The 57,671-nt window shown below is 69.2% G+C and carries 46 protein-coding genes, 3 pseudogenes and 1 riboswitch (1 of these 50 running past the window's edge); of the genes and pseudogenes, 30 read left to right on the top strand and 19 right to left on the bottom strand.

What is annotated here, in order from left to right:
• A pseudogene (locus ACLQ24_RS07620) lies at positions 1-1,147 on the top strand (potassium channel family protein) (its annotated part extends 728 nt beyond the left edge of the window); the annotation flags it as partial.
• Here ACLQ24_RS07620 and ACLQ24_RS07615 read toward each other — a convergent pair.
• Complete coding sequence (locus tag ACLQ24_RS07615) at positions 1,112-2,350, bottom strand: APC family permease (protein ID WP_425889942.1); 1,239 nt, start codon at positions 2,348-2,350, stop codon at positions 1,112-1,114. The pseudogene ACLQ24_RS07620 and the gene ACLQ24_RS07615 sit on opposite strands and share 36 nt — an antisense overlap.
• 11 nt (positions 2,351-2,361) lie before the next feature.
• A complete protein-coding gene (locus tag ACLQ24_RS07610; RefSeq protein WP_425889959.1) occupies positions 2,362-3,099 on the bottom strand; it encodes a phosphatase PAP2 family protein in 738 nt (245 codons plus the stop codon).
• Positions 3,100-3,218: 119 nt separating this feature from the next.
• Between ACLQ24_RS07610 and ACLQ24_RS07605 the strand changes: the two genes are divergently transcribed.
• The gene (locus ACLQ24_RS07605) at positions 3,219-4,442 is read left to right on the top strand and encodes a DUF4032 domain-containing protein (RefSeq protein WP_425889958.1); all 1,224 of its coding nucleotides are present in this window, start codon (positions 3,219-3,221) and stop codon (positions 4,440-4,442) included.
• 317 nt (positions 4,443-4,759) lie between these two features.
• Here the strand turns inward: ACLQ24_RS07605 and nagA are convergent, their stop codons facing one another.
• From nagA to ACLQ24_RS07590, 3 genes are read right to left on the bottom strand one after another with little or no spacing between them, the layout of a single operon-like run.
• On the bottom strand, positions 4,760-5,869 hold the full coding sequence (gene nagA / locus ACLQ24_RS07600) for an N-acetylglucosamine-6-phosphate deacetylase (RefSeq protein WP_425889940.1): 1,110 nt from the start codon (positions 5,867-5,869) through the stop codon (positions 4,760-4,762).
• The gene (locus tag ACLQ24_RS07595) at positions 5,866-6,825 is read right to left on the bottom strand and encodes an ROK family protein (protein ID WP_425889938.1); all 960 of its coding nucleotides are present in this window, start codon (positions 6,823-6,825) and stop codon (positions 5,866-5,868) included. Before ACLQ24_RS07595 ends, nagA begins: the two co-directional genes overlap by 4 nt.
• Complete coding sequence (locus tag ACLQ24_RS07590; RefSeq protein ID WP_425889936.1) at positions 6,822-7,751, bottom strand: SIS domain-containing protein; 930 nt, start codon at positions 7,749-7,751, stop codon at positions 6,822-6,824. The genes ACLQ24_RS07595 and ACLQ24_RS07590 overlap by 4 nt, the downstream gene beginning before the upstream one ends.
• Positions 7,752-7,953: 202 nt before the next feature.
• Here ACLQ24_RS07590 and ACLQ24_RS07585 point away from each other — a divergent pair, with 202 nt between their 5' ends.
• From ACLQ24_RS07585 to ACLQ24_RS07575, 3 genes are all read left to right on the top strand, one after another.
• Positions 7,954-8,739: a DeoR/GlpR family DNA-binding transcription regulator gene (locus tag ACLQ24_RS07585; protein ID WP_088987368.1), complete on the top strand. Its 786-nt coding sequence runs from the start codon at positions 7,954-7,956 to the stop codon at positions 8,737-8,739.
• Between the two features lie 119 nt (positions 8,740-8,858).
• Positions 8,859-9,869, top strand: a complete 1,011-nt coding sequence (locus ACLQ24_RS07580) for an ABC transporter ATP-binding protein (protein ID WP_425889934.1) — start codon at positions 8,859-8,861, stop codon at positions 9,867-9,869.
• Complete coding sequence (locus ACLQ24_RS07575; protein WP_425889933.1) at positions 9,866-10,882, top strand: ABC transporter permease subunit; 1,017 nt, start codon at positions 9,866-9,868, stop codon at positions 10,880-10,882. The genes ACLQ24_RS07580 and ACLQ24_RS07575 overlap by 4 nt, the downstream gene beginning before the upstream one ends.
• Before the next feature lie 48 nt (positions 10,883-10,930).
• On the opposite strand, the gene ACLQ24_RS07570 is transcribed toward ACLQ24_RS07575, so the two are convergent.
• A complete protein-coding gene (locus tag ACLQ24_RS07570) occupies positions 10,931-11,866 on the bottom strand; it encodes a LysR family transcriptional regulator (protein ID WP_425889931.1) in 936 nt (311 codons plus the stop codon).
• A gap of 163 nt (positions 11,867-12,029) precedes the next feature.
• Between ACLQ24_RS07570 and ACLQ24_RS07565 the strand changes: the two genes are divergently transcribed.
• From ACLQ24_RS07565 to ACLQ24_RS07550, 4 genes are all read left to right on the top strand, one after another.
• The gene (locus tag ACLQ24_RS07565) at positions 12,030-13,004 is read left to right on the top strand and encodes a glutamate ABC transporter substrate-binding protein (protein ID WP_425889929.1); all 975 of its coding nucleotides are present in this window, start codon (positions 12,030-12,032) and stop codon (positions 13,002-13,004) included.
• 9 nt (positions 13,005-13,013) lie between these two features.
• Complete coding sequence (locus ACLQ24_RS07560; RefSeq protein WP_425889927.1) at positions 13,014-13,655, top strand: amino acid ABC transporter permease; 642 nt, start codon at positions 13,014-13,016, stop codon at positions 13,653-13,655.
• Entirely contained in the window at positions 13,652-14,449 is a 798-nt protein-coding gene (locus ACLQ24_RS07555; RefSeq protein WP_425889926.1) for an amino acid ABC transporter permease, read from the top strand. Before ACLQ24_RS07560 ends, ACLQ24_RS07555 begins: the two co-directional genes overlap by 4 nt.
• A 64-nt stretch (positions 14,450-14,513) precedes the next feature.
• Entirely contained in the window at positions 14,514-15,284 is a 771-nt protein-coding gene (locus ACLQ24_RS07550) for a class II glutamine amidotransferase (RefSeq protein ID WP_425889925.1), read from the top strand.
• A 46-nt stretch (positions 15,285-15,330) separates the two neighbouring features.
• Here the strand turns inward: ACLQ24_RS07550 and ACLQ24_RS07545 are convergent, their stop codons facing one another.
• Positions 15,331-23,787 carry a hypothetical protein gene (locus tag ACLQ24_RS07545; protein ID WP_425889923.1) on the bottom strand — a complete coding sequence of 2,819 codons (8,457 nt, stop codon included), beginning with the start codon at positions 23,785-23,787 and terminating at the stop codon, positions 15,331-15,333.
• 431 nt (positions 23,788-24,218) lie between these two features.
• Here ACLQ24_RS07545 and ACLQ24_RS07540 point away from each other — a divergent pair, with 431 nt between their 5' ends.
• From ACLQ24_RS07540 to ACLQ24_RS07515, 6 genes are all read left to right on the top strand, one after another.
• Entirely contained in the window at positions 24,219-24,608 is a 390-nt protein-coding gene (locus ACLQ24_RS07540; RefSeq protein ID WP_425889921.1) for a DUF3263 domain-containing protein, read from the top strand.
• A 321-nt stretch (positions 24,609-24,929) separates the two neighbouring features.
• Positions 24,930-25,574: a hypothetical protein gene (locus ACLQ24_RS07535; RefSeq protein WP_425889920.1), complete on the top strand. Its 645-nt coding sequence runs from the start codon at positions 24,930-24,932 to the stop codon at positions 25,572-25,574.
• Positions 25,571-25,966, top strand: a complete 396-nt coding sequence (locus tag ACLQ24_RS07530; protein ID WP_425889918.1) for a phage holin family protein — start codon at positions 25,571-25,573, stop codon at positions 25,964-25,966. Before ACLQ24_RS07535 ends, ACLQ24_RS07530 begins: the two co-directional genes overlap by 4 nt.
• A 24-nt stretch (positions 25,967-25,990) precedes the next feature.
• Entirely contained in the window at positions 25,991-26,590 is a 600-nt protein-coding gene (locus ACLQ24_RS07525; protein WP_425889917.1) for a DUF3618 domain-containing protein, read from the top strand.
• Positions 26,559-27,449: a hypothetical protein gene (locus ACLQ24_RS07520; RefSeq protein WP_425889961.1), complete on the top strand. Its 891-nt coding sequence runs from the start codon at positions 26,559-26,561 to the stop codon at positions 27,447-27,449. Before ACLQ24_RS07525 ends, ACLQ24_RS07520 begins: the two co-directional genes overlap by 32 nt.
• Positions 27,450-27,575: 126 nt before the next feature.
• Positions 27,576-28,085, top strand: coding sequence for a GNAT family N-acetyltransferase (locus ACLQ24_RS07515; RefSeq protein WP_425889915.1), 510 nt, complete (start codon positions 27,576-27,578; stop codon positions 28,083-28,085).
• 179 nt (positions 28,086-28,264) lie between these two features.
• On the opposite strand, the pseudogene ACLQ24_RS07510 reads toward ACLQ24_RS07515, so the two are convergent.
• The 7 genes and pseudogenes from ACLQ24_RS07510 to ACLQ24_RS07480 all read right to left on the bottom strand — a co-directional run.
• Positions 28,265-28,507: pseudogene (locus tag ACLQ24_RS07510) on the bottom strand (AAA family ATPase); the annotation flags it as partial.
• Positions 28,508-28,543: 36 nt separating this feature from the next.
• Positions 28,544-29,065 (bottom strand): hypothetical protein, encoded by a 522-nt coding sequence (locus ACLQ24_RS07505; protein WP_425889913.1) that lies wholly within the window; start codon positions 29,063-29,065, stop codon positions 28,544-28,546.
• 38 nt (positions 29,066-29,103) lie between these two features.
• Positions 29,104-29,859 (bottom strand): ATP/GTP-binding protein, encoded by a 756-nt coding sequence (locus ACLQ24_RS07500; RefSeq protein ID WP_425889911.1) that lies wholly within the window; start codon positions 29,857-29,859, stop codon positions 29,104-29,106.
• Positions 29,837-30,316, bottom strand: a complete 480-nt coding sequence (locus ACLQ24_RS07495; protein ID WP_425889909.1) for a DUF742 domain-containing protein — start codon at positions 30,314-30,316, stop codon at positions 29,837-29,839. The genes ACLQ24_RS07500 and ACLQ24_RS07495 overlap by 23 nt, the downstream gene beginning before the upstream one ends.
• Positions 30,313-30,789 carry a roadblock/LC7 domain-containing protein gene (locus ACLQ24_RS07490; RefSeq protein WP_425889907.1) on the bottom strand — a complete coding sequence of 159 codons (477 nt, stop codon included), beginning with the start codon at positions 30,787-30,789 and terminating at the stop codon, positions 30,313-30,315. The genes ACLQ24_RS07495 and ACLQ24_RS07490 overlap by 4 nt, the downstream gene beginning before the upstream one ends.
• Positions 30,786-33,503, bottom strand: coding sequence for a sensor histidine kinase (locus tag ACLQ24_RS07485; RefSeq protein ID WP_425889904.1), 2,718 nt, complete (start codon positions 33,501-33,503; stop codon positions 30,786-30,788). Before ACLQ24_RS07485 ends, ACLQ24_RS07490 begins: the two co-directional genes overlap by 4 nt.
• Positions 33,490-34,662, bottom strand: coding sequence for a hypothetical protein (locus ACLQ24_RS07480; protein WP_425889902.1), 1,173 nt, complete (start codon positions 34,660-34,662; stop codon positions 33,490-33,492). Before ACLQ24_RS07480 ends, ACLQ24_RS07485 begins: the two co-directional genes overlap by 14 nt.
• A gap of 373 nt (positions 34,663-35,035) precedes the next feature.
• On the opposite strand from ACLQ24_RS07480, the gene ACLQ24_RS07475 reads away from it, so the two are divergent.
• Entirely contained in the window at positions 35,036-37,900 is a 2,865-nt protein-coding gene (locus tag ACLQ24_RS07475) for an alpha/beta fold hydrolase (RefSeq protein WP_425889900.1), read from the top strand.
• Entirely contained in the window at positions 37,900-38,796 is an 897-nt protein-coding gene (locus tag ACLQ24_RS07470) for an ABC transporter permease (protein WP_425889898.1), read from the top strand. The genes ACLQ24_RS07475 and ACLQ24_RS07470 overlap by 1 nt, the downstream gene beginning before the upstream one ends.
• 124 nt (positions 38,797-38,920) lie before the next feature.
• On the opposite strand, the gene ACLQ24_RS07465 is transcribed toward ACLQ24_RS07470, so the two are convergent.
• From ACLQ24_RS07465 to ACLQ24_RS07455, 3 genes are all read right to left on the bottom strand, one after another.
• Positions 38,921-40,474, bottom strand: a complete 1,554-nt coding sequence (locus ACLQ24_RS07465) for a plasmid pRiA4b ORF-3 family protein (RefSeq protein ID WP_425889896.1) — start codon at positions 40,472-40,474, stop codon at positions 38,921-38,923.
• A 21-nt stretch (positions 40,475-40,495) separates the two neighbouring features.
• The gene (locus tag ACLQ24_RS07460) at positions 40,496-40,759 is read right to left on the bottom strand and encodes a hypothetical protein (protein WP_425889895.1); all 264 of its coding nucleotides are present in this window, start codon (positions 40,757-40,759) and stop codon (positions 40,496-40,498) included.
• 67 nt (positions 40,760-40,826) lie between these two features.
• Entirely contained in the window at positions 40,827-41,330 is a 504-nt protein-coding gene (locus ACLQ24_RS07455; RefSeq protein WP_425889893.1) for a hypothetical protein, read from the bottom strand.
• A gap of 253 nt (positions 41,331-41,583) precedes the next feature.
• Between ACLQ24_RS07455 and ACLQ24_RS07450 the strand changes: the two genes are divergently transcribed.
• The 12 genes and pseudogenes from ACLQ24_RS07450 (at position 41,584) to groL (ending at position 51,778) form a co-directional block, all read left to right on the top strand.
• Complete coding sequence (locus ACLQ24_RS07450) at positions 41,584-41,817, top strand: GntR family transcriptional regulator (RefSeq protein WP_425889892.1); 234 nt, start codon at positions 41,584-41,586, stop codon at positions 41,815-41,817.
• 167 nt (positions 41,818-41,984) lie between these two features.
• The gene (locus ACLQ24_RS07445) at positions 41,985-42,437 is read left to right on the top strand and encodes a type I restriction-modification enzyme R subunit C-terminal domain-containing protein (protein ID WP_425889890.1); all 453 of its coding nucleotides are present in this window, start codon (positions 41,985-41,987) and stop codon (positions 42,435-42,437) included.
• Positions 42,438-42,625: 188 nt separating this feature from the next.
• Complete coding sequence (locus ACLQ24_RS07440; RefSeq protein WP_425889888.1) at positions 42,626-43,075, top strand: DoxX family protein; 450 nt, start codon at positions 42,626-42,628, stop codon at positions 43,073-43,075.
• A gap of 73 nt (positions 43,076-43,148) precedes the next feature.
• Positions 43,149-43,430 carry a hypothetical protein gene (locus ACLQ24_RS07435; protein ID WP_425889886.1) on the top strand — a complete coding sequence of 94 codons (282 nt, stop codon included), beginning with the start codon at positions 43,149-43,151 and terminating at the stop codon, positions 43,428-43,430.
• A gap of 373 nt (positions 43,431-43,803) precedes the next feature.
• Positions 43,804-44,100 (top strand): hypothetical protein, encoded by a 297-nt coding sequence (locus ACLQ24_RS07430; RefSeq protein WP_425889884.1) that lies wholly within the window; start codon positions 43,804-43,806, stop codon positions 44,098-44,100.
• Positions 44,101-44,120: 20 nt separating this feature from the next.
• Positions 44,121-44,256: riboswitch (SAM riboswitch) on the top strand.
• A gap of 10 nt (positions 44,257-44,266) precedes the next feature.
• A complete protein-coding gene (gene thrC, locus ACLQ24_RS07425; protein WP_425889882.1) occupies positions 44,267-45,553 on the top strand; it encodes a threonine synthase in 1,287 nt (428 codons plus the stop codon).
• A 236-nt stretch (positions 45,554-45,789) separates the two neighbouring features.
• Complete coding sequence (locus ACLQ24_RS07420) at positions 45,790-45,960, top strand: hypothetical protein (protein ID WP_425889880.1); 171 nt, start codon at positions 45,790-45,792, stop codon at positions 45,958-45,960.
• 50 nt (positions 45,961-46,010) lie between these two features.
• Positions 46,011-47,684, top strand: a complete 1,674-nt coding sequence (gene paaN / locus ACLQ24_RS07415) for a phenylacetic acid degradation protein PaaN (RefSeq protein WP_425889878.1) — start codon at positions 46,011-46,013, stop codon at positions 47,682-47,684.
• A 196-nt stretch (positions 47,685-47,880) separates the two neighbouring features.
• Positions 47,881-47,973 (top strand): annotated as a pseudogene (locus ACLQ24_RS07410) (GNAT family N-acetyltransferase); the annotation flags it as partial.
• Positions 47,974-48,301: 328 nt separating this feature from the next.
• Complete coding sequence (locus ACLQ24_RS07405; RefSeq protein ID WP_124815530.1) at positions 48,302-48,505, top strand: cold-shock protein; 204 nt, start codon at positions 48,302-48,304, stop codon at positions 48,503-48,505.
• A 118-nt stretch (positions 48,506-48,623) separates the two neighbouring features.
• Positions 48,624-49,883 (top strand): hypothetical protein, encoded by a 1,260-nt coding sequence (locus ACLQ24_RS07400; protein WP_425889875.1) that lies wholly within the window; start codon positions 48,624-48,626, stop codon positions 49,881-49,883.
• Positions 49,884-50,155: 272 nt separating this feature from the next.
• Positions 50,156-51,778: a chaperonin GroEL gene (gene groL / locus ACLQ24_RS07395; protein ID WP_425889873.1), complete on the top strand. Its 1,623-nt coding sequence runs from the start codon at positions 50,156-50,158 to the stop codon at positions 51,776-51,778.
• Positions 51,779-51,836: 58 nt separating this feature from the next.
• On the opposite strand, the gene ACLQ24_RS07390 is transcribed toward groL, so the two are convergent.
• A complete protein-coding gene (locus tag ACLQ24_RS07390) occupies positions 51,837-52,082 on the bottom strand; it encodes a hypothetical protein (protein WP_355242519.1) in 246 nt (81 codons plus the stop codon).
• 434 nt (positions 52,083-52,516) lie between these two features.
• Here ACLQ24_RS07390 and ACLQ24_RS07385 point away from each other — a divergent pair, with 434 nt between their 5' ends.
• A complete protein-coding gene (locus ACLQ24_RS07385) occupies positions 52,517-57,316 on the top strand; it encodes a hypothetical protein (RefSeq protein ID WP_425889872.1) in 4,800 nt (1,599 codons plus the stop codon).
• A 2-nt stretch (positions 57,317-57,318) separates the two neighbouring features.
• On the opposite strand, the gene ACLQ24_RS07380 is transcribed toward ACLQ24_RS07385, so the two are convergent.
• On the bottom strand, positions 57,319-57,671 hold a 353-nt coding region (locus ACLQ24_RS07380), incomplete at its 5' end, for a transposase family protein (protein WP_425889870.1).

Below are 57,671 nucleotides of genomic sequence, written 5' to 3'. Positions count from 1 at the left end.
ACGTCGACGACGTCCGGTCGCGGTGCTGCTGCGGGCCCTACGCGGGTTCGCCACTCGCAAGATCGGCATCGCGGTGATGCTGGTGCTCGCGGTGATCGCGGTGCTGGGCGCGCTGATCTCCCGAGCCGAGGACGTCTCACCGTTGGAGGCGCTGTACCTGACGCTGGTCACGACGCTCAGCGGCGCCGATCCGGACACCGGCAAGGCTGCCGACGCGCAGATCATGCAGGTGGTGCTCAACCTGGCCGGGCTCGCGCTGATCCCGCTGATCACCGCCGTCGTCGTGGACGGCATCGTCAACGCCCGTCTCGCCCTGCACACCGGTCTGCTGCAACCGGCCCGCGCCGGGCACGTCGTGGTGATCGGTCTCGGCAACGTCGGCACCCGGGTGATGGCCCAACTGCGCGAGTACGACGTCGAGGTCGTGGCGATCGACAAGGATCCTCAGCCACGTGGCGCGACCCTGGCCCGCCAGTTGGAGGTACCACTGGTCGTCGGTGATGCCGCGCTGCCCGAGACCCTGGCCGCCGCGTCGGTGGCGGACTGTCAGGCGCTGGTGGTGGCGTCCACCGACGACGTCGCCAACCTGGAGGCGGCCCTGGCCGCCCGCGACCTCCGCGACGATCTGCGGGTGGTGCTGCGGCTCTTCGACGGCGACTTCGCCGAGCGGGTGGAGGAGACCTTCGCGCTCGGGGTGTCCCGATCGGTCTCGTACCTGGCGGCGCCGGCCTTCATCGGCGCGCTCACCGAACGCGCGGTCATCACCACCATCCCGGTCGACCGGCACGCGCTGCCGGTCGCCGAGGTGCCGGTCGCCGCCGGATCCGAGCTGGACGGCCGGCCGCTGGACACCGTCAACCGGGACGGGCAGGTCCGGCTGATCGCCCGGACCCCGGCCGGCGCGGCGAAGACGATCTGGTGGAAGGACCTCGACCCGCGGCAGGTGATTTTCGCCGGTGACCGGCTCACCGTGGTCGCCCGCCGACGCGGCCTGGACTGGCTGACCCGCCAGTGCGCCCCGCCCACCGGCCCGCTTCCGATGCCCCGTGGGAGCGCTGACGAGTCGGTTCCGCCGATGGTGACCAGGTCGGTGCCGCGCTCGGGGGACCTGTCAGCGACCCCGCTGCCGCAGGCCGTGCCACAGGGCGCCGGCGGCGAGTACGCCGAGGCCGGCGAGGACGCTCCCCAGCGGCAGGTTGAACGCGAGCAGCAGGCAGCCGACCAGCCCGAGCCCGGCGAGCACCTGCACCGGTAGCCGCCGATCCGGGTCGCGCCCGAGCGTGAGCGCCGCCGCGTTGGTGATCGCGTAGTAGACCAGCACCGTGCAGCTCGAGAAGCCGATCGCGTCGCGTACGTCGCCGAGCAGCACGACCGCGATCACCACGGCGGCGACGGTCAACTCGGCGCGGTGCGGCACCCGGCGCACGGGGTGCACGACGGCCAGCGTGGCGGGCAGGTCGCGTCGGCGGGCCATCGCGAGCGCGGTGCGCCCGACCCCGGCGACCAGGGAGAGCAGCACCCCGACGACGGCGATGGTCGCCCCGGCGCGGACCACCCAGGCCAGGCCGGGCAGCCCGGCGGCGGTCACCACGTCGACCAGGGGCGCCGCGGACCCGGCCAGCCGGTCGGCGCCGAGCACACCGAGCGTGATCACGGCCAGGACCAGGTAGATCGCCAGCACCGCCCCGAGCGCCAGCGGTACCGCCCGGGGGATGGTCCGCTCCGGGTCGCGGACCTCCTCGCCGAGCGTGGCGATCCGCGCGTACCCGGCGAAGGCGAAGAACAGCAACCCGGCTGCGGTGAGCATGCCCCGCGCGGAGCCGCCGGCATCGGTCAGCCGGTCCAGGTGCACCGGCCCGCCCACCAGACCGACGACCGCGACGAGGGTCAGCACGGCGAGCACCAGCGCGACGAGCGCCTTCGTGGCGGTGGCCGTCTTGCCGATGCCGCGCAGGTTCACGGCGGTCACCGCGAGCACCGCGCCGACGGCGACCAGTCGGGTCTGCCCCGGCCACAGGTAGGCCCCGATGGTCAGCGCCATCGCCGCGCAGCTCGCCGTCTTTCCGACCACGAACCCCCAGCCCGCCACGAATCCCGCCAGCGGGCCGAGGCGTTCCCGCCCGTAGACGTAGGTGCCGCCGGACTCCGGGTAACGGGCCGCCAGCCGCGCGGAGCTGGTCGCGTTGCAGAAGGCGACGAAGCCGGCGAGCACCAGCGCGGGCAGCAGGCCGGCGCCGCCGGCCGCCGCCGCGGCCGGGGCGAAGACCACGAAGACGCCCGCGCCGAGCATCGAGCCCAACCCGATGACAACCGCATCGGGTACGCCCAGGCGCCGCGCCAGTTGATCCATGAGCCGAAACCCTAGGTGTACGACGTGAACGGGCGGCGCCGGTCGCGTAACCGACCGGGGAGCGGCAGGTCGTCCCACGGCACCCGGTGCAGCAACCGGTCCAGGAGCAGGCCCAGCAGCAGCCCGGCCACCGAATCGGTCAGCCAGTGCCAGCCCAGGTAGGTGGTGGTGGTGAGGACGACCAGCGGCGGCACGATGCGGATCACGGTGACGAGCCGGGCCGGTAGGTGCCGGCCGAAGCTGCGGGCCAGCGGGGCGAGCAGCAGTGCGATGACGCCGTACCAGACGATGGCGTTGGCGACGTGCCCGGACGGGTAGGACTGGGCGAATCGAACCGGCAGGTCGTCGTGGAACAGTGGCAGGGTCTGCTCGGGCGGCAGGAACGGTTCCTTGCTGCTGGCGCTCGGTGCCGTCCGCGCGGTCCAGACCTTGAGCGGACCGATCGTCAGGTAGGTCAGCACGAAGCCGACCACCGGCGGCAGGATCGGCCGCACCGACCGGAGCCGGACGGCCAGCAGCACACCCAGCCCGGCGGCGATCAAGGTCAGCGGGGTGCCCTGGCCGAGGTGATTCAGCACCCAAGCCACCCAGTAGGCGACTGTCGGTCGGTGCCCGTCGGCCCAGTCGGCGACCGCCCGGTCCAACCCGAAGAGTTGATCGGCGGCGAGGGCCACCGTCAACCCCACCAATCCGGCCAGCAGCAGGGCGTCGAACCACCAGCCGGCCGGGCGGACGGGCCGTAGCCGCAGATCACGTCGTACACCCGTGGGTTTGAGCACGCGACCACGCTACCGGCCCGGCGCGCGGCCGGGGTGTGCGGCGCTGTGGGCCCAGCCACGATGTGCGGCGGATGGGGGGCTTACCCGTCATGCTTGTCCTCGTGCGGATCACGTCTGCCCTCGTGGACCCGGCGCTGCTCGACCTGCCCTGGTCGACACCGCTGGAGGAGTGGCCTGCCCAGCACCTGGTCGCGCTGCCGCAGGGCATCTCGCGGCATATCGTGCGGTTCGTCCGGTTGGGCGACTACGTGTACGCCTTCAAGGAGACCCGCGAGCGGATCGCCGAGCGGGAGTACGACCTGCTGCGGGCGTTGGAGCGGATCGACTTCCCGGCCGTGGAGGCGGTGGCCGTCGTCGCCGACCGGCAGACCGAGGACGGCGAGCCCCTCGAATCGGTGCTGATCACCAGGCACCTCCAGTTCTCGCTACCGTACCGGGCGCTCTTCTCGCACACCCTGCGGCCGGAGACGATGAGCCGGCTGCTCGACGCGCTCGCGGCGCTGATCGTGCGGATGCATCTGACCGGCTTCTTCTGGGGCGACTGCTCGCTGTCGAACACGCTGTTCCGCCGGGACGCGGGGGCCTTCGCCGCCTACCTGGTCGACGCGGAGACCGGCGCCCTGCACAATTCGCTCTCCAACGGTCAGCGTGGTGAGGACCTGGAGATCGCCCGGGTGAACATCTTCGGAGAGGCGTTGGACCTGCAGGCCGCTGGCCTGCTGCACGAGTCCATCGACCCGGAGGTGGTCTGCGAGGAGGTCGTGCAGCGTTACGAGCGGCTGTGGCATGAGATCACCTACGAGCAGGCGATCGAGCGGCAGGCGCGGCACGACATCGAGGGACGCATCCGTCGCCTCAACGAACTGGGGTTCGACGTGGCCGAGGTGGCCATGTCGAGCGCCGCAGACGGGCGTTACCTGGTCCGGCCGAAGGTCGTCGACGCCGGCTACCACACGCGGCGGCTGCTGCGGCTGACCGGACTGGACGCCGAGGAGAACCAGGCCCGCAAGCTGCTCAACGACCTGGACGCCTACCGTGCGGAGAGCGACCTGACCGACGAGCAGCAGGCTGCCCACCGCTGGCTCACCGAGGTCTTCGAACCGGTGGTCCGGGCCGTTCCTGCCCACCTGCGGCGCAAGCTGGAGCCGCAGGAGTTGTTCGCGCAGATCATCGAGCACAAGTGGCTGCTCTCCGAGCAGGCCGGCCGGGACGTGGGGATGCGCCACGCGGTCCAGTCGTTCCTGTCTGACGTGCTGGTGCACCGCCCCGACGAACAGGCCATCCTCGGCGTCGACGTCCCCGCCCTCGGCTGACGGACCGGTTGCTCACACGGGTGCCCGGGGAAGGACGTCCCGCCCGGTGGCTGCGCCGCGAGAGGCACCAAGCCCCTGCCTCATGCCCTGTCGAGCTGCCCCACATCTGGGGCGGGATGTGGCGGGATGGCGTGTGCTGGGCCGGCGTGTGCTGGGCCGGCGTGTGCTGGGCCGGCGTGTGCTGGGCCGGAGTTGGCTGCTGGTGCCCGTGTGCCCCATATCTGGGGCAGCTCGACAGGCTGTCCGACAGGTATGGGCAGGTGCCTGCCCCGAGGCGAGATCCGCGGGGCAGGCGACCGGCGCGGTAGCGGCCCGCGTCACTCCACCCAGGAACCGCCGCGCAGCACCCGCACCACGTTCAGCTCGTCGTCGAGCACGACCAGGTCGGCGCGCAAACCGACCTGGAGGGCCCCGACCCGGTCACCCAGACCGATCGCGCGGGCCGGAGTGGTCGCCGCCATCCGGGCGGCGTCGGCCATCGGGATACCCGCGTGCACGGCGTGCCGCAGCGCCGCGTCCATGGTCAGCGTGCTGCCGGCGATTGCACCGTCGCGGGCGAGCCGGGCCACGCCGTCGGTCACCGTGACGGCCTGACCGCCCAACTCGTACTCACCGTCGGCCATTCCGGCGGCGGCCATCGCGTCGGTGATCAGCGCGGCCCGGTCGGAACCGGCGGTCGTGGCGGTGAAGGCCAGCATGCCGTCGTGCAGGTGGACGCCGTCGGCGACCAGTTCGCAGACCACGGTGGACGCGTCGAGCAGGGCCACCACCGGGCCCGGCTCGCGGTGGTGCACCGGGCGCATGCCGTTGAACAGGTGCGTACCCACGCTCGCCCCGGCGGCGATCGCGGCCCGGGTCTGCTCGAAGGTGGCGTCGGTGTGCCCTACGGCGGCCACCACGCGCTGCGCGGTGAGCAGTTTGACCGCCTCCAGCGCGCCGTCGCGCTCCGGGGCGAGGGTGACCATGCGGATCGCGCCGCGGCCCAGCTCGATCAGCTCGGCCAGCTCGTCGGTCGACGGGTCGCGCAGGTACTCGGGGTTCTGCGCGCCGCAGCGGGCGGCGGAGAGGTAGGGGCCCTCGAAGTGAATCCCCGCCAGCACACCCTCGTCGACGAGCGGCGCGAACGCCTCGGTGGCCGAGCGCATCACCGCGAAGGGCGCGCTGACCAGGCTGGCCAGCAGCGTGGTGGTGCCGTGTCCCAGGTGGAAGGCGGCCGCCGCGCGGGCCTGGTCGGCGTCCCCGGTGGTGAAGGTGTGCCCGCCGCCGCCGTGCGTGTGCATGTCGACGAAGCCCGGCAGGATCCAGTGCCCGTCGCGGACCGACGGATACTCGGCCACGGCGGTGATCCGTTCGCCGTCCCACTCGATGCACCCCTGCCGGATGACACCGTTCGAGGTCACCACTCGGCCGTTCACCCGTTCGGTCATCGTTCCTCCTGATGGTCAAGCACGCGTGTGGCGGTCATGGTGTCCAGCGCGAGCAGGGCGGCGCCCAGGCAGCCCGCCTCGTCGCCGAGGGCGGCCGCCACGAGATGCGGCTCCCGGTGGAAGGTCATCCGTTCGTGCACGGCCGCCCGGAGGGGGACGAGCAGCAGCTCGCCGGCCTGGGCGAGACCGCCGCCGAGTACGATCGTCCTCACGTCGAACAGCGCCTGCCCGGTGGCCAGGCCGTCGGCGAGCGCCTCGACGGCCGACCGCCAGACCTGGGCGGCGAGCGGTTCACCGGCCGCCGCACGTTCGGCCACGGCGGCAGCCGTCACGGGAGCGTCGGGCCGGCCGCCGGCCAGCTCGGCGTAGCGCCGGCCGATCGCGGACGCCGACGCGACCGCCTCCAGGCAGCCGGGCCGCCCGCATCCGCAGCGCGGGCCGTCCGGTCGGACCATGATGTGGCCGATCTCGCCGGCCGCGCCGTGCGCGCCGACGGCGGCCACGCCGTCGACGACGTGCGCGGCGGCGATGCCGGTGCCGATCGCCACGAAGAGCACGTGGTCGGCGCCGCGCCCGGCACCGAGCCGGGCCTCGGCGAGACCACCGACGCGTACGTCGTGGCCGAGCGCGGTGGGCAGTCCGAGCCGTCGTACCGCCAGGTCCCGCAGCGGTACGTCCCGGAAGCCCACGTTCGCCGACCACACCGCGACCCCGCGCGCCTCGTCCACCACCCCGGGGACGGCGACGCCGATCGCGACCGGGGTGAGGCCGTCGGCGCGGGCCTTGCCGGCCAGTCCCTCGGCGACGTCGAGGATGGTGTCGACCACGGCGGCCGGGCCGCGGGAGGCGTCGGTGGGGTGTCGTTCGGTGCGTACGGCGACACCGTCCGGCCGGACCAGGGCGCACTTCATGCCGGTGCCGCCGACGTCCAGTGCCACGACGACCCGGTCGCTCATGCGAGTACCACGGACCGGGACAGGTGTCGGGGTGCGTCCGGGTCGAGGCCACGGCTGGTCGCCAGGGCGACCGCGAAGCGCTGGGCCAGGATCAGGTCGGCCATCGGGTCGACCGGGGTACGACCGGCCGACCAGCTGCCGAGCACCGTGCGCCAACCGTGTGTACGGCTGTGCACGAAGGCGGCGCCGGTGGCGGCGACGTCCTCGGGCAGCCCGTCGGGCAGCTCGCCGAACGCCCAGACCAGCCGGCCCGGAGCGGCGATCGAGATGGGACCGTGCCGGTAGTCCATCGCCGGGTACGCCTCGGCCCAGAAGGTGGCCGCCTCCCGGCACTTGAGCGCGGCCTCCTGGGCGAGGCCGACCGTCCAGCCGCAACCGAGGAAGGTGGCCTGCCCGATGGTGGCCGGGTCGATCGGCAGCGGGGAGCGCACCGCCACCTCGGCGTCGGCGGCGAGCGCGGTCACCGGGTCTCCGAGGTGGGCGCGGAGCAGGGCCAGCGCGGTCGTCGCGAAGCGGGTCTGCACCACCGACCGCTCGTCGGCGAAGGGCATGGTCACCGCGGCGGCGGCCAGGTCGACGGCCGGTGCCGCCGGGTCGCCGACGATGACGGTGGTGGGCGTACGACCGCGCAGCGCGGCGAGCAGCTCCAGCACCTCGGTGGTGGTGCCGGAGCGGGTGACCGCGACCAGCCGGTCGTAGTGGCGGCCGGTGGGGAACTCGGACGCCTGGAACGCGTCGGTCTCGCCCTGGCCGGCCTGCTCGCGGCGGGCCGCGTACGCCATCGCCATGAACCACGACGTGCCGCAACCGACGACGGCGACCCGTTCGCCGGGGCGCGGGAGGTCGTCGCGTACGACGTCGGACAGCGCGGCGGCCTCCCGCCAGCAGTCGGGTTGGCTCGCGATCTCCGCGTCCACGTACGCCATGGGTAACTCCTCGCAGGGCCGGCCTGTCTGCGCAATACGGCTCGTTAGGGCCGCATTTCGCGCGTAATTCTGCGCGAAACGGGGTGGTCGTGGCAACCGACCGGCCGATCGCGCAGACCGGTCTTTTGCGCCCGCCCAGTTTCGCGCACTAGTGTGCACGCAATCAATCACCGAGCGTGCAGTTGCTGGGAGGGCCGCCGAGGTGGACCGGTACGCCAGATGGAACGCCCTGCTGGAGATGCTGACCGACAACGGCCGGGTCAGCGTCGAGGCGGCCGCCGAGCGGTTGGACGTCTCCCAGGCCACCATCCGGCGCGACTTCGACCAGCTCGCCCAGCAGCAGATGATCACCAGAACCCGGGGTGGCGCGGTCGCCAACGGCGTGTCGTACGACCTGCCGCTGCGCTACAAGACGGCCAAGCACTCGGCCGAGAAGCAGCGGATCGGGGCCGCCGCCGCGGCGCTCGTCACGCCCGGCACCGTGGTCGGCCTGAACGGCGGCACCACCAGCACGGAGGTGGCCCGGGCGCTCGCCGTCCGACCGGATTTGAACACCAGCGCCGAGGGCGCCCAGCTCACCGTGGTGACCAACGCGCTGAACATCGCCAACGAGCTGCTCGTGCGGTCCCGGATGAAGGTCGTGGTGGCCGGCGGGGTGGTGCGCCCGAAGTCGTTCGAGCTGGTCGGCCCGCTGGGCGGCGCGCTGCTGCGTGAGGTCACCCTGGACGTCGCCCTGCTCGGCGTGGACGCGATCGACCCGCAGCTCGGCGCCGCCGCACACCACGAGGGGGAGGCGGCCATGAACAACCTGATGGTGGCCCGTGCCAAGCGGGTCGTGATCATCGCGGACTCGTCCAAGTTGGGCGGTCACGCCTTTGCCCGGATCTGCCCGGTCGAGCGGGTCGAGACGCTGGTGACCGATTCCGGGGCCGCACCTGAGGTGGTGGAGGCCTTCCGGGCGGCCGGCGTGCAGGTCGTCTGCGCCTGACGGTCACGATCCGTCGATGAAGTGCATCGACCGGCGTGTCGATGCATACCGCGTATTGTGCACCGCTGCATACCGCGTATGGTGTCGGCTGTCACGCCCACCATCGGGGGAGGTGCAGCTTGCCAGCTGTCCTGGAGATCGAAGGTCTACGTAAGACGTACAAGAGTCGTCGACGCGGCACCCGCAACGCGCTCGACGGCTTCGACATGCGGGTCGACGCGGGGCAGGTGCATGGCTTCCTGGGCCCCAACGGGTCCGGTAAGACCACCACTCTACGTACGCTTCTCGGCCTGATCCGGCCCGACGGCGGGCGGATGACGCTGTTCGGGCACGAGGTTCCCGGCGCGCTCCCCACGGTCGCCGGCCAGGTCGGTGCGATCGTCGAGAGCCCGCAGTTCTTCCCGCACTTCACGGCACGGGACACGCTGTCCCTGCTGGCGGGTGCGGGCGAGGTGCCCGCCACCCGGGTCGACGAGGTGCTGGAGCTGGTCGGGTTGCGCGACCGGGCCGGCGAGCGGGTCAAGACGTACTCGCTGGGCATGAAGCAGCGGCTCGCGGTCGCGTCCGCCCTGCTGAAGAACCCGAAGCTGCTCATCCTCGACGAGCCGGCCAACGGCCTCGACCCAGGCGGTATCCGGGAGATGCGCACGCTGATGCGCACCCTCGCCGAGTCCGGGATGACCGTGGTGCTGTCCAGCCACATCCTCGGCGAGATCCAGCTCATCTGCGACTCCGTCACCATCATCTCGCTCGGTCGACGGGTCGCCTTCGGCCCGGTCGACGAGGTGCTCGCCCAGCACTCGTCCGGCGCGATCCGGGTCCGCCTGGAGGCGGTCAGCGACCTGCCGACGGCCACCGAGGCCCTCACCCGGGCAGGTGTCCGGGTCACCGGGCACCCGGACCACCTGATGCTGACCGGCGTCGACAAGCCGGCCACGATCACCCGGCTGCTCGCCGAGCAGCACCTGTACGTCAGCGAGCTGGCCCCGATCGCGGTCGACCTGGAGAGTGTCTTCCTCGAACTGACCGCCACCGCGCCGGTCCCCGGCCAGCACCGGCAGGTCGACGAGTCCACGAAGGTCGGTGGGACGGGTCAGCCCGGCGCCACCGGGGGAGGGTGGGGCGCGTGAGCCTCTATCGGACGGAGCTGCACCGGCTGACCAAGCGGCGCTTCACCCGCTACATGACGCTGCTCGGCCTGCTGGTGCTGGCCGCGGTGGTGGTCGGTGTCTTCTTCACCAACCAAAAGATCGACGCCGGTCAGATCGCCAAGGCCGAGCGGCAGGCCGACCAGCGGTACCAGGAGCAGGTCCGCTGGAGTGAGCAGGAGCGGGGCAGCTGCGAGCAGGCCAAGAAGGTTGGCACAACGAACGAGGGCCGCTATCCCGAGGACTGCTCGGTGATCAAAGCACCGCCGCGCGAGGAGATCCAGGCGGAGTGGTTCCTGCCGTCGACGTTCAACTTCCGCAAGACGTTCGACGAGACACTGGTCCCGTTCGCGGCGATCCTCGCCCTGGTCGGGTTCGTGGTCGGCGCGTCCTTCGTCGGGGCCGAGTGGAGCAGCGGCGGCATGATGAACCTGCTGCTCTGGCGGCCGAAGCGGGTCACCGTACTGCTCACCAAGCTGGCCGCGCTGCTCACCGGCATCCTGGCGGTGACGCTGCCCGCCGCGGTGCTGTGGTTCGCCGGCTTCTGGGCGGTCGCCAGCTTCCGGGGCAGCACCGAGAAGATGACCTCGGGCGCCTGGCAGTCGTTCGCGCTGACCGGTCTGCGCGGCGTGGCGCTGGTGCTGGTGATTACCACCATGGGCTTCGCGCTGGCCTCGTTGGGCCGGCACACCGCGATGGCCCTCGGCGGTGTCGTGGCGCTGATGGTGGTCGGCCAGTTCGGCCTCGGGATCCTGCTGTCGATGGCGAGCGTGAAGTTCGCCGAGGCGTGGCTGCTGCCCACGTACGCGCTGGCCTGGATGACGAAGACGGTCACGTTGCAGAACTGGCAGTCCTGCAACGCGACCTACTACGGCGAGTGCAAGCCGGAGACGATGGACATCACCTGGCAGCAGTCCTCCGTGCTGTTCTCGGTCGGGCTCGTGGTGATCCTCGGCGCGGCGCTCTGGGCGATGCGTCGCCGCGACATCTCCTGATCGGTTGGCAGCGGAAGCCCCCGGGATCGTCGGGGGCTTCCGCTGCTTTCAAAGCACTGCACTACTCGCGCTACGGTCCAGCCGATGTTGAACGTGCTGAGCCGCAGCGTGTAGAGCCCGCACTACCGCTTTGGCTGCTGTGGATTGCGCCGTACCGGCTCCCATGGAGACATAGATCCGTCGCCGTGGCCAGTTCATCAGCGGCACTGCTTTCAGCCGCTGATCGAGGTGGGTGGCGATCGCAAGTTCATTCATCAGGGTGATGCCGACACCGGTCGCCACCAGGTTTTGGACGGCGACGTTGTCAGAGGCGGTGACGACGATGCGCGGCTGGAAACCGGCCGCTTCGCAAGCTGCGGTGAAGCGGTCGCGGACACTGTCCATCACCCATGACTCCTGCGCCAGGTCCGCGAAGTTGATCTCAGGCTGATCGGCTAACGGATGCTCGCGGGGGAGGAGAACACACCTCCGATCGCTCATCAGAGGGATCCGATGCAGCTCCCTTTCAGCTGCGCTGGCGGCCTCGTTCGTCCAGTCGCACATCACCGCGAGATCGATCTCGTTGCTGATGACAAGCGTCGTGGCCTCCACCGGTTCCAACTGCCGGACGACGACCTTCGGCGGGGTGCCCTGCCCGGCGGCGAGCAGGTCCAGCATGACGGGCACGAGTGTGGAGCAGCTGCTCTGGAAGGCGGCGAGGCGGACTACCGCCCCCGCGTCGGCGCTGAGCGCGGCGAGGTCGGCCTCGGCCGCGGAGAGCGCCGCAAGCACGATGTCGGCATGGGCCGCGAGACGCCGACCTGCTTCGGTTAGGCGAACATTGCGGCCGGATTGCACTACCAGGGGTATGCCGGCGGCTCGCTCAAGCTGACGCATCTGGTAGCTCACTGCGGGCTGCGTGTAACCCAAAACGTTGGCGGCCGCCGTGTACGAGCCGGTACGTGCCACCTGCGCCAGGGTGAGGAGCTGACGTGCGTCGAACATGAGCTGAGCATATAAACCTACTTTATCGGTAGGTTAAATTTTCTCATTGGACGGCCGGTCCTCCAGCGGCAACGCTTGCCCATGGCGGGTTCGCTGCCCGCTCGGTCGAGCACATCACACTGGCGACCCGTCCGAGGTGTTCGCCGGTTCCGAAAGGTTGGCAATGGCACTTATTCGCACCCCTCGTAGACAGGTAGAAGCCGGATCGCGGCTCAGGTTCGCCGGCACTGCGGCAGCTCTGCTCCTGGCTGCGACCGTCGCCGGTTGCGGCGGGCAGAGCGTCAGCCTGCCGGGCGAGCAGAGCGGCGCCGCTCCAGGGGGCGACAGCATCGAGAAGGCTCTCGCTGAGGCCCCGACTGCGGCACCCAATCTCATCCCCGCCGGCACCACCATGGCCAAGATCAAGGAGAAGGGAGCACTGACGGTCGGAGGTACGGAGACCGCGGCGCTCTTCTCGCTGCGCGATCCGATGACGGGAAAGCTCAGCGGCTTCGACGCGACGCTGTCGCAGTTGCTGGCGAAGTACATCATCGGCAAGCCGGAAACGAAGCTGGTCCAGGTCACGGCGCAGACCAGAGAGCTGTTGCTGCAGAACCAAACCGTTGACGCCGTCTTCGCCACGTACACGATCACTCCGGCTCGAGCCGAAAAGATCTCGTTCGCTGGACCGTACTACAGCTCGGGTACCTCGCTGCTGGTGAAGAAGGATCGCTCCGATATCAAGCAGGTGACGGATCTCGCCGGCAAATCGGTCGCGACGCAGTCCAACTCGACTGCTGCGACGACCCTGACCAAGCTGGTTCCGAACGCGAAAGTGTTGCTTCTGAGCAGCAACGACGAGTGCGTGCAGGCTGTCCGGCAGGGGCGTGCCGAGGCGTACGCGATCGATGAAGCGATCTTGGTCGGCAACGTGGCCCGCAATCCGGAACTCAAGGTAGTCGGTAATCCCTTCACCACGGAGCCCTATGGCATCGGCCTGCCGCCCGGCGACGCCCAGTTCAAGGCTTTTGTCAATGACTGGCTGCGGTCGATCTTCGCATCCGGGCTCTGGGAGCGAGTCTGGAAGTTGACGGTGGGAACGGCGGTCGAAGGTGCGGCGCCGACGCCGCCGCAGCCAGGATCCGTGGCCGGAAGCTAGTCGTTGTCGATGGACGTCGTTGGCCACCTTGGTCGGCTTTGGGATGGTCTCCTGGTCACTCTCCAGTTGACCATCCTGTCCTTCGCCGGAGCACTGATCTTCGGCGTCGTGCTGGCTGTCATGCGAATCTCTCCCATTCTGCCAGTGCGGGTGCTGGCTGGCACCTACGTGGAACTGGTCCGTAACATTCCGCTACTCGTCCTCTTGGTGATCTTCGTCTTCGGGGTGCCGGAGATCGGCATCATGTACTCACTCTTCCTCACCGTGGTGACCGCTATGGCCCTCTATGGGGCGGCTTTCGTGTCCGAGACGGTGCGAACGGGAGTGGCTGCCGTGACAGTCAATGAAGCCGAAGCGGCGCGTGCGCTGGGGATGACAACAGTCCAGACGATATGGCACATCATTCTGCCGCGCGCTCTACGCGCGATGATTCAGCCGCTCGGAAGCGTGTTCATCTCGATAGCGCTCGGCAGCTCATTGGCGGCAGCCGTGGGTGTGAGTGAATTGACCGGGCAAACGGACATGATAAACCTGGAATACGCCGATTCGGGTTCGACGTTGGTGATCAGTAGTGCGCTCTACGTCGGGATCACCTTGAGTGGAGGGCTCTTTTTTGGCTGGCTGGAGCGACGGCTGGCAGTCCACCGATGAGAACTGAAGTTCATCGCCTATTCGATCCACCCGGTCCCCGCGCGATACGCCGTAACCGCGTCATCACCGTCGCCGTCGCCGTCGCGCTGCCGGCCCTTGCGCTGCTGGTGATCTCGCGGTTCGCCGCCGCAGGTCAGCTCGAGCCGGGTAAGTGGTCGATCTTTGGGCAATGGCCGGTTGTCCGCTACCTGTTGGACGGCATCGGGAAGACGCTCCTCGCGACCGCGGCCGCTACGGCCCTGACCGTGCCCACCGGTCTGTTGATCGCGCTCGCCAGGTTGGCGCGCAATCCGATAACACGACTACTCGCCGCTGCCTACGTTGAGCTGTTTCGGGCGGTGCCAGTCCTGCTGTTGCTGTTCGCGTGCATGATTGTGCTGCCGCGTTTCGGCATGCGGATGCCGATATTCTGGCAACTCGTCGTTCCGATTACGCTGTCCCATGTGGCGGTGATCGCCGAGATATTCCGTGCCGGCATCACTGCGCTGCCTCGGGGGCAGGCCGAAGCGTCGTACGCGATCGGTATGACCTACTGGCAGTCGATGCGTCTCGTGCTCATTCCGCAAGCTGTGCGGCGGCTCAGGCCCGCACTCGTCACTCAACTCGTGCGGCTGCTGAAGGAAAGTACGCTCGGGTTCGTGGTCAGCTACATGGAGTTGTTGTACGCAGGCAAGGTGCTGGGCGAATACACCCACGCGCTGATCCAGACCTACCTGGTTATCGCGGCCATCTACATCGCAATCAATTCGTTGCTCTCGTGGCTCGCGGGAACGCTTGAACGTAGGTCGGTCTGAGGCTCCGAAAAATAGTCGGCCAGCTTCACAGAAAATCACATCGCCGAAAGGTTCAATCTCCAGCATGTGTCGCCTCCTCGGCATTGTCTCGTCCTCCCCGAATTCCATCACGAACCTTCTCGACGAAGACCTGCCCAGCTTCACTGCCCTCTCCCAGGAGCATGCGGACGGTTGGGGCGTGGCCTATAGGACTCTCGACGGGCTCGGTACGACGCGTTCGGTGGAGCCTGCGTATCAGAGTTCGGCCTATCACAAGGCAGTCGGTGCCATCCAGACCGATCTCGCTCTGCTGCATCTCCGGCTCGCCAATCCGGGTTCGCGGTTGACCGAGGCGAACACACATCCTTTCGTGCTGGGAGCCGCCGCCTTCGCGCACAACGGCCACTTCAGCCCGGCGGACGCGCTGGACGAACTCATCGATCCGGACCTGCTGTCGCTGGCCGCTGGTGACACCGACAGCGAACGCTACTTTCTCCTCATCTTGCAGGAGCTACGCGCTGGCGAGGAACCGGTGTCCGCACTACAGAACGCGGCCCGAGCGGTCCGGGAACGTGCGAGGTTCAGCGGGTTGAACTGTCTCCTGCTGACACCCGACGCGTTGTACGCCCACAGCGACAGTGACCCGGATTCGGAGGTCAGCCGCCGTCGGGGCCCGGACTTCTTCCGGCTCAGCTACCGCGTAATGCCAGATCGCGTCGTGGTGGCCTCCAGCGGGTGGCGGCAGCCCGAGGCCCAGTGGATCGGTCTCGGCAGCGGTACCGTGCTTCAGATCGACCGCGCCGGCCTGCGGGTGCAGGTACACGAGACAACCGGAATTCCGAGCCGCGCGCGGTAGGACCGCCGCCCTCCGCTGCCGGTGTCGGCGGGTGGGATCTGCGGTGTCAGCAGGTGAGAAGCTCCTCAGCCAGTGCCCTGAAGTCGGTGCCGCTGCCTGTGGCAGCAGTCTGAGCCGACATCCTGCTGAAGGCATTCATCCAATCCCCTATCTCTTCGGCTGTCAGGCTGCCGGAGTTGGCCCTTATGAATGCGCGCGCGGTCGCCAGGCCCTTGGTCCGCATCAGCTCCACCGCCTGCATGGCTGTCTCCGCTCCCTTTGCCCGGTGGCCAGAGTCCGCGATAAGACTGGCTCGTTGCCCGACGGGGATGTCGGTACCCTGGTCGATCAGCAGACGGGCGCGTTCGACCGGGTCCGTCGCCTCCTGATAGTCGAGGACGAAGGCTGCCTGGCCCCACGCCCCGATGTCGCCGAGCAGGGGAGTGAACCTGCTGAACCAGGGATCCTCTGCTACCTGCTGATCGTCGCGGGCCTGCTCGAGCATGGCGTCGGCCTCGAACTGCTGGACGATCGCCTTCAGGTCGTCGCGGGCCCGCCCGAGTATGGCGTCGGCTTCGACTTCGCTGCGTGCTCGGCGTTCGGCGATTTCCCGGAAGAACGTGTCGAGGACCGCCAGCTTCGCGTCCCGGTCCGGCGCGAGCAGCAGCCTGCGAACCGTTGTGCTTGTCGAGCCGTTGATCGGCTTGTTCAGCTCGGCGGCTCGTCTGAGGAAGCCTGGGTTTAGCCGGCCTTCGCCCAGGTCTTCAGCGGTGTCGGGATGCGCGAATACCCGCCACATCGGGCTCAGCGACGCCACGTTCGGGCCGTTGGTCGGCGACTTGGGCGCGTGGTGCACAATGCCGAGACCGTACGTCTTCGACAGTTCCCTGAATCGTGCGTCCAGCGCTGCCTCAGTCACCACGATCGCTTGCTGATTCTTGAGGGCGAACTGCTGAATCAGGCGTCTGGCATTCTGGACGACGTCGTCCGGGGCACCAGCGCCCCGCTTGTTGACCCCCAGGTAAACGACTTGGCGGTCGAGATCCCGTGCGGCCGTGCGGACGCCGTCCCGCGTCTGCTCGTCGGGCAGCTGGCCATGCCAGTAGACGTTGGACTGTTCCGTGTCGCGTTCGACGCCCGACGGCAACACCACGTCGGGCAGCGTGTCGTCGGGGACCAGCTCAGAAGTGGGCACGTCGATGGCGGTGGCCAGCAGGAACTCATCCATGTTGACCGGTCGGCCGTGCCCGTCGAGCACGAGCACCTCAGTGCCGGGCGCGGACAATTGCCCATACCGGTCGTCAGTGGCCGCCGCAACCTCGCCGAACAGGCCATGCGCCTGTGTGTCGAGCCACCGCAGCTGAACATGCCCACTGCGGTCGTCAGCCAGCAGCCAGTAGACGTGGGCCGGTTGTCCCGATGGCCGGACAGCCACGAGCATCATCGCACTCGGGGTGCACTCCATGGCCCGCCACAACTGCACGGAATCGACCTGATGTCCGGGCGTCAGACTTGTAGCACCTAAGGCGGTGATCAGATCTGGTAATTGCGGATCCGTGAATACGGATTCGTCGACGGTTTGGTTGCTGGTGCGGCCGTGAAACGCGACGAACGCGCCCATCGCCCGGGTCAGGCAGTCCGATTCTCCAGCGGGATGTGGGTCGGCTGCAACCTCGTTTCTGGCGATCCAGTCGCTGAGCCGCCGGGCGGAGCGACCCTGCGTAGGGTCCGTCCGTAGTGTGGCGATGGCCGCTTCGAACGGGTCCTGGGTGCCGCCGGCTGGCGGCTTCGGTCTTCCGATCTCGGCTAGCAGTTCCGCTACTCTGGCGTCCAACTCCAGCTTCCGGCGGTGCCACTGCTGCTGCTGAGTCTTCCAGGCAGCATCGAGGGCTTCGACGGGCTCGGCGGTGCCCGGTGTCGGCGTCGACGTGCTTGCGACCTCGGGTGTGGTCAGTTGAGCCAGTTCGGCGGCAAGCCGCGCACGTTCGTATGCCAAGTTCGCTGATCGCCAGGCGATGAAGCTCTGTTGCTGCAAAACGGCAGCCGAGTTCGCGGCCGCGAGCCTCTGCATTGCCCGTGGATTGTCCGCAAAGCCCAGATGGTGCGCCGCGTCGATCGTGTCCATCCAGATCGGAGCCGCATCTGGGATCGTCATCATCACTGCGGCTGTGGTGTCTGCCGCGACTCTGGATATGCGGGCCACGATGACGAGCTGCTCGGTCCACTCGATGAGGGCGCTCGGCTCTCTGCTATGGATCAGGGAGTGATCGACGACACCGCCCAGGCCGGCACCAGTGTCCTTCGAGCCAGCCATGCTGCTGGCTACGTCGGCACCTGCGCCGGCCCGGTGCGATCTCGACGCCTGGTCGCTGGCGCCCCAGTAGTCGCCCGTAGGCGCGCTGCTCGCGTCGACACGTCCAGGTGCATGGTCAATTTTTCCGGGACGTCCGCTACCCGCATTGGAGAGCATCGCGACGTCGATCCTGCGCTCGCTGCTGCTGGTGCCCGAACTGGCGCTGCGGCCGCCGCGAGTATCCCGGACATGCGGAGGCAGCACCGAGGTGAGCCGCGCGCCGACGACCCTGCTGTGCAGGGTGAGGGTCATCTTGGCACCCAACAGTCTCGGATCCCCGATCGATATTTCGAGCGGACCGGACAAGCGGGTTCGTAACGTGCCCCACAGCATGGAATGCCCCAGCGACTTGATGAGCGCGTGCGCGACGGGGCCACCGAGCTCGGCCCCGTCGCCAGCCAACCCAGCGCCGATCAGGGCTTGCATCGCTGCGGCCTGAACCGCCGCAGCGCCTCGGAAGTCGGCTACCTGGAACTGTGGGGGCAGCCGCAGCGACGAGGTGCGCTTGCGGGTGAACGAATGATCCCCCAATTGCCAGCGGCGAAGATCGATCTCGGCCGGATCAGCGGCAATTCGGGTCCATGACACGGGCGGGGGAGATACGAGATCAGCGTCATCCGTCCGGAGATGGTTGGCGAACTTGTCGGTGACTAGGTCGTGCCCGATCCGAAGCGGAGTGCCCAGCACCTTTCCTCTGTGGTAGGCGGTCACCAGCAGGGTAATTCGTTGGTGCACCTCAGCCCACGCACCCGGAATGTCGACGGCGACCATCTCCCGATCGGCGACTGTCGAAATCTTGGCGACTTGGCGGGCTTTGCCGACGATTCCGCTCGCACCACCGGCCCCTGACCGTTGCGGCTCCACGGCCCCGGCGAGGACTTCGGTCACTGTTTCGGTAGCCGCGTAATTGACCTGCCGGACACTCTTTGTGGCCGTGCTCGTCACGTCAAGCTCCAGATTTCTCGGACCCGCGGTGACCTGCGTGATCTGAGGCTTGGTTGGCTTTTTCTCGTCGTCCTGCGCAATCGCCTGCACTACGAGCTGGACCGTTCGACGGCCGGCTCGGCCTGGATAGATGAGCAGTATTGAAACGCCGCCGTCGATCAGTGCGCCCCAATTGCCCTCAAGATGCTCGCTGGTCGTGTGGTCCAAGATTGTATCGGTGTTGTCCATTCCGGTCCGATCATCGCCGATCAAAGGTTCGGCGTTGCCCGGTTTGAACTGTTGCGGAAAATTGGTTTTCCGCAACCAACTAATTACCTCGCTGCCTACCGCTCTAACGTTCAGTAGCCGCCCTGAGCCGAGGTTTCGCGGCGGGTTGAGCAGCACTTGATTCTGGACATTCAGCGCGGACGTCGGTTGGGTGTTGAAGGGCTGTGCGATAAACAGCATGGGTTCGGTGGAGGTTGGCGGCCGGGGCGGGCCCAGCAGCCCCATGCGGCGAGCCGTCGCGGACATCATCAGTCCGAACGCGGTCGCATTCGTGACGGATCGGCTGGCGCTGAAAAAACTGTCCGGACTGATCACGGGTTCGTTGACGAGAACGGCGTGGACCACGAAACGAACTTTTCCTACCACGGGAACCTGGAGCCCGCGGTCGTGATAATTGGTGTCGTTGCGTTCGATTTCTGTACTCAGGCCAGATGCCCTGACTTTCGTTCGCCCCGCGGTGCGGCGGCGGACAACCTGCCCCTGGACCGCCCCGCTCGGCGGCCCAGCGTGAGCGCCGGGGCCGGCGGAAGCTGAAACCTGCAGACCGTGCGACGTGGAATTGTTGACGGTGTGGTTCACCGCGATTCCGTGCTCGATCGCGTGTTCAAGCATGCCCTGTGGGCCGATCCGGGGCGTTTCGACAAAGGCGCGGATGTAAGCTGTGCCGCTGACCGCCGGGTCGTTGATAATTTCGCCGATACCGTGCAGAGGGACCGCCTGCCGGGACATCGTCGGCAGAAGTGCGGCCACCCGGTCCGGCGTGAGCTGCGTGTGCAGCAGGTAGTGCGCCAAGCTGGCCGGAGTGGTTGCCCCGACCGCGGTGCCACGAGGAGAGGCACCCGTGTCGATCATCTTCTGTCGTGCCTGGGTCACCGCCTCCTCGACCGCTGTCACCAAGGCGTCAGCGCCGTGGACATAGGAAGGGTGGTCCCAGTTAGTCACCATCCCCGCAGGTGCTTCGCCCAGCGTCCGTTCACGCCAATTCCGCCGTGACAACCGGGTGGGGGAGACCTTCGGCTCGGGCAGGTTGACAGCGGTCGCCAAGGCAGCCTTCTCGTCCTCGAAGGTGAGATCCCGGGAGATCGTAAACCCGACAGGAAGCCGGAATTTGAGCGTCTCGTCGTCGCCGGTGAGGCGAATAGGAGTTGGGTTGGTCCCGAGTAGGCGCTTCCAGAGTTGATTAATTCGACTCACCGGACTCTTGAGGGCGTATACCCCGACTGTGACTTCCATTTCCTGCACGTAGACCGCTTGGGCCTTGTCGCCCCCATCCAAGAAGGTCTCATTGGTGCTCGTGACTATGGCCGTTTGCCGACGACGCAAGTAGCGGAACATGGCGGCGAAGAAGCCGACACGACCGGCTCGGATCCTGGCGTTCGCGCCTATGGTGGTGTCGACCGCGCCGATGGAACCGGTGGTTCTGGTTACTCCCCGCTGCAGGCGGTGTGGCGTCGAGGGCAGCGTTCGGTCTCCGGGCGGCTTTACCGCAGTGGGCACGGCAGTCTCCGGGCCGGACTTTTCGGTCTCTTCAGACTCCTCTGGCACCGTCGTCAAGGACGTCGGTGGAGTTCGCTCCTCGTTGCGGATGCCGACATACTGCGGTTCCACATCAGGCTGGGCGCTGCGGAGGTGAACGATCAGGGCCAAGGACCGGGCGTCGTCATCGAGATCCAGCCGAACGACGATGTGTCCGGCAGACAAGCTGAGGAAGTCGGCCGCGATCCGCTTCGGCCCAGCTTGCGTGGCGAGGCTCTCTTCGTTGAGTAGAGCTTGCATGATCCGCCTGGTGACCATTCGCTTGGTACGCGGCGAGTCCCAATCCGGCAGAAAGTCTCGATAACTTTCGTTCTCTGGCCGAGCCAGTAGATCTCGGAGCCGATCGGCTATGCCGGTCGCGATTCGTTCCGCCCCGTAAATCGTCGACTGCCCGAGACGAAGGCGGCCCCCGTGCCACATGTACGTGGGCAGGCGTCGACGCGCCGTCTGCATCGTGGCGACGCGGAGGCGTTTGATCAGTCGGGCGCTTTCGGCCGATACCGCCGCCGCCTCTGTGGGCTCGAGACCGGTCGCCGGCTCGGGCGGGCTGTCGGTGGCCGCGCGATAGGTGCCGGCTGGAACTTCCTCGATCGCCTCAAGTTCCGAGGTGACGGGATCCGGGTCCGTTCCGCGGCGGTGCCAGAACCGCAGCCGGTCCCGAGACGAGACCCGCATGACTGTGGTCTGGTACCGGGTGCGCACCAGCACGGTCGGAACGTTCAATTCCTGTCCGGCGCGGCTGCTGGTAGCTGTCGTCGAGACTCCGCCGATCGTGCTGCTCCTGGTGCCCGTCAGACCGCCGGAAACAAACGTCAGGGGATGAATCGTGCCGGCGTTGGCTTGGATCCGGATGCCGTTCCGGCTATCGAGGCGAGTTCCCACCTCGCTGACAGCGGTTGGCTGATTACGAAGCCAGGCGTCCTTGGCGGGTGTGCCGACCTGCTCGGCTGACACGAGCCGCACTCGAGTCCGCAGGCCGGCGGAGGCCGGGGTCTTGAACCAGGACCGCTTGGACAAGAAGCGGGGACCGTGGATGTTGCGGAGCAGCCGTTTGAGGGCATTACCGCCCGACCAGTGGTTGTAGATCTGCTCACGGTTGTCGCTGGCGGCGGGTGCGACCCGGCCATCGTCGATCAGATTGGCAACCCCGCGGGCCAGGGTGCCGTTCTCGTCGATGACCTGCACCGTCGTCAAGTTGGGTGTCAGTAGCGTTACTGCCTCGTCGTCAAGGTCATGCCGGCCTCCGTTCGACTCCGGCGTCATGAGCGCCAAACGCTGGGTGATCCGGAACCAGTGTGATCCCATTGGTATTTCAGTCGTGCTGGCCGGCTCGGTGTCCCGCCACCAGCGCAGGGCCAGGTCTGATTCGACGAGGTATGAGTCGGCCTCGCCCCAGGCCGCCTGGTTGTCAATGGCGGTGACGCCGGCATGGCTACCCCGTGTTGCCCTGGAATCCAGGACACCCACGCTCGCGGTCACCGGTACCCCGGTCAAGGTCAGCGGTACGGCCAACTGCCAGAATCCGCGCAGCGGTCCACCCCGCGCGTGCTGCGTATTCGTCTGGTCTCGGGTGAACCTGCTGAGCCGGTTGCCCGAGTCGATCCGGACCTGATCCGTCATCTTTGGTCGCGGCGTCAGCGACATCCAGATGATCTCCTGGCGACCCGGCATCCACCAGTGCCCCGACCGGACCCGAACGCGGAAGGCCCGGCTGTTGTGCAGGAAAGTTTCAGGTTCGGTGGAGAGCGCTTCGATCAACGGATGATCGTCGGCGACCAGGTCGTACGCTGGCAAGGCGGCACGTAACTTCTCGACGATCCCCTTCGACCAGCCCGTCATGTCGAAGGGAGTCGCTGGCACGTTGAGCAGTTGCGGCACAGCCTCCACTGCCTTACGGACTTTGGTCGTATCCTCCGAGGATGCCTCCTTGACCAGTGCCCAGACTGCCTCGTCCTTCGTCTCATCGGGGTGGCGCTGCGCTGTCGGCGGGTTGGCGGAGAGCTGAGGTCGCCCGGGTGCAGGCAGGCTGGCCGCAAAGATGGGGGTTGGCCGGTGATCTATCCGCGCCTTCGGCCGAGCGCCCCAGCGCCCTGGGCGTTTCCGGCCGACGGGCGGATCGAGTATGGCCTCCACCGTGCGGTCATGCCCGAAACCTCGGATCGGTTCAGCGGATCCCAAGAGGGCGGCGATCGTGGTCGGGTTTCCGGTGGGATCGATGAGCAGGACGTGTGTGCCGGGCGCGGCGAGCTGACGATTCAAGGGAGCGCCAGCGGAGAAGTCCACCTCGGGCAACCCGGTGAGGTGTGCGCGGGCCACGGGAAGTTTGGGGATTACCCAACGTGGGACAACTCGATCCGGCTGGCCGTCCGCGACCAGGCTGTGAAGCCTGGTCGGGGTGGCCGCGAACCGCACGAATGCCAGCGTGCCTGGCGTGCGCTCCAGGGCAGCGAACAATCGCCGAACATCGCCCAACGGGCTGAAGTCTCCTCCCATCAGCTGCGCGAGCCGAGTGGGATCAAGGTCAGTGGGGATCTCCGAAGCCAAGCCCTGCTGAGGAGGGCGGCGATGCAGCGCGATGTACGACTCCAACGCGGTAACGACGGTGTCCCATTCGGACAGATCCGCGCTCGGGCGCAGGCCGTCCGCCCAGGACGAGAACGAAGACCTGCTGGATGGAGATAGACCTGCGGTGGGGAGTCCGTCGGTGCCAACGTCCCGGACGAGCGTCCGCTGAGTGTCGACCGTGTCCACTCGTTCGGCGAGGATCGGGTCGTAGACCCCGGGGCGCAGCCGGCCTGGTGGGGTGAGTGAGGCGTCGTGGTGGCGGACCAACTCGATCAGTCGCGCGGTGCGTTCCCGCAACGTTGCCAGGTACGCCGACGGTGACGTGTCGGTGTCGAGCGGGTGCCAGCTCCGCAGGGAGCGTGCCGCATCACGCTGTCGACGTAGCCGCCGCGCTGCCTGGGGGTCGGAGGAACCCAACTGCTCTATCGCCCACTGTTCGGTGAGTCGGTAGCGCTCGTCTACCAGATGCTCGGTGGGCAGCACGAGCACGGCATCCACCTCGCCGTGCGTGTCGAACGGTACGAGCCGCGGGTCGCGCGGATCCCACGACTCCGGCGCTTGTGCCAGGGTCGGTAGGCCAACCTGATCGGCGCGGGCCATTGCTGGTGCCATGCCGGCCGCGAGTCGGTGGGGTACGTGCACCATTCTCGAGAGCAGGTCCAACGCCTCATCGCGCAGGATGGCGGTGGCGGCTCCTTGGTCGATGACCGTCGTATCGATGTGCACCTGGTGGAAGCCCGGCACTGGCGGTGCGTCGAGCACCGCGTCGGGCACGACACCGCCGAAGCTGATCCACTGACCCGAGCGGACCCACGTGACGGCGAATTCGGGGCAGCCCACTTCGGCCGCGTGCTCCATCTGCGTCTCCTTCCGGCGGGTGGGTCTGCTCGGCGTGAGTGCTTCGTCGTGGACTAGAGGGCGGATATGGGTGGTACTGGCCAGGCGGTGTTGGTCCATCCGCCGTTGAAACGGAGGTCGTGGTGTGACGGCGCAACGTGCCGGTGACGTATCCTAGTATCCATATCGGTTAGGTAGTGATTCTCGTGACCGGCCCGTGCTCGGCAGACGCTCTCGGGCTCAGCGGAGTAGCGCGCGGTCGACGTCCCGGCCGCCGGTCTCAATGACGACGTTTACTCGCACGGCCCGGTGGCTCGCAGGTTGCCGACCACCATCCCGGCCGTCACGGGGTGTAGCCCGACCTGAACGACGTCCCCGCAGCGAGATCGACTCGATGCAGAGCGGGATGTCAGCTGCTGCGGCGCTGATCAGCCCTGGCTAGGCTGAATGGCATGTCCACCGATCCCACCCCGGCCGCAACCGAGCCGTCCGCTGACGATCGTCGGGGTGGCGAAGGCGGTGCTACCGGGCTGTCCGTCCCCACACCCCGGCCGGTACCGTCCATCGAAGCCGCCAACGAGCCGACACCATCCACCGAACGCTCCGCCGGGGGCGGGCTGACCAAGCGCGAACAGGCCATCCTCGCCTTCGAGCAGCAGTGGTGGCGGCATGCCGGCGCCAAGGAGCAGGCCGTCCGGGACACCTTCGGTGTCTCCTCGACCCGGTACTACCAACTGCTCAACAACCTGCTCGACAATCCGGCGGCGCTCGCCGCAGACCCGGTGCTGATCGGCCGGCTCCGCCGACTGCGCTCGTCGCGGGCCCGCAACCGCCGTCGGTGACCGCCGAGGGCCCGATCCGGCCGGCGGCCGAGAGCGAAGCCTGACGCCGCGCACGGTCTGCGCGGTTCGGCCGCTCTCGTACCCCAATGCGCCGGCTCGCCCGCTCCGACCGCGCCCGCTCGTCCCAAGACGACCGCTGCGGATGCTGCCGTTCGCTCTGCTCCCACCGCCGTCGGTTGCCGCTCTTTCGTCGGTTGCCCCCCTTCCGACGGTGTCTCCCGGTCGTCCCGCCCGACGGCCCGCATGTCGGCCGGTCCCACGGGTAGGCAACGGGCGTTCCGGGGTCGCCAGGCGACCGAGCACCCAGGAGGGGAGCGGAGCATGACGGCAACGAATCAGAGCAGCAGTGGGCAGCGGGCCCGGCAGGAGGCGTCCCGCGTCGGCCACCAGGCCACGCAGGCCGGTGGGCAGGTCGCCCACACCGCCGCCGAGCAGGGCGGGCAGGTGGCCGCCGAGGCGCGCAGACAGGCCCGGCAGCTGACCGGCCAGGCCGGCGGACAGCTTCGGGAACAGGCACAGACGCAGCAGCGGCGGGCCGCCGACGGTCTGCGCGACATTGGTCGCGAACTGGGGTCGATGGCCGAACGCGACGGTGATTCCGGGCTGGCCGGCCAGACGGTACGCCGGGTGGCCGACGCCGCCCAGCAGGCCGCCGGCTGGCTCGACGAGCGCGAACCCGGCGAGGTGCTCGACGATGTGCGCACGTACGCACGGCGTCACCCGGGGACCTTCCTGGCCGGCGCAGCGGTTGCCGGACTCCTGGTCGGACGGCTCACCTGTGGCCTGACCGGGTCGGCCTCCGGCAACGGCGGGAGCCCCGGTACGCCGAGCGCCCAGCCGGACGCCCCCCAGGGCGCACCGGCGGGGACCGGTCAGGAACAGCCGTACGTGGGGGCGGCGCGGGCGCAGAACGTCTCGCCCGCCGGCCGTCCGCAGGGCGATCTGCCCGGTGGGGTGGCGCCGTGAGCGCCCCGGAGAAGGAGCGGACCCAGGCATCGGTCGGAAGCCTCCTCGGCGACGTGACCAGGGACATGTCCACCCTGGTGCGCAAGGAGGTCGAGCTGGCCAAGGCCGAGCTGCGCGAGGAGGTCAGCCAGGCGGGCAAGGCCGGCGGTATGTTCGGCGGTGCCGGGCTCGCCGGGTTCCTGGCGGTGCTCTTCGTGTCGTACGCCGCGTGGTGGGGGCTGTCCAACGCGATGGACCAGGGATGGGCGGCGCTGATCGTCGCGGTTCTCTGGGCCGCTGTCGCCGGTGGACTCTTCCTCAACGCACGGACCCAGCTGAAGCGGGCACGCGCGGTACTGCCTCGGACGAAGCAGACCGCCCGGGAGTTGCCGGATGCCCTGCGGGGCCGGTGACCGAGTCGGTAGGGAGAGCAGACCATGTCCAGTGATCCGGATCGGATCCGGCAGGAGATCGAGACCACCCGCAACGAGTTGAGCAGTGACGTCGACGCCCTGGCCGACAAGGTCAACCCGCGTCGGATCGCCGGTGACAGCGTCGGGCAGGCCCGCGGCGCGCTCACCCGAGCGAAGGAGAAGATGATGGGCAGCTCGAACCATCTGGGGCAGGAGACCGGCCAGCGAATGTCGCACGCCGCGGGCTCCGTACGCGACGAGACCCGGTCGCTCGGGCAGCAGTCGCGCGCGCAGGCGCAGGGCAATCCGCTGGCCGCCGGGCTGGTCGCCTTCGGCGTCGGTCTGCTGGCGGCCTCGCTCGTTCCGCCGAGCGGGCGTGAACGGCAACTCGCCGGTCGGGCGAGGGAGATGGTGAGTGAGCACTCGGGCGAGCTGCGTCAGCAGGCGAGCCAGGTCGGCCACCAGGTCCAGGACAACCTGCGGGAGCCCGCGCAGCAGGCCGCCCAGTCGGTGCGGTCCAGCGCCCAGCAGGGGATGTCCGCGGTACGCGACCAGGGCCGCTCGGCCGCAGGGCAGGTGCAGGGACAGGCGCATGCGGCCGCCGACGACCTTCGGCAGCGCTGATGTGACGGGGCCGGCGTCGATGATGCGGGTACGCTCCGCGTCCGCGCCGGCCCCGGGTCGGCCGGTCAATGAGGACCTGGTCTTCCAGTTCGGCCCGCTGGTCGGTGTCCTGGATGGCGCGACCGTGCCGGATGGCTTCGACACCGGCTGCGTCCACGGGCCGGCGTGGTACGTCCGACACCTGGCCGCCCGGCTCGCGGTGGCGGAGGCGGCGCGCCCGGCGGCCCGCCTGACCAGCAACCTGGCCGCTGCCATCCTCGCCGTTCGCGCCGACCACGGTGGGCAGTGCGACCTCGACCATCCGGGCACACCGTCCAGCACCGTCTGCCTTCTGCGCGACTGTGGCGACCAGGTGGACTACCTGGTGCTCTGTGACAGCCCGCTGGTGCTGGACGTCGGCGGTCAGGTCAGCGTGGTGACCGACGACCGGCTGGACACGGCGATGGCCGAGCTGCGGCAGACGGTCGCGACCGTGCCGGCGGGCGGGTCGGACCCGGTCGCGCGGTTCCGGCACGCGGTGGGCGTCCAGCGCGAGCGGATGAACCGTACTCACGGCTACTGGGTCGCGGCGGCCGATCCGGACGCAGCCTTCCATGCGGTGACCGGGACAGCGCCTCGGCTAGGTTCGGCGGCCCTACGCCGGGCGGCGCTGCTCAGTGACGGCGCGTCGAGCGCGGTCGAGCAGTTCGGGCTGACCGACTGGGCCGGACTACTGGACCTGCTGGGCGCCGAGGGCCCGGCCGCGCTGCTCGGCCGGGTCCGGGACGCCGAGCGCGATCATCCCGACCGGCTCCGACGGCACAAGTCCACCGACGACGCCTCGGTGGTGTTCTGCGAGTTCGGGTCGGTCCAGCCGTAGGCCAGATAACGACGGAGCGTGAGGAAAGACACCCGAACCGCCCGACCGGCCGGTACCCGTCGCCGGACCGCCAGTGGATTCCGAACGGGGTGGACTTCGGCCGATGGGGCCGGCAGACTGCGGCACGTGGCGGGTGCGGTCCGGCTGGAGCCGGTGGACGAGCGGAATCTGGAGCCGTTGCTCTCAGTAGCGGCTGCGGAGGCTGAGCCGGGTGAGGTGATGCCCCCGGTCGAAGCGCCCGCCGGCTGGTCGCTCGCCCGCCGGGAGGCCTTCCGTGAGTTCCAGCGGGCGAGCTTCGCCGGCCTGGATGGCCCAACCGGTTCCCAGATGTACGCGATCCTCGTCGGCGGCGAGGTGGTGGGCATGATCCGGATGACGCGCTGTGACGAGCCGGGCACGGTGGAGACCGGCATGTGGCTCGGCCTCTCGGCGCGTGGACAGGGCATCGGCGCGGCCGCCCTGCGCGAGTTGCTCAACGTCGCCGCCCGCGCCGGAATGCGTGCCGTGGTCGCCGAGACGACACCGGATAATGCCGGCGCGCTCGCCATCCTCGAGAAATGCGGTGCGAAACTGCGCGAGGAAGACGGAAAGGTGCACGCGGAAATCTGCCTCGATTCGACGCCTCCTGCTCTCTAAAGGCTGGTTTCACCTTTGCTCCTGGGCGTTATCCCTACTCAAAGCCGCCTCAACGTCCCGTCTGTGCCGTTTGGTGCCGCCTCTCCGAATGTCCTCTCTGTGGGCGCTGACGAAAATCGTCGCAGCGGTTTCACGGCAATTCCGCCGGGTGCTGCCCGCCGGGTCCGCAACTACGGGACGCCGTCCCGCAGACCCAGGTTGCCGAGCGTGAGGTCGTCGGCGTACAGCCGGGCGCTGCTCGCGCCGGCTCCGGCCGCCGCCACGATCCCGGCGGTCTCCCGGCGTCCCGCCAGCCGCACCGGCGCGCCGGGTCGCAGGCCCAGCGCGGTGAGCGCCTCCGGGTGCAGGCGCACGATGCCCCGTCGGGCGTCCAGCGCCGCGGGCCGCAGGCTCGCCGTCAGGGTCAGGTCGGGTTGGGCCACCGCTCGACCGCAGCCGCCGACCGCCGCCCCCGCTGATCAGCGACGCGGATCCAGCGCGTCGAGCAGGGACGGGTCGCGTCGGATCAGCTCCGCAAGGCGGGCCGCCGGGTCCGGGGTCAACCCGTCCGGGCCGGGTGCCCATGCCGGCACCGTGCGACCGGAGAGCGGCCAGGACGGCGGGGGTTCCACCGGGGCTGCCGTCGGCTCCGGGCCGACCGTCACGTCCGGGCCGTCCCAGGACACCCGCAGCGGGTACGTCTGACCGTCGTGCTCCACGCGGACGGTCACCGCCAGCCCGGGGTGGATGCCGACGACCTGGCGTACCGCCTCGGCGACCTCCTCGACCGGTCCCCACCCGGCGGTGTCGGTGGGGTCGTGCCGTTCCGCGTGCCAGCCGTCGTGACGGGCCGGCCCGGCGTTGCGCCCCACCACGGTGACGCCCGGCGTGGCGGTCGGGTCTGGCGGTGGCGCGGTGTCGTCACGGTCGTTGACCAGCCGGCGCAGCGCCTCCTCGCGCCGGGCCAGCCGGGCCAGCGCCTCGTCCAGGTCGCCCCTCACCAAATCACCCCTTCCCGCCACGGCCGGAGCCGGTCGGCTCAGGCCTTCCTGTCCCGGGTGGCCCGGTCCAACGCGCGGTCCAGGACGACCAGCAGGGCGTCCCGCACCGAGAGCCGGTCCCGGGCGTCGAACTGCACCAGGGGCACGTGGTCACCGATCGCCAGCGCCCACCGGATCTCGCCGAGTTCCAGCGCCAGCCGCCCGTCGAACGCGTTCACCCCCACCACGAACGGCAACCCCGCCCGCTCGAAGAAGTCGATCGCCGGGAAGCAGTCGTCCAGTCGTGCGCTGTCGACGACCACGAGCGCGCCGAGCGCGCCCCGGGCCAGGTCGTCCCACATAAAGCCGAACCGGGACTGCCCGGGAGTGCCGAACAGGTAGAGCTTCAGGCTGCGGTCGATGGTCACACAACCGAAGTCCATCGCCACCGTGGTGGTGGTCTTGGTCGACCGTATGCCCGGATCGTCCACGCCGATGCCCGCGCTGGTCATCTCGGCCTCGGTGGTCAACGGCGCGATCTCGGAGATCGCTCCGACGGTGGTGGTCTTGCCCACCCCGAACCCACCGGCCACGAGGATCTTGACCGGTACGGGTGGCGCCGAAGGCGGCCGGTTGGTCGGTCCGGTGTCGGTCGACGGCCGGTACGGCGCTGGCGGTCCGGTCGGCGACGGCGAGCCGCCACGCCCGGTCGCCAAAGCGGCGCCCGATGCCGTGCCGTAGCGGGCGGTGGCGCTGTTGCCGGCGAGACCCCCGATTGGGGCGCCCGGCCACTCAGGAGATCGCACGAAGTCCATCAATCACTCGCAGGATGAGGTCGGGGTCGAGGGCGTCGTTCGCGTCGGTCGCGTGCACGTCCAGGTGCCCGGCGGCACGCAGGTCGCCCACCAGCACCCGGGTCACGCCGAATTGCAGCCGGGTCCGGGCGGAGAGTTCGGCTACCGAGATCGGCTCGGCGCAGAGCGCGATGATCGCCTGGAGCTCCGGTGCCAACAGGCCGACCGGCGAGCCGGTCCAGCGGGTGCCGTCCCGGCGCAGGGTCACCTGTGTCTCCAACCCGATCGCCGGATCCGCGCCGGCCACCCGCCCGGCGGTGAGCACGAACGGCCGCAGCCCGGTGGGGACGCCGTCGTCGGGCTCCGGTTCCGGCGCCGCCGGCGTGCCGCCCCCACCCGGGTGCGGCGCGCGCAGGTAGGGGCGAATCCGTACCCCGGGCTCCGGGTCCGGGTCCTCGCCGACGACGTCCGGGGTCACTGCTGGACGGCGTTCTTCAGCTCGGCGATCAGTCGCGGAGTGAGCGCGCCACCGGCCCGCCCGGCGAAGAGCGTCATCTCGTACGCGACGGTGCCCAGGTTCGCCGAGCGGTCGGCGACGACGCCGAGCACGGAACCACTGCTGATGGCGCTGATCAACAGGTACCCGTCGGCCATGTCGACGATCACCCGGTTGAGGCCGCCGAGCGCGTACCAACTGGCCGCGCCTCCGGCGAGGCTGGTCATGCCGGAGACCACGGCGGCCAGGCGCTCCGCGTTGGAGCGGTCCTTGATGGCCGACATGGCCATCAGCAGCCCGTCCGAGGAGACCGCGATCGCCTCCAGCACCCCGGCGGTGCTGGAGGTGAAGGAGTCCAGCAGCCAGTTGAACGTGCGGGCCTCGGGGCTGAGGTCCCCGCCGCTGCCCGGCTGGGTCTGGTGGTCGACGTTGTCGTGCAGGAAGGGGCTGGTCAATGTGATGATCCTTCTTCGTTCCGACGATCTGGGCTGACTTCGCGGAGAGCGCGGGCGACGCCCGCCTCGAACTCGGTGATGAGGGTGCGCACCTCGGTCGGGTCGCCGAGCTGCGGGCTGGCCGGTTGGTGGGGTGGCGAGACCTTCAGGTTCGCCCCGGGCACCCGGCGGCTCAGCCGGGGACGGCTCGGGGTGGTCCCGCCGGTGTCCGCCACGGCGGGGCCGAGGCCTCCGGGGGTGGCGGGCAGGTCGACGGTAGCGCCGGGATCGGCCACCGTGTGCCCCGCGCTGGCGGGCGGGTCGGTGACCGTCCGCATCGACCACTGCCCGACAGGGCGGCCGGCGGCCGGCGCGACGCTCGACTCGGCCCGGCGTACGCCGGACTGGAACGCCTCGACCAGCGCGCGGGCAGCGTCCGGGTCGGCGCTGGTGGCGTCGACCGGTCGGGTGGGCGCGGCGGCGGCGGGAAGGCTCGCGCCAGGGACCCGCTGCCGGACGCGGGGGCCGGCGGACACCCCCGCCGTGGCGGTGCTCTGTGCGACAGGGGCGGGCTGCGGTGTCGTATGGGCGGTCGTGGCGGGGTCGGCCGCCTCCCGCGCGCCGAAGGCGTCCCAGGACTCGCCGGACTCCAGGCTGCGGGTGGCCCGGCTGAGCAGGTCCGTGTCGAAGCCGGCCGGTGCGGCGACGGCCGGTGCGGCGATGGGCGGTGCGGCGATGGGCGGTGCGGCGATGGGCGGTGCGGCGGCGGCCGGTGCGGCGACGGCCCCCCGGGCGCGGGCTCCTCGGGCGGAGTCGAGAGCACGCCGCCGGCCCCGGTCCGGTACGGCGGCCCGGGCGACCGTCGCCCCGGCCCGGTCGGCGCGGCGCAGCACCAGCGACGCCTGCGGGATCTCGACCTGCGCCGTCACCCCGCCCCCCACGGTGGCGGTGAGGCTCACCTCCCAGCCGTGCCGACGGGCCAGCCGGCCCACCACGAAGAGGCCGAGTACCTCGGTCGGCGCGAGGTCGAGACGTTCCCGCCGGGTGAGCCGCGCGTTCTCCTCGGCGAGCCGCTGTTCGTTCATGCCGATGCCGTGGTCCACCACGGTGATCCGGGCGCCCAGCCCGGAGGTCTCGCCGGCCACCAGGACCCGGGTGTGCGGCGGGGAGAAGACCGTCGCGTTCTCCATCAGCTCGGCGAGGGCCAGGACGAGGTCGCCGACGATGGCCGGCGCGGCGGCGATGCCCGCCGGCACCTGCACCTCGACGCGGGTGTAGTCCTCGATCTCGCCGAGCGCCAGCCGGACCACGTCGGCCAGCGGCACGGGCGCTGTGTGTGCGTCGGTGCCGGCCGAGCCGGAGAGCACCACGAGGCTGCCGGCGTTGCGCCGCAGTCGGCTGGAGATGTGGTCCAGCCGGTACAGGTGCTCCAGCCGGCCCGCGTCGGCCTCCTGCTGCTCCAACCGGTCGATGAGCGCGAGCTGCCGGCTCACCAGGTTCTGGGTACGCCGTCCGACGTGCCCGAACATCTGCGCGACGTTGCGCCGGCCGGCGACCTGCCGCTCCACGAGCTGGGCCGCGGTGTTCTGCACCCGGTCGAACGCCCGGGCCAGGTCACCGATCTCGTCGCTGGACCGGATGACCACCGGTTCCAACCGGACCGGCTGGACGCGTTCCGTCTCGTCGTCGGTGACCCGGACCAACTCCGCCTCCGCGACCCGGGCGACCCGGTCGGCGGAGCGGGTGAGCTGGGTCAACGGTCGGGCCACCGTACGCGCCACCGCCGCGCTGAGCAGTACCACCAGCGCCAGGATCAGCGCTGCCGCAGCACCGACCAGGTACGCGGCGGTCAACGCCCGGCGCTGGTCGGCCTTCACCTCGGCGAGAACATCGGCGACGATCTTCTTCTCGACGAACTGGCCGAGCCGGATCATCGTGCGGACGGCCGAGAAGAGCGCCTCCATCGGCACGTCGCGGACCGCGCCGGCCGGGTCCCGGGCGCTGGTGATCAGGAAGTCCGGGCTGGTACGCGCGGCCACCGCGGCGTCGTTGAGCTGGGCCACCTTGAGCTGCTCGGGCGTGATCAGACTGCGGAAGCGCGCGTTGTCGACCTGGAGGGCGGCGATGCACGCCACGTAGCCGGCGGTGGTGTCCGGACTACCGGTCGCCTTGACCAGGAGGCTCAGGGTGGCGCAGGCGCCGATGCCCTCGTCGGCGCGGAGCAGCCCGTCCAGGGCGAGCACCTGGCGGCCGGGCAACGTCTCGGTGTCCACGCTGAGGACCAGCCGGAGCGACCCGATCAGCTCTTTGTCGACGGGACCGAACGCGTCCATCACCTGGCGGGGGTTCGCGGTTCGGGCCAGCACCCCCCTGCGCAGGTCGACGAGCCTGGACACCCCGTTGAGCGCGTGGTCGACCTGCTCGGTCAGCGCGTCGCCGCCGTCGGCCCGCAGGTCGGCTACCCGGTCGTCCACGTCGGCCGCCTTGCGGGTCACCTCGGAGCGTTCGACCCGGCCGAGGAGGAAGCCGATCGACAGGATGCGCTCCTGCTGAAGATCCTGCACGAGGCTGCCGACCCGGCTGGCGAGCCGTACCTGGTCGGTGATGTCGGCGGCGCGTTGCGCGGCAGCTACCCGGTCGAGTACCACGGGCACCGCGAGGCCGACCATGCTCAGCAGGGGAATCACCACGAGCAGCGCGAGCTTCCCGCGGATCCGGAGCCTAGCGAGCAGCATCGAAAGGCCCCCACTGCTCGACGACCGGCTCGTGGGCCGCGCCCACCGGTTGCAACGGTCGGGTGTCGGTCGCGGCCGGCGGCTGCCAGGGGTCGCCGGGCGGCGGGGCGGCCGGGCTCGCGGTGTCCGGTGTGGCGGCTCGCCGACGTGCCCGTCGGTCGGAGGCGATCAGCAGCCCGGCGAGCCAGGCCAGCACCAGCGCGGCCACCGTGCCCGCCCCGACGGCCAGCCAGCGGTCCCGGGCCAGCCTGTCGATCCGTTCGGTGAGCAGGGTGTCCAGTTCACCGAGGATGACGGGTTGGAGTTGTCGTGCGGCGTTGCGCGAGTTGAGCGCGGCGGCGGCCAGTTGGCCGTGGTCGACGGTGCCGGCTGGGCTCGGCGTCGAGTATAGGGCCAGCGCCTCCACCGACCGCTGGTAGGCGTCGAGCGGGGTGAGCACGTTGGCCCCCAGGTCGGTGCTCTCCGAGTTGTCCACGGCAGAGCGCAGGTTGTCGACCACGTCGGTCGCCGGCGACAGGGCGGACACCCGCAGGCCGGTCAGCTCCATCAGGCTGCGGGGCCGCTCGGCGGCGGGTCGCCGGCTGGCGAGCGCACCCAGGTCGGCGAGTCGACCGGCGGCCACCACCGCCTCGGGCAGCTCCTGGCCGGCGCTGTCCTGGAGGAAGAACGAGTCGGCGCCCGGGTCACGGCCCAGCCCCGAGCTCTCCCGGACCTTGCGGTGCAGGGCGAGCAGCAGGTCGGTGACCTCGCCGTACGCGGTGTAGGCGGCCTCCGGCGCGGCGGGGCTGCGGTCGCGCAACGCCTCCAGTTTGGCCCGCACGCCGGCCCACCGTTCCTGCGTGCGCAGTTGTCCGCCGATGCGGGCGTCCACTGCGGCGGCCTGCTCGACCGCGCGGGTCAGCGGCTCGCCGGGGACACCCCGACCGGCGACGGCGGCGGCCTGGGCCTCCACCAGCGCTTCGGTGACCGGGGCCAGGGCGCGCAGGTACTCCACGCCGAGCCGTTCACGGTCGGCCAGGCTCCGATCGTCGCCGGTGTGTCGCCAGGTGGACGCGAAGAGCATTCCGACCGGCGCGAGCAGCGCGATGATGAGTAGCAACGGCAGCGACCGGCCAAGCATGGACGTCCGTCGACGGGCCCGCGGCGCGGGGACTGTCATGTGTGTCTCCTCCGGCGTCGGGCGGGGATCGGCGCGGTGTCGGGTTCGCCGACAGGTCCCGTCCACCGGACCGGAAAACTAACCGAAGCCCAGGCGGGCCGGTCGGTTGCGGCCAAGTCAGGTTTGCGTCAGCTCGAGCGATGTCACCGTTCGTCAGGGTTCCGGGCACGCTGTGTCCCACTCCTAGGTGTGACATGAAGGGATCGAGGGGGATATCCGTGAAAGATCGGAATTCACGGAATCCGAACTCAACTCACTGACCAGCGCCGGAAGATGCTCGGTCGCACCGGACCGGATCACCGATCGGGGCAACCGGACGGACGTACGGCGGATCTCAGCCAACGCTCAGGCTGCGAGCCGTACCGTGTGCCGCATGAGATCGCCGTCGCCGGCCGCGTGGTTCCGGCGTGCCCTTCGCACCCGCCGTCGCATGATTGCCGCGGCGGTGGTCGTCGTGCTGCTGGCGGTCGCCGTCGGTTGGGCGGTGTGGCCGCAGGGACCGGGCGTACGCACCCGGAGCGCGATGCTCACCGTCCGCTCCGGACCGTCCGGTGACCAACCCGTGGACCTGGACACGACCCTCTACCTCCCGCCCGACGCGTCGTCCGGCCGGAAGGTCCCCGCGGTCCTGCTCGCGCACGGTTTCGGTGGCACCAAGGAGTCGGTGCGTTCGGACGCCGAGGAGTTCGCCGGACGCGGGTACGCGGTGCTCACCTGGACCGCACGGGGCTTCGGCCGCAGCGGCGGCGAGATCCACCTGGACAACCCGGACTACGAGGTGCGCGACGCCCAGCGGTTGTTGGACTGGCTGGCCGCCCGCCCCGAAGTGCGTACCGACGCCCCCGGCGATCCGAAGGTCGGCGTGGTCGGCGGCTCGTACGGCGGTGGCCTGGCCCTGTTGCTGGCCGCCCAGGACCGCCGGGTGGACGCGATCGTCCCCATGATCACCTGGAACGACCTGTCGCGTGCCTTCCTGCCGGAGAGCGCCGGCGGCGCGCCGACCGAGGGCGTGTTCAAGAAGGGCTGGGCCGGCCTCTTCTTCGATGGAGGCGGCAACGTGGGCAGCGGCCCGGCCGGGCTCTCCGGTACGACCGCAGCCCAGCCCGAAGGGGCACCCGCGTCCGCCGGCCCACCGAGCCCGGGGCCGGGCACCGGCCCCGGAACCGCGCCCGGTGGCCTCCCGGCCGGCGCCGCCGACCCGTCCTGCGGGCGGTTCGCCGCCGACGTCTGTGCCGCGTACCTGCGGATCGCCACCACCGGCCGGGCCGACCAGGCGGCCGTGGACGTGCTGCGCCGGTCCAGCCCGGCGGGTGTGCTGGACCGGATCAAGGCCCCCACCCTGCTGGTGCAGGGCGAGGCGGACACGCTCTTTCCCCTCGGCGAGGCGGACGCGAACGCCGAGGGCATCGCCGCCACCGGCACCCCGGTGCGGGTCGCCTGGTTCACCGGCGGCCACGACGGAGGCACCGGTCCCCGCTCCGATTCGGACCGGGTGAAGTTCCTGACCGTCCAGTGGCTCGACCACTACGTCAAGGGCGAGGGGGACGCCCCTGGCGACGACTTCACCTGGTCGCGGATCGCCGGCTTCGACGCCCTCGACCGGGGTCTGGTCGCCACCGGTTTCCGCCGCGCCGGCTACCCGGGCCTCACCGGTAACGCCCGCCGGGAGGTGGAGGTCGCCGGTCCGGCGCAGCCGATCGCGAACCCGCCGAACGGCAACCCGGCCGCCATCTCCTCGATCCCGTTCGCCGGTGGCCTCGCCTCGCTGCTCGACGGGGTGGCCGGCGACATCCCCGGCCAGCACGCCCGCTTCGAGTCGGCACCGCTGACCGAGGCCGTGGACGTGGCCGGCGCGCCCACCGTGACCGTGCGGGCCGCCTCGCCGACCGGGGAGGCGGTGCTCTTCGTCAAGCTCTACGACGTCGACAAGGACGGCGCGGCGACCCTGCCGAACGGGTTGGTCGCCCCCATCCGGCTCACCGGCCTGCCGCAGCGGGTGCAGGACGCCCGCCCGGTCACCGTGACGCTGCCCGGGATCGTCCGCCGGATCGAGGCGGGGCACCGCCTGCGGCTGGTGGTGGCCAGCTCCGACCAGGCGTACACCACGCCTGCCGCGCCCACCGTCTACACGGTCGCCGCGGACGGCGCGGTCACCCTGCCCACTGTCGACGGCGAGCCCATCCCCACCGCCGCGACCGTCTGGCGCTGGGTGCTCGCCGGCCTGCTCGCCGCCATCCTGCTCGGGCTCGTCGTGGTCGTCGCCGTGGTGCGCCGCCGACACCGTCGCCAGGACCGGTCGGTGCATCCGGAGTACGCGGACACGCCGCTGGCCGTGCGCGCGCTGCGCAAGGAGTACGCGGACGGCTTCGTGGCGGTGTCGAACGTCGGCTTCGAGGTGCACCCGGGCCAGGTGGTGGGCCTGCTGGGGCCCAACGGCGCGGGTAAGACCACCACCCTGCGGGTGCTGATGGGGCTGACCCAGCCGACCGCCGGGGAGATCTATGTCTTCGGTCGACGGCTGGTGCCCGGCTCGCCGGTACTCTCCCGCATCGGCGCGCTGGTGGAGGGGCCGGGGTTCCTGCCGCACCTCTCCGGCCTGGCCAACCTGAGGGCGTACTGGCGGGCCACCGGGCGACCGGCCGAGGACGCGCACTTCGACGAGGCGTTGGAGATCGCCGGGCTGGGCGACTCGGTGCACCGGAAAATCAAGAACTACAGCCACGGCATGCGGCAGCGGCTCGCCATCGCCCAGGCCATGCTCGGCCTTCCCGAGCTGCTGGTGCTGGACGAGCCGACCGATGGGCTCGACCCGCCGCAGATCGCCGAGATGCGCCGGGTCCTGCAGCGGTACGCCACCGACGGTCGGGCGGTGCTGGTCTCCAGTCACCTACTGGCCGAGGTGGAGCAGACCTGCACGCACGCCGTGGTGGTGAACAAGGGCCGGATCGTGGCGTCCGGGCCGGTGCAGGAGATCGTGGGCGAGTCGCCGAGCGTGCTGTTCGACGTCACCGATCCGGAGGCGGCGCGGGCGGTGCTCGACCGGCTGCACGGCGTACGGGTGCTGCCGGAGAGCGACGGGCAGTTGGTCGTCGACACCAACGGCACGGCTCGTAGCGAGGTGGTGGCCGAGCTGGTGCGCGCCGGCATCGGAGTGGACCGGGTGGTGCCCCGGCGGCGCCTGGAGGACGCGTTCCTCGCCCTGGTGGGCGAGAACTCTCGGGGAAGCGGTGACCGGTGATGGCTGGATCTTCCGTCGAGGCGCCGGTGGGCGTCACCGATCCGGCCGGCGCGGCCCTCGGCTACCGGCCGTCGGCCACCATGCCCTTCGCGGCGGAGTTCCGCCGGCAGGCGTCCCGGCGGCGGACCCAGCTCGCGCTCGGCTTCATGGTGCTGCTGCCGCTGATCATCCTGATCGCCTTCCAGTTCAACTCCGGCGGTGACGACGACAACGGCAACAACGAGTTCGCCAGCCTTGTCGACCTGGCCACCTCCGGCGGGCTCAACTTCACCCTCTTCTCGATCTTCGTATCGGCGTCGTTCCTGCTGGTGGTGGTCGTCGCGCTGTTCTGCGGCGACACGGTGGCCAGCGAGGCGAGCCGGGGGAGCCTGCGCTACCTGCTGGCCATTCCGGTGCCCCGGGCACGGTTGTTGACGGTGAAGCTGGTGGTCGCGCTCGCGTACTCGGGTCTGGCCCTGGCGCTGTTGGCCGGCACCGCCCTGCTCGCGGGCACCCTGCGCTACGGCTGGTCGCCGCTGCGCAGCACGGTGGCCGCCGAGCTCGAACCGGGCGAGGGGCTGCTCCGCCTGCTGGCGGTGCTCGGCTACCTGGCGGTCGTACTCCTGGTGGTGGCCGGCCTGGCGTTCCTGCTGTCGGTGACGACGGACGCCGCGCTGGGCGCGGTCGGCGGAGCGGTGCTGCTGTGGATCCTGTCCAGCATCCTGGACCAGATCATCGCCCTGGGTGTGCTGCGGGACTTCCTACCCACCCACTTCAGCACCGCCTGGCTGGGGTTGCTCTCCACACCGGTGCAGACCGACGACGTGGTACGCGGCGGCATCTCGGCGATCAGCTACGCGACGCTGTTCTGGGGGTTGGCGTTCTGGCGCTTCACCCGCAAGGACATCACGTCGTAGCCTCCCGCCAGGCGCTGACCCCGATCCGGCCGGAAGCGAGCACGGTCACGGTGATCAGCGGACCCAGGGTGTCGGTGTTGATAAACCGCTTCCGGCCGTTGATCTTTTCCCCAGCGTCGTAGCCCTATCGTGACCCTCCGGTGAGAGCTTGGGTGATCTCGGCGGCGTCGAACCGGGCCGGCTGAAAGTCGGCGGCCGAGGCCAGGCCGAGCCATTCCAACCGATCGCCGTGCTCGGGGTGGCTCGGGTCGCCCAGCACCTCGACCAGTTCGGCGTAGCCCCAGACGCCGCCGCAGTCCTCTGGTGGCGCGGCCCGGCGACCCCCCGTGCACCTCGGGTACGCGACGGGCTGCCGGTCCAGCACCTTCTCGACCGTGATCTCGTGCGTCCAGCTGTCGCCGAAGTCGTACGTGTAGCGCAGCCGGTCACCGACGCCGGGCGCGACCTGTTCCAGGGTCACCGGGGCTTCGGCGCGGTGACTCAAATCCCGGTCGGCGACGCCGAAGTCGCCGTACGGCGTCTCGAAGACGTGCAGGTGCGAGTCGTCCCAGTCGAAGGCCACCTGGATGATGTCGTGCAGGTCGGCAAGGCTGGTGTCGGCGGGCACTTCCAGCCGCCGCCAGATCGGCGGCTTCGCCCCCCGCAAACCCACCTTGAGCTGGTAGATGGGCGCGGCCGGGCCGGACTTCCTCCGCTTCGCCGGCAGTTTCCGCCCGCTGGTGGCCCGCCGTGAGCGGGTCTGGATCTGCGCTGCCTGCGCGGCGATCTGGGAGATCATCTCCAGCAGGTCGAGGGTGGGCTGGCGGCTATCGCCGTCATGCCGCACTGGTGGGCGCGTCGGCTCGGGCAGCGTGCGAATCCGGGCCCGCAGCAGCAGCGCCAACGTGTGATAGTCGGGCCCGTCCTCGTCGTCGGACTCGTCGTCCAATTCCGACGGGTCGAGGTCCCGGTCGTGGTCGGCGCGGGCGTCGAGGGCCCGTTCGACCTGCCACCGGCACTCGGCCGGGTCCAACAACTGCTCGGCGATCGTCGGACCGGCCTGACCGACGTCCTGCCGAATCGTGGTGACTACCTCGTCCATCGCGTCAGCGGGGAAGAGCACGATGTCGGCCGCCGCGTCACAGTCGAGGTGGTCGACGTGGATGACGAACCCGTACGAGCGTCCGGCCCGCTCGAAGACGCTGACGAGTATCGACGCGTCGCCCGCCGGGTCGGCGAACCGTCGACACGGGCCGACCCGCACGGGCTGGCGCAGCTCGCCGGCCCAACCCGGGGCGGCCACGCCCGCGTCCATCAGCCGCTGGCCGGCGGCCCCGGCGACGGTGCCCTCGCGGACGGAGTCGATCGCGAGCAGCACCGCGAGCGCTTCCGGCGTGCCGACCGCGGCGACGGCCGGCAGTATGCCCTCGTCGAGGGCCTTGATGAAGTCCTCGCCGGCGAGGTCACCGGCGGAGAGGAACGTCGCGGCGAACAACTCGGCCTCGATCGGGTCATCCGCCTTGACCAGGTTGGCGCCCTCGTCAACCAGATCGTCGATGAAGCTCTGCGGATCGAAGTCCGCATCCGAGCAGGCCGGGCAGTCGCACTGGACCGGCTCGACGGGACGGGCCCGGCGCACTACCTGCTGGCCCGAGCGGCTGGACCTGGCGCGTTTACGACGGCGGCTCTCGTTACTCATCAGAGCATGCTTTCACGGCGGTCAGGAATGGACCACACATGACCCGCCGGGGTGGTCTGCGGGCAGGGTGCAGCGGGCGCCGCCGGGCAGCCGGTGGTCGCACCAGACGCGGGTACGCACGAACTGGCGGTCCTCCTCGCTCAGCGTCGTCTCACCGAAGTCGATGGCGGTGACGTGCCCGAGCGAGTCACGTAGCGCCTCGGCCAATGCCCGCGCGCCGTCGACGCTGGTCAAGGTCGTAGGTAGGTGCACGATCCAGCGCGGCGGTACCTCGTACTCCGTCATGACTTTTCCCTTGGCTCGGGCGGCGCCGGGACGGGCGCGACCGGCCAGCACCCGTCCCGGGCCGGCCTCAAATGGTCGCTCCGGACAACCCCTCGGTGTACGACGTGAGCGCCTCGACGGCCGCCGTCAGGCTCTCGGCCATCAGGTCGAGCTGTTCGGCGGCGCGGGACCACTGCCCGCTCGCCGCCTCCGCGGCCAGGTCGGGCTGACCGGCGTCGGCGAGCTGCTGCCGAGCTGTGGTGATCCGCGCCGGAAGCTGACCGACCCGCGCGGCGGCGGCATTGAACTGGTCGCGGGCGGTGTCCAGCACCTCGACCAGGTCACCGATGCTGGGCTGACCGGCCGCCGTACGTAGCCGGCTCACACCGTCGCTGAGCTGCCGCTCCGCGTCGCCGGCCAGGTCGAGCGCGTCGTCTCCGCGACGCCGCGCGTGCCGGATCGCCGGGTGGGCGCAGCCGGCGCTGGTCCGCTCCAACAGGACGGTCGCGGCGGCCACCGCCAGGTACGTCTCGCGCACCTCGCCGGCCACCTGGTCGATTTCCCAGGCGGCGCTCGCCTCGGTCACGGTCATCGTTGAGCCTCCTCGTGCGGTCGTCGGGGTGCCGGGGCAGCGCGACAACCAGCCCGGATGGGGGACATCCGAGCCGTCCTGCGCGCTGCCCCGGCAGTCCGGGCGTACACCCGGAGGGACGAAGCTCCTGCTGCCGAGCGAGGAGGTTCGCAGCTCCGACAGTAGGTGTCTAAGTTATCTACGTCAACATCGAAGTTGTAGGTAACTAAGTTGGCGTGTTGCAATGGTTGGGCCGAGCGAGGAGTGCTACCTGATGCCCAACCGCATTGCCGACTACATCCGTGTCGTGAACACCATCACCACGCAGATCGACGAGGGTGAGCTGGCCCCTGGGGACAAGCTGCCCACCTATGCGCAACTGGCCGAGCAGTACAAGATCAGTGTCACGACGGCCCAGCAGGCGCTGCGGATTCTCCGCGAGCGCGGCTTGGTGGAGGGGCACCAGGGCAAGGGCACCTACGTCGCCGAGAAGCCCGAGAGCGTATAGATCAGATCGAGCGTAGATAGCCCCGAAGGCTGTCCATCGACAGGTGCAGCAGTGTGCGCGCTTCCTGCACCGATCGGCGAGCACCAGTCGGTTGGCCTCCGATCCGTTGCAGGACTGCCGGACTCGCGCCTGCGAGTACCGTCATCAGCGATGCCGGGCTGGAGCGGATGCTCGGCGAGAGCGGCGTTGGCGACAAGCAGGACATCGACCAAGCCCGGCGGGCTTCCGAGGGCCTGGGGCTGTTCATCCGCACCTTGACCGGGCTCGACAGGGCGGCGGCTCAAGAGGCGTTCAGCGAATTCCTGATCGACCGCACACTCAACGGCGCCCAGCTCGACTTCATCAACCTGATCATCAACGACCTGACGATGAACGGTGTCATGGAACCGGGGCGCCTCTACGAGTCCCCGTTCAACGGCGTCGCCCCGCGCGGTCCCGAGGTGCTGTTCTCCAACGATGATGCCGACCGCATGGTCTCGATCCTCCGGTCGATCAAGTACAAGCCATCTCGGCGAGCGAGGTGGCGTAGCGACCGAGTCGCCGCACTGGTGGCAGCCGCTTGCCCCACATTCGGGGCAGCTCGACAGGGTGTACGGGTACTACGCCAGCCGGTACGTTGAGGGTTCGGGAGCGCTCCCAATGCGCGAAGGCCACCGCTGCGGGCGGATCAAATCAGGGCAAATGCGGCCCAGGTGATCGCGCTCCGAGTGCTCCCGCCGGGGATTTTCCCACCATCAAGGATGTTATTAACATCGATGCCTTGAGGCCCCATCATGGGAGAGATCTGTCCCCTTCGATGGAGGTCTCCATGAACGTCTCTCGGCTCGGCGGGCCGACCCTCTCCCTGTTCCGCATCGTGATCGGCCTGCTGTTCACGCTGCACGGCCTCTCCTCGGCCTTCGGGTTGTTCGGCGGCAACCCGATGACTGGCAAGGCGGTACCGCTCGGCACCTGGCCGGGCTGGTGGGCCGCCCTGATCCAGCTCATCTGCGGCGCGCTGGTGCTGGTCGGGCTCTTCACCCGACCCGCCGCGCTCCTCGCGTCCGGCTCGATGGCGTACGCCTACTTCGTCGTGCACCAGCCGGACGACCTGCTGCCGCTACGTAACGGCGGTGAACTGGCAGCCCTCTTCTGCTGGTCGTTCCTGCTGGTCGCGACGCTCGGCTCGGGCCCGTGGGCGCTCGACGCGCTGCTGTTCCGGCGTCGCGCCGACGCGCCGGCGCCGTCGATGGCCGAGCCCAGCCCGGTAAACGCCTGACCGCACCCGTAACGCGCGTCGCCGGAGCTTCGGTGAATCGGCTTCGGCGACGCGCTTGTCACAGTCGCGCAAAGTGGAGCCGAGAAGTTCGCGGGCCGATGGGCTGCCGTCCGTTACCCGTTCAACTAGCCAGCAAAGCCGGTGCTGGGAAGCCCGCCGGGCGTTGGCGCATGACCTCCGCGATCGTGGTTTCGCCGGAAAGTCCGAGGTCGCCCAGTGGTCGGGCCTCAACGTCAAGATCCTCGGCGTTGGTGAGATGAAACGACCACAGGAGCTCGTCAGCTACGTTGCACACCACTACCGCTGCATCGCCGGACGGATGAAATTGCATGGAAAGATCATGAAGGGTGTCTGAGGGAACCGCGGCGATGAAGAGGATCGATGACGTTTTCAGGCATTTTTCAGCACCTCCCTGGCTTCCTCGGGGGTGAGCCCGACCTGTTGTACCAGTATGACGCCGACCGTGCGCGGTGAGACGGTGGATTTGTCATGGAAGGCAAACGTGATCGGCGGGCGGCCATGGCTAACTGAGCGCATCTCACGGGCATCACACCACCCCGTTTTGGCGACACTGCCCTGTCTTGTCTATGCGAGTGGGCGGGGAGTGAGGACCGCGTCCGGAGGCCGGGGTAGAGCGTGTCCACCTCGTCGCGGCGCAGTCGGACCAGGCGGCTCGTGCCGGCGGCCCGGGTGCGGGTCAGGCCGGCCTCGCGCAGCACCTTGAGGTGGTGACTTCGGGTCACCTTCGAGACGCCGAAGTCGAAGCTGCCGCACGCGGCCTCGCCGCCGTCGTCCTGGTCGCCATCCTGCTGCTCCGTGAGGGATCGGCCGCCGTCGGATGGCAGCACGCGCCGGCCGCTGCCGACCTCGTGGCGGTCGCTCCGCAACTGGCGTACGCCGTGCTCGTCGCCGCCCCGGCCGACGGCGGTCACCGATCCCGTCGCGGTGGTCTACCCGGTGACGGTGGCCTCCCGCTGACCCACTTGCTGGGATGCCCGGTGGAGGCGCCGGGCAACGTTGCCTAGACTCGACGGCACAACTGCATACCTCATCCAGAGGGGCTGAGGGATACGGCCCGACGACGCCCCGGCAACCACCCCGCGCGCTCACTGCTGAGCGACCGGCGGGGCAGGTGCCAATTCCGTCCCCGCCGCACCGTGCGATGCGGGGAAAGATGAGAGGACTCTCGCCATGACGTCGACGCTCGCCGCCTCCGGCATCGACACCTCCGCCAGCCCCGCCCGCGCCCTCGTCTGCCGCGCCTGTTCGGCCCGCTACCCGCTCGCCGCCCAGCACGCCTGTTACGAGTGTTTCGGTCCGCTGGAGGTCGACTACGACACCGCGGCCCTGGCCGCGGTCACCCGCCAGCAGATCGAGGCCGGCCCGAACAACATCTGGCGGTACGCCGCGCTGCTGCCTGCCGGGCAGGACCCGGCCACCCGTGTCACCCTCGATCCGGGGCTGACCCCGCTGGTGGCGGCGCCGCACCTCGCCGCCGAGCTGGGCATCACCGCGCCGCTCTGGGTCAAGGACGACAGCGCCAACCCGACCCACTCGTTCAAGGACCGGGTCGTCTCGGTGGCGCTGACCGCCGCGAAGGCGCTGGGGTTCACCCGGTTCGCCTGCGCCTCCACCGGCAACCTGGCCAACTCGGTGGCCGCGCATGCGGCCCGCGCCGGCGTGCCCTCGATCGTCTTCATCCCCTGCGACCTGGAGCAGGGAAAAATCATCACCACCGCGGTGTACGGCGGCGAACTGGTCGCCATCGACGGCTCGTACGACGACGTCAACCGGCTCTGCGGTGAGCTGGTGGAGACCGACGAGTTCGAGGACACGGCGTTCGTCAACGTGAACGTCCGGCCGTACTACGCGGAGGGCTCCAAGACCCTCGGCTACGAGGTGGCCGAGCAGCTCGGTTGGCGGATTCCGGCCCAGGTGGTCATCCCGATGGCCAGCGGCGAACTGCTCACCAAGATTGACAAGGCGTTCTCCGAGCTGGTCGAGATCGGCCTGGTGGAGGCCCCGGCGGGCGGCTGGAAGGTCTTCGGGGCGCAGTCGGCCGGCTGCAACCCGATCGCGGCGGCCCTGCACGCCGACACCGATACGATCACCCCGGTCAAGCCCACCGGCATCGCCAAGTCGCTCAACATCGGCGACCCGGCCGCCGGCCTCTACGCCCTGGAGGCGGTGCGCCGCACCGGCGGTTGGATGGAGTACGCCGAGGACGACGAGATCCGCGCCGGCATCCGCGACCTGGCCCGTACCACCGGCGTCTTCGCCGAGACGGCGGGCGGCGTGACCGCGGCGGTGCTGCGCAAGCTGGTCGAGTCCGGTCGGCTCGACCCGACGGCGGAGACGGTCATCTTCAACACCGGCGAGGGTCTGAAGACCATTGACGCGGTGGCCGCCCAGGTCGGCCCGACCCACCAGATCAAGCCGTCCCTGCGTGCCGCCCGCGACGCGGGGCTCCTGGGCTGAATCCGCCCGGTGACTGGGTTTTCGCTGTGAGTGTGGAAAACCCGCCGCTCAGGACTTGACGGCAGGAACCGGACGGCGCAAGATGCTCCGTGCGGGAGGGCATTTCGCCGAAGACTTTTGAAGTTCTTGCGACCCAACGCCGGAGGCGTTGTGCGAATGTCCCTCCCGACCACGTCCGACAGGGCCAGCGAATAATCGCTGGCCCTGTCGCTTTTGCTCCTGCCAGGCTCACCCGCATGAGCATCACGATCGCGCCGTTCGACGGCACCGACCGGGCCGCGGTCGACGAGGCGTACCGGATCGGCGCGGCGGCCACCGAGGCCGACCTGCCCGACCTCCCGCCGTCCTGCCGGCAACGCTTCGACGCCCAATTCCACCCCCCGATGCCCGGCACCCGCTCCCTCTGACGGGTCTGCGCCCCTACTGTTCGCGGAGCTCCGTCATGCATGATGGCGGCATGACGGAGACCCCGCATCCCCTGTACGACAGGCACGCCGACACCCTCAACCGTGCGCTGGCCGCGATCACGGAGCGGGGCTACTGGTCCGCCTATCCCGAGTCCCCCAGCCCCCGCGTGTACGGCGAGACCGCCGCCGCCGACGGCAAGGCCGCCTTCGAGGCGTACCTCGGTGGTGATTTTCCGCTCGACCAGCCGGGCACCGGCGGGCGGATCGCCACCGAGACGAGCCCGTTCGGGGTCGACCTGGCGGTGCGTTACCCGCACGCCGGCACCGACGAGCTGGTCGCCGCCGCCTCCGCCGCGCTGCCGGCCTGGCGCGACGCCGGTCCGCAGGCCCGGGTGGGCGTCTGTCTGGAGATCCTCGACCGGCTGCACAAGCACATCTTCGAGCTGGCCAACGCGGTGCAGTTCACCAGCGGGCAGGCGTTCGTGATGGCCTTCCAGGCCGGCGGCGCGCACGCGCTGGACCGGGCGCTGGAGGCGCTGGCGTACGCGTACGCCGAGATGACCCGGCACCCGGGCACCGCCGGCTGGGAGAAGGCCGCCGGCAAGGGCGACCCGCTGCGGATGACCAAGACGTTCCACGTGGTGCCGCGTGGCGTGGCGCTGGTGATCGGGTGCAACACGTTCCCGACCTGGAACTCGTACCCCGGGCTGTTCGCCTCGCTGGTCACCGGCAACCCGGTGATCGTGAAGCCGCACCCGCGCGCGGTGCTGCCGCTGGCGATCACCGTGAAGTACGCGCGGGAGGTGCTGGCCGAGGCCGGCTTCGACCCGAACCTGGTCCTGCTGGCCGCCGAGGCGCCCGGCGAGAAGCTCGCCAGCGACCTGGCCCTGCACCGGGCCGTCAAGATCGTCGACTTCACCGGCTCCACCGAGTACGGCGACTGGTTGGAGACTCACGCCCGGCAGGCATCGGTCTACACCGAGAAGGCCGGCCTGAACACGGTGGTCATCGACTCGACCGACGACTTCGCCGGCATGTGCCGCAACCTCGGTTTCACGCTGACCCTCTACAGCGGTCAGATGTGCACCACCTCGCAGAACATCCTCATCCCGGCCGGGGGCATCGAGACCGATCAGGGGCACAAGAGCTTCGACGAGGTGGCCGGCGGGATCGCCGCGGCGGTCGGCAAGCTCACCGCCGACCCGGCCCGGGGCGTCGAGCTGACCGGCGCGATCGTCAACGAGGGGGTGCTGGAGCGACTGGCCGAGGTGACCAAGGTCGGCTCGCCCGTGCTGGAGTCGCGGACGGTGGCCCACCCGTCGTACGCCGACGCGGTGGTGCGTACCCCGACGATCGTGAAGCTGACCGCCGGCGACGCGGACACGTACGGCCGGGAGTGGTTCGGGCCGATCTCGTTCGCCATCGCGACCGACTCCACCGCGCACAGCCTGGAGCTGCTGCGCAAGACCGTCGGCGAGAAGGGCGCGCTGACCGCCGGGGTCTACTCGACCGACGAGGCGGTGCTGGACGCCACCGAGGCGGTCGCCGTCGAGGTCGGGGTACACCTGTCCTGCAACCTCACCGGCGGTGTCTTTGTGAACCAGTCGGCGGCCTTCTCCGACTTCCACGGCAGCGGCGCCAACGCGGCGGCCAACTCGACCCTGACGGACGGAGCGTACGTGGCGAACCGCTTTCGCATCGTGCAGTCCCGCCGCCCTGTCTGACTGGTTGTGGTTAGGGGTTTCCGGGGCAGCCCGCCCCGCTCCGGGCGGTCAGGCTTGATCCCCGCGCGGGGCGGGCTGCCCCGGAAACCCTCACGTGGACGCGGTTGTCGCTGACGTTGCGGCCTTAGGACATCACCGGGGTTCTGCCCTGGGACGGGCTCACTTGTTCAGCCCCGGATCGTTCGGACAACGAGTTGCCGCCCGGGTGGCGTACACGTCGACCGGTCCCCACAACGCGCAGTTCGTCGCGGACCCGGGCGGTCGGCTCGTCGGGCACGCCGGCGGAACGGTCGCTCGCCGTTGGCCTTCCTGGAGACGTTGGCGGACGCCGCGGCCCGACCGGCCTACCACAGGGGCGGATGCGCACCGCGATACACGGCGGCCAGATCGCCTACATCCGGCCAAAGGCAACCATCGTCATGAATCAGTCAGCGCGGTCGAGGCGCCCTGGTCCATGCCCGATTTGTGGTCGTGCGCGACCGTCACTCCTCGTGTAGCGTGCGATTTCGATCACCTCTTTCAGCGGTCGTCGTCGATCGCCGGAGCGGTGGTCCGAGGGCGTCCGGCCGTGCCGGCGTCCGGGCAGGCAACGCCGCGCAGAGTGAGGGAAGTGCACCGTGGCACAGGGTTCCGTGAAGTGGTTCAACGCCGAGAAGGGCTACGGCTTCATCGCCGTGGACGGCGGTCAGGACGTGTTCGTCCACTTCTCCGCGATCGAGATGGACGGCTACAAGGCGCTCGACGACGGCCAGCGGGTGGAGTTCGAGATCGCCCAGGGCCAGAAGGGTCCGCAGGCGGAGCACGTCCGCGTCATCGGCTGACCGATTCCCCGATCTGCTCGCCGGCGGTTCCCCCCGATCGGCTGGCGAGTCGGGGCTGCGGCGCGGACGCCCGCCCGGGAAGATCGTGAACCGTTCCAGCCGATGCTGAGGAGGGTTCATGACCGACCAGACGCCGCCACCCGCCACGCCCTCCGGGCCGGGTGAGCCGGGCCCGTCCGACCCCACCCCACCCGCCGAAGGCTCCGGCACGCCGGCCGAGTCCGGTGCGGCCCCGGGCATGCCGCCTTCGTCCGGCGCGGCCCCGGGCGTGCCGGCCGAGTCCGGCGTCGCGATGCCTCCCGTCGGCGTACCGCCGCAGGGCTGGAACCCCGCGCCGGGAGCCTGGAGTCCGCCCGTCGGTCCGCCGCCGGGCTGGGACCCCGCGCAGGGAGCCTGGGGTCAGCACGCCCCGCCGCCGCAGGGCTGGACCTCGCCTCCGGTCGGCGGCTACCCGCCGGGGGCTGGTCCCTACGGCGGACAGCCGTGGTACCCGGGGGCGCCGGTCGGCTGGTACCCGCCGGGTTACGGCCTCGACCCGAACGACCCCCTGGTCACTCCGCCCGGTGCCGGCATCGGTGCCTGGTTCGAGCGGTTCTGGGGCGCGCTTCGCCGGGGCTGGCGGCAGTTGGTGCCGATCATGCTGCTCACGCAGGTGTTGCCGGCGGCGGTGCTCTCGGTCATCTCGTTCGGTGTGGACCCGTCGCCCGGCTGGGAGGCGCAGGCCGAGACGAACCCGTCGGCCGGGTTCCCGGACAACTTCGCCACCGGCCTCTTGACCCTCGTCGTCGTGCTGGTCGGCGGCAGCCTGGTGATCGGCCTGGTGCAGGCGCTGGGCTGGGCCGCGGGCAGTTGGGTGATCACCCAGCAGGCGGCCGGCCGGCCCGCCCGCCTCGACGCGGCGCTGCGGTACGGGCTGCGCCGGGCGCTCGGCGCGTGGGGCTGGACTCTGCTGGTCAGCCTGCTCATCGGCGTCGGAATCTGCTTCTGCGTCCTGCCGGGCATCTACCTGGCGTTCGCGTTGAGCATGGCCGGACCGGTCTACCTGTTCGAGCGGGACAACCCGATCGGCCGGTCGTTCCGGATGTTCCACGACCGGCTCGGGATGCTGCTCGGGCGGGTGGCGCTGGTGGGTGTGGCGGTGATCATCGGAACCCTGGTTCCCAGCTTCCTGGAATCGGCCGGCACCACCGCGCTCGGCACGGATCCGTTCGCGTCCCCGGGCACCGCCGTCGGGGTGGTGGCGGTCATCGGCCTCGCGGCGGTGTTGGCCCTGCCGGCGCACCTCGTCCAGTTGGTCGGTCTGCTGATCACGTACGCGGAGCAACGCGCTCACGAAGGGCCCGTGAACGGGGCCACACTGGCCGCGGAACTCGGCTGACCGGGCTCATCGTGCTTGCACTCGGCAGGTGAGAGTGCTAAACAAGTCATTGGCACTCGCATACCGTGAGTGCCAATGGTCGGGACGGTGGGGCCTGGTTGTGCCGGTGTGGAGACGCCGGGGCAGCACATGGCCGGTCGTCGCGGGCTATCCGGCCCGGCCGAAGGACGTCGTCGTCGCCAGGTGGCGACGTCCCAAGGTGCGTACACCAGGCGGCCCATCCGGGGCACACATCTCGGGTGGCCCGTGAGTGTCCAGGAGGACAACGCCGTATGGCCAAGATGATCGCGTTCGACGAAGAGGCTCGCCGTGGCCTCGAGCGGGGCATGAACCAGCTCGCTGACGCCGTAAAGGTGACCCTCGGCCCCAAGGGCCGCAACGTCGTGCTCGAGAAGAAGTGGGGTGCCCCCACCATCACCAACGATGGTGTGAGCATCGCCAAGGAAATCGAGCTCGAGGACCCGTACGAGAAGATCGGCGCCGAGCTGGTCAAGGAGGTCGCGAAGAAGACCGACGACGTCGCCGGTGACGGCACGACGACGGCGACCGTCCTGGCCCAGGCCCTGGTTCGCGAGGGCCTGCGCAACGTGGCGGCCGGCGCCAACCCGATGGCCCTGAAGCGGGGCATCGAGGCTGCGGTCGCGAGCGTCTCGGAGGAGCTGTCCAAGCTCGCCAAGGACGTCGAGACCAAGGAGCAGATCGCCTCCACCGCCTCCATCTCCGCTGGTGACACCAGCGTCGGCGAGATCATCGCCGAGGCGATGGACAAGGTCGGCAAGGAAGGCGTCATCACCGTCGAGGAGAGCAACACCTTCGGGCTGGAGCTGGAGCTCACCGAGGGTATGCGCTTCGACAAGGGCTACATCTCGGCCTACTTCATGACCGACCCGGAGCGCATGGAGGCCGTCTTCGACGACCCCTACCTCCTGATCGTCAACAGCAAGATCTCGTCGGTGAAGGACCTGCTTCCGATCCTGGAGAAGGTCATGCAGGGCGGCAAGCCGCTGCTGATCATCGCCGAGGACATCGAGGGCGAGGCCCTGGCCACCCTGGTCGTCAACAAGGTCCGGGGCACCTTCAAGTCGGTCGCCGTCAAGGCGCCGGGCTTCGGTGACCGCCGCAAGGCCATGCTCGCCGACATCGCCATCCTCACCGGTGGTCAGGTCATCAGCGAGGAGGTCGGCCTCAAGCTCGACGCCGTCGGCGTCGACATGCTGGGCCGCGCCCGCAAGGTCGTGGTGACCAAGGACGAGACCACCATCGTCGACGGTGCCGGTGACGCCGAGCAGATCCAGGGCCGGGTCAACCAGATCCGGGCCGAGATCGACAAGAGCGACTCCGACTACGACCGCGAGAAGCTGCAGGAGCGGCTGGCCAAGCTGGCCGGTGGCGTTGCGGTGATCAAGGTCGGCGCGGCCACCGAGGTCGAGCTCAAGGAGCGCAAGCACCGCATCGAGGACGCCGTTCGCAACGCGAAGGCGGCCGTCGAGGAGGGCATCGTCCCGGGTGGTGGCGTCGCGCTGGTGCAGGCCGGCAAGACCGCCTTCGACAAGCTGGACCTGGTCGGCGACGAGGCGACCGGTGCCAACATCGTCAAGGTGGCGCTGGACGCCCCGCTGCGGCAGATCGCCGTCAACGCCGGCCTCGAGGGCGGCGTCGTGGTGGAGAAGGTCCGTAACCTCGAAGCGGGTCACGGCCTCAACGCCGCCAACGGCGAGTACGTCGACCTGCTGGCCGCGGGCATCATCGACCCGGCCAAGGTGACCCGTTCGGCGCTGCAGAACGCGTCGTCGATCGCCGCGCTGTTCCTCACCACCGAGGCCGTCGTCGCGGACAAGCCGGAGAAGACCCCGGCTGCCCCGGCTGGCCCGGGTGGCGGGGACATGGACTTCTGAGTCCAGTTCCGACACACCGAACGGGGCGGGCCGCTGACGCGGTCCGCCCCGTTCGTCGTCAGGTGGGCAGTGGACGCTGGTTGCGGCGCTTCTGCGCCCGGTCGTACGGCGGCAGCAGTTGGATCGGCGCGTCCACCATCTCCTGCGGCTCCTCGGTCGCCGGCTGACCGTCGGTGGTCATCTCGGCCAGTTGCTCGGCGTCGCCGTAGTCCAGTCGGTCGAACGGCAGTTGGCCGGGCAGCTCGCCGACCGGTTTCCAGGTGATCGGCGGGCCGTCCTCGGTCTGGTCGTCATCCGTGGTCATGGCTGCCTCCTCTACCAAAACGGTAGGGGGCGTCGATGCCCGACGCGGGGCAAACGGACTCGTGTAACATTTGTGATTTATGTCTTCGCCGTCCCATGGGTCGCAGATGGTGGATTGGTGCACGGCGGTGAGCGCGGGCCATCAGCGCCGTCCGCCGTACCCGTAAGTACCCGCGACCAGATCTACGTGCCCGCCATGTTCTGTGCTTCGCCTATCGCATAGTGTGACGAACAGAATCCGGATCGGAGCCAGCATCATGCCCAAGCGGGCATTCCCTCATCAGTGACCCCCTGATCGCATGAGGGCTGCCCGTGAGGGAGTTTTCGCTGGATATGTGGGTGGGAAGTGGTGGAGTGGCGGACTTCAGGGGTCTGGATTGTCCTGAGTTGCTGTTGACGTGGGTACCTTCCGGTATGCATTGGGGGCAGGGCCCGGTGCTGCCTGAGGTGCTTTCGGCGCCACCGGTTGCGGGTCTGCATCTGGTGCACCTGGATGCCGGGCCGATCGGGTCCCCGGTGGTGGATGTGTTGTTGGCGCAGCCGGTGGATGTGGCGGCGCGGGCGATAATTGTCCCGCCGATGTCGGTTGGTGCCGGGCTGGCTGTGGTGGGGGCGCTCGCTCGGGCTGACACGGTGCGCTTGCCAGTGCGGCTGCCCGGTCAGGCTCTGGCTGGTGAGGATCTGGCCAGTTTGGACCCGGAGCGGGTGGTGCCCCTGGGTGTCCAGGGGCGCTCCGCCGACTTGGCCAACGCGGATTACGTGCTGGTCCTGCCGGAGCGCCATCTGATCGCTGAATATCCCGCCAGCCCCATCGGCCTCGGCGTGACGCAGACGGCGGCGGGCACGGAGATGCCGTGGGCGGTGCGGTGGATCGGTAAACGGGCCGAGGTGGGCCTGCCGCAGCCGACCGTCAACGCGCGCTTCGGTCACCTCAGCGGCGTTGTTGGGCTCGCGACGCCGGTTGGCGCGATCCTGCCTGTCGACGGGGGAGTCATCGGGTTGTGGCGTGAACTGGCCGGCTTGACGCCCGGCCAAGCCATGCTGGTACAGGTTCGCAGCGGCGAGGAAGGGTCCACCGCGAGCTTGGTGGCGATCCGGTCATCGGACGGGATCGCCTTGCTTCATGACACCTCGTCGGGTGTGCGAGCCGCGACCCTGCCCCGGCATCCGACCGCACTCGGCATCGCTCCGGCGATCGTGCCGTTGGAGGCGATGGCCAATACGGGCGTCGCGATAAGTGTTGTCCACCGACGTGCTGTGAGTGTGTTGGCTGAGAACGGATCGACCAGGGAGATTGCCCTCGGGACTCCTCCGACCCAAGCGGCGATCATGGACCGGTTGTCCCAGGTCAATCCATGGTGGTCGCTCGGTAAAATCTTCAGGTCCAACTGCGTGTTAGCTGCGCAAGGCGTCGAGATGATGTTGGCGGAGCGGGGTGCCCTTCGGGTGCAGGTGCCGCCGTCGGAGCCAATGCGGCTGACCGATCTGGTGAACTTCGCGAACGACGCCGGGCGTGGTGTCGCGATACCCGAAGGTGGTTTCGGTTTTGTTCACACGACTGTTGGTGCGGTGCGGCGGGCGTTGGACACGGCCGCTGTGTGGGACGAGCGGGGATTCGTGGCAGTGCCAGGCCCGTCTGGTTCGCCGCGTCATGTCGTAAACGCGGTGCGGCTGGAACATGGGCCGGCGCTGCTCGACGGGCAAGTCGGTCACGCCGTCACGATCGAGGATGACACGCCGGTGTGGTTCCTGCCGCTGACCGAAGGCATCAGAGTCGATGGTCCAGCCGTCGCGGCGGCGGATCTGGGGGCCGAGCAGGCGGGAGCGGCAGGAATTGAGGTCGAGACAGAGACGGCTCTCGAGCCGCCAGCGGGCCTGACAGAAGATCAAATCTGGGGGCTCGGTGTCTTGGCTGAAAGCCCGAACGCGAAGATCGTCATTGACAGACGCGAGGGAGATTGGATCTTCGAGGCCGTCACATTTCCGGCGAGGATGTCGCAGCGGGAGGCGATCGGTCGCGTTTCGGTGGACGCCGCCATCGCCGACGTGCGGCAGGCGATCGATGCTCTCGCCGGTGGTGCGGGCAAGTCTCTCGAGGAGGCGTTGCGAAGCACAGCCTTCACGGTGACCGCAGCCGGGGAAGGCGTGACAGTCCTCGATACTGATCAATTTCCGGATTCGGGATTCTTCTACACGCAATACACCGTGGGTGTGCCGCTGGTGCAGCTTTTCTGGCTCATGTTGGAGGAAACTTCCAGGTTTCCCACGGAAGAACTCACTGAAAGCGAGGTGCGTAGTCAGCTCCACCACACTTCGGCACTCGGTTTCGCCGCAACGGTCGTCCGTGAATATGACGGCATCGAACGCGACCTCTCGAAATACGAGACATTAGAGGAGCTCGCGTATGGCTCGGACATGAACAGCACTTCGCTGGCCGGTTTCATTGCACTGGCGTACACGCAAGTGGCCGCTGCGATCTCCGGCGAAGCATTTGAGAATCTGCCGAAGAACAACACGATGATCGCTAGCCGCACTGCGCTAGCCGCCGTCCGGCGGGGCCTTCCTGGCGACACCCGTCTTTGGGTAGAGTCACGCGCGGACGATCTTGCTTATCGAATTGTGGCGGATTACGTTTCCAGAATGGTTGACGGCACGGCGGGCCAGGTCGGCGGCTCTCCGGCTAGGGTCCGATGGTTCCTCGACTCGTCTCTCGAAATGACCGATGGCTCTGGGACATACCGGCTCCGCGAGTACCTCGCGAGCATCTTCGCGGTGGGGGCCCCGCTGCTCGACCAGAACCAGGTCCTCGAGGTCCGCACCCACATGCTCACGCTCGATGACGGGCACGGACAGTTGGAAGCTATGCCGCTCGTCGTCCTGGAGCTGCGCCACCATCACCCGTTCTATCCCACTCTCGACGAGGTCGAAGCCGAGTTCCGAACCCTCGCCGGTCGCCTCGGTGAGCGAATGGATCAGTTGCTGGATCGGATCGAGTCCCGCGCCGGCGGCGCCCCCACAAAGGGGCGGTATCGCGGCGTGGAGCCGGTGGTGGTGCCTGTGCTGGCGATTACGGATGCAGCCGATTTGTCGAAAGTGCTCGATTCGGTAACCGGGCCGGTGGGTACGGTGTCCGTATCTGATCCCTTGATCGATCCTGCCTCGTGCGTGATGTTGCTGAGCGAGGCGATGGGGCATCTGTTTCCGCAGCGGTGGTTGCGTGACGTGAAAGGTGGTGAACTGGCGGGGCTGAGACACGTTTTGCCGCAGGCGGTGCGTACGGTTGACGACTCGGTGTTGGATCGACGGCAGAGAAGCCGTCTGGTCGGCGGCGCTGATCTTGTCTCTTTCACGTCGTGGAAGCAGTTGGAGGCACGGCTTGAGCAGGCCGGCACCGGTGCGGGGTCGAGTACGGCGTTGATTCTGGTCCAGCGCAGCTCCCATGTTGGACACGCGATTGGGGCGCACCGGTTCGCGAATGGTGATGTTGTCTACTTCGACTTGCAGCGTGAGCGTGGCAAGCGGGTGCTGGCAGGTCGGCCGGCGCTGAGCCCGACGCGGGCGTCGGCTGTCATCCTGAACGAAAGCGGTCGTGAGGTCCCGGTGGCGCGGGAGGGGGTGCCGTCGCTGATCGAGGCTTTGATCGATCCGGCCGCCGACCACCGCTTCGGAGCGGTGGGGTTCGAGGCCGAGACACGGGCGAAGTTGAACGTCACCGATCCTGGAATCTATGTGCTTGCCTGGTCGAAGCATCTGAGCGTCCACCTCGATCATGACGCGGACGGCAACTCGATTATCGAGCTCGTCACTAAGCCTTTCAACTTGCTGAACGGAGAGGACGGTCACTCCGATCGCAGCGCTGTGGTCAACGCTTTCGCGAACGAGTTCGAGCGGCTGACAAGAATTGAGCCGGGTGTCACCATCGCGGAGCATTTCAGCGAAGAGCGCGGCTTTGCCACCGAAGGAGCTGCCGACTTCCGTGTCGTTTCGCCGCACCGACCGGATGAAACATATGTTCAGTTTACGACTGGAGTCCCCTTGGCGGGGATCTATGGCCTCATGGAGTTTGCCGAAAGGCGGGGCGAAAGTCGACTGGGTGGTATTCCTGCCGAACTGTCCCGTCGGGCACGTGCGTTCAGTGACGAGGTGGTAAAGCTGTATGTCGGGCACGACAATCTTCTCGATTGGCAGCGCGACGTCGAGACCATGGCGCTGCGGGGGTTCATGGCGTCAGTGACTGCCCAGGTGTTGGCACCGGTAGCCCTGCAGTCCTATAAGACTTCGGTCCTGACAGTGCACAAGAACATGCTCCTTGTGGCGTCCCGGGCGGCGCCGGCCGTCATGCGCCGTTCCCTGCCTCCCAAGGTCCAGGATTTCCTCGAGGAAAACGTAGCGCTGGTGTCGGCCATGCTGGCCGAGCGCATGATGGAGTACCCTTTTGTCAGGCGGTGGTATTTCGACGGCGGTGCTGACAGCGCAGTAATGGACATGCTCAACGAGGGGATCGACAACGCACTCCTGCCGGAAGAGCCGGGAAGCGAGACCCGCAACCAATATGAGTTGATCAGCATGCGCACGTATTTCGATGAGCTGGACGCCGCTCCGGAGGGCGGGTTGGCTCTCGTGCCGCAAGAATTGCGAATGTTCGGCAAGAGGCGTATTGGTCCAAATGAACTGGCAAGGTGCCTCGAACTTGTCGAAGCAGAGTCGAAGCGACTCAACGAGACGGCGCGAGCCATTCTCCACCAACCCTTTATCGAGGACCGCGACGAACCGTGGAAGGTTGATTTCGAGCCTGGCCAAAGCGACCTTTCTCCGCTTCAAGTCAGACGCGTCGCTGCTCTCGCCTATCAGATCGCCAAGGCGACGGCCCGAGACCTTGCGTCGGGCCGCAGCACGCGAAACATTACTCGGCTTATCGTCAATGATGCCGGAGACCCGGATGAGCGACAGGCGCGAATAGCTAACGTTATGACCGCCCTGCGAGAAGAACTCCCAGCGCGGTTGGATGGGTTCGGCGTCGCCTATAACGCCATTTCGTTCAGGGCGAAAATTGTCGACGGAGATTGGCTGCGCCACCTCGCGACCGGCAACCCAACTCTCTTTCATGAACACATAGACACTGTCTCGATCCAGATCGTACGTGTGCTGGACGACGACCGCGGTTTGGAACCGGCCGGGCTGACGTTGGATCGCGGCGAGGGCGAGCAGTGGTCTTCTGATGGCTCACCGAGGTGATCTCAGCGACTTTCAGGTAGGTATTTGTACTCGAAGTGAGTCAGGTGCAGCGCGGCGGCGACGATGTCGCCGATTCGGCGTGGGCTGATGTTCGTGTGGCGTAGCGTCTTCCAGCGTCCGACCAGGATCGCGAAGCCGCGTTCTCCTTGCCAGCGCAGGCCGCGTAGCAGTCGGTTGTAGGCGCGGTTGTCGGGTGCGAGCCGGTTGCCGTCGGCGGGCTGCTTGATCGGGGTCTTGATGCCGTGGCCTGTGCTTTCGTAGCCGGAGTCGGCCAGGGTGGGCAGGTCGAGTTCGGCGGCGGACCAGTTCAGAGCGGCGGTGACGCCGAGTTCGCGGGCGCAGCTGGTGTCGTGCA

It is taken from the genome of Micromonospora sp. DT4, assembly GCF_049841675.1.
GTDB lineage: Bacteria > Actinomycetota > Actinomycetes > Mycobacteriales > Micromonosporaceae > Micromonospora.
This window is presented reverse-complemented; position numbering and strand designations above follow the sequence as displayed.

Coding starts and splice junctions, on each gene's coding strand:
- ACLQ24_RS07500 (WP_425889911.1), bottom strand. CDS start 29,859: ATGGACTTCGTGCGATCTCCTGAGTGGCCGGGCGCCCCAATCGGGGGT.
- ACLQ24_RS07570 (WP_425889931.1), bottom strand. CDS start 11,866: ATGTTCGACGCACGTCAGCTCCTCACCCTGGCGCAGGTGGCACGTACC.
- ACLQ24_RS07480 (WP_425889902.1), bottom strand. CDS start 34,662: ATGACAGTCCCCGCGCCGCGGGCCCGTCGACGGACGTCCATGCTTGGC.
- ACLQ24_RS07475 (WP_425889900.1), top strand. CDS start 35,036: ATGAGATCGCCGTCGCCGGCCGCGTGGTTCCGGCGTGCCCTTCGCACC.
- ACLQ24_RS07560 (WP_425889927.1), top strand. CDS start 13,014: ATGGACGTCGTTGGCCACCTTGGTCGGCTTTGGGATGGTCTCCTGGTC.
- ACLQ24_RS07520 (WP_425889961.1), top strand. CDS start 26,559: ATGCGGCCGCCGACGACCTTCGGCAGCGCTGATGTGACGGGGCCGGCG.
- ACLQ24_RS07545 (WP_425889923.1), bottom strand. CDS start 23,787: ATGGAGCACGCGGCCGAAGTGGGCTGCCCCGAATTCGCCGTCACGTGG.
- ACLQ24_RS07440 (WP_425889888.1), top strand. CDS start 42,626: ATGAACGTCTCTCGGCTCGGCGGGCCGACCCTCTCCCTGTTCCGCATC.
- ACLQ24_RS07535 (WP_425889920.1), top strand. CDS start 24,930: ATGACGGCAACGAATCAGAGCAGCAGTGGGCAGCGGGCCCGGCAGGAG.
- ACLQ24_RS07615 (WP_425889942.1), bottom strand. CDS start 2,350: ATGGATCAACTGGCGCGGCGCCTGGGCGTACCCGATGCGGTTGTCATC.
- thrC (WP_425889882.1), top strand. CDS start 44,267: ATGACGTCGACGCTCGCCGCCTCCGGCATCGACACCTCCGCCAGCCCC.
- nagA (WP_425889940.1), bottom strand. CDS start 5,869: ATGACCGAACGGGTGAACGGCCGAGTGGTGACCTCGAACGGTGTCATC.
- ACLQ24_RS07400 (WP_425889875.1), top strand. CDS start 48,624: ATGACCGACCAGACGCCGCCACCCGCCACGCCCTCCGGGCCGGGTGAG.
- ACLQ24_RS07465 (WP_425889896.1), bottom strand. CDS start 40,474: ATGAGTAACGAGAGCCGCCGTCGTAAACGCGCCAGGTCCAGCCGCTCG.
- ACLQ24_RS07420 (WP_425889880.1), top strand. CDS start 45,790: ATGAGCATCACGATCGCGCCGTTCGACGGCACCGACCGGGCCGCGGTC.
- ACLQ24_RS07485 (WP_425889904.1), bottom strand. CDS start 33,503: ATGCTGCTCGCTAGGCTCCGGATCCGCGGGAAGCTCGCGCTGCTCGTG.
- ACLQ24_RS07390 (WP_355242519.1), bottom strand. CDS start 52,082: ATGACCACGGATGACGACCAGACCGAGGACGGCCCGCCGATCACCTGG.
- ACLQ24_RS07470 (WP_425889898.1), top strand. CDS start 37,900: ATGGCTGGATCTTCCGTCGAGGCGCCGGTGGGCGTCACCGATCCGGCC.
- ACLQ24_RS07460 (WP_425889895.1), bottom strand. CDS start 40,759: ATGACGGAGTACGAGGTACCGCCGCGCTGGATCGTGCACCTACCTACG.
- ACLQ24_RS07450 (WP_425889892.1), top strand. CDS start 41,584: ATGCCCAACCGCATTGCCGACTACATCCGTGTCGTGAACACCATCACC.
- ACLQ24_RS07445 (WP_425889890.1), top strand. CDS start 41,985: ATGCTCGGCGAGAGCGGCGTTGGCGACAAGCAGGACATCGACCAAGCC.
- ACLQ24_RS07590 (WP_425889936.1), bottom strand. CDS start 7,751: ATGGCGTACGTGGACGCGGAGATCGCGAGCCAACCCGACTGCTGGCGG.
- ACLQ24_RS07540 (WP_425889921.1), top strand. CDS start 24,219: ATGTCCACCGATCCCACCCCGGCCGCAACCGAGCCGTCCGCTGACGAT.
- ACLQ24_RS07555 (WP_425889926.1), top strand. CDS start 13,652: ATGAGAACTGAAGTTCATCGCCTATTCGATCCACCCGGTCCCCGCGCG.
- ACLQ24_RS07455 (WP_425889893.1), bottom strand. CDS start 41,330: ATGACCGTGACCGAGGCGAGCGCCGCCTGGGAAATCGACCAGGTGGCC.
- ACLQ24_RS07525 (WP_425889917.1), top strand. CDS start 25,991: ATGTCCAGTGATCCGGATCGGATCCGGCAGGAGATCGAGACCACCCGC.
- ACLQ24_RS07595 (WP_425889938.1), bottom strand. CDS start 6,825: ATGAGCGACCGGGTCGTCGTGGCACTGGACGTCGGCGGCACCGGCATG.
- ACLQ24_RS07565 (WP_425889929.1), top strand. CDS start 12,030: ATGGCACTTATTCGCACCCCTCGTAGACAGGTAGAAGCCGGATCGCGG.
- ACLQ24_RS07605 (WP_425889958.1), top strand. CDS start 3,219: ATGCTTGTCCTCGTGCGGATCACGTCTGCCCTCGTGGACCCGGCGCTG.
- ACLQ24_RS07550 (WP_425889925.1), top strand. CDS start 14,514: ATGTGTCGCCTCCTCGGCATTGTCTCGTCCTCCCCGAATTCCATCACG.
- groL (WP_425889873.1), top strand. CDS start 50,156: ATGGCCAAGATGATCGCGTTCGACGAAGAGGCTCGCCGTGGCCTCGAG.
- paaN (WP_425889878.1), top strand. CDS start 46,011: ATGACGGAGACCCCGCATCCCCTGTACGACAGGCACGCCGACACCCTC.